The sequence below is a fragment of the Stenotrophomonas sp. B2 genome, assembly GCF_014947095.1.
Lineage (GTDB): Bacteria > Pseudomonadota > Gammaproteobacteria > Xanthomonadales > Xanthomonadaceae > Stenotrophomonas > Stenotrophomonas maltophilia_P.
Genome location: NZ_JADCQA010000005.1, coordinates 280,103 through 327,910 on the forward strand (window position 1 = coordinate 280,103; position 47,808 = coordinate 327,910).

Genomic DNA, 47,808 nt, shown 5'->3' on the forward strand with positions numbered 1-47,808 from the left:
GGCGGCAAGGTCGCAGTGCAGGAAGTCTCGGCCGAGGGCGTGGTGCTGCTGCGTTTCGGTGGTGGCTGCCAGGGCTGTGGCATGGCCGATGTGACCCTCAAGCAGGGCATCGAAAAGACCTTGATGGGCCGGGTGCCCGGCGTGACCGCAGTGCGCGACGCGACCGACCACGACAGCGGCCACGCACCGTACATCCCGCGCGGCAACGCCGCCTGATCGCCGACGCGTGCCTCTGCCCAGAGCCGAGCAACTCATCGACCTGCTGCTGGCGCGCCAGCAGCAACCGATCATCCTGGAGAAGAACACGCGCCTGCCTTATGGCTGGGCGCTGTGGCTGCGCTCGCTGAGCCCGTTGCCACGCCCGTTCCATGCGCGCGAGGTGATCGCGGTGCTGCTGCCCAGGCCTCTGCCGGGACGCCCCGGGACGCTGCCGGCGCTGCCCCGCTGGCAGGCGCTGCGGCGCCTGTTGTGGCAGGACTGGGAGCCGGCGCCGCGTGACCAGCGCTGGATGCGCTGGACGTCGGCCGTCGCCAGTGCATTGCTGCACCTGCTGTTCTTCCTGCTGCTGCTGTGGGTGGCGGTGATCCGCACCTCGGTGCCCGCCGAGCAGGGATCCGACGGTGAGCGCGTGCAGATCGAGTTTGTCGGCCGCGCCAGCCAGGAGGGCGGAGGCGACCAGCCCGGCGCCGAATCGGCTGCAGCAGCTGCAGCCGGCCGCACGGGTGCAGGAGACGCGGCAGGATCGGCAACTGCGCCGCAGCCGCGACCGGTCGCGGCGCGCCCGCAGCCATCCCCTGCTGCGGCCCCCGCTGCCGCCAGTACGCCTCCGCAAGCCGTGCCGACCGAGCCGGCCCCACCGGCCACGCCGCCGCCTTCGCCGGTCCAGGCGACCGACGTGGCGCAGGCCACGACCGATTTCGTGGTGCCGCCGGTCAGCCTGCCGCGCACCGAAGTGAGCATCGTGCCGCGCGACACAACGCCCAGCGTACGCGAGCGCAGCGTGCAGCCGCTGGAGGCGCCGCCCACACCGCAAGCGCTGCGCACACCGGATGTGCAGGTGAGGGTGCCGCAGATCCGCCAGCCGCAGGTGCAGGAACGTGAGGTGGCCATCGTGGAGACACCCGTCGTGGCTCCGGCGGTGCGCGCAGCGGAAGTACCGATCCGCGTTCCGCAGCAGGATGTGCAGGTGCGCGAACGCGAAGTGCAGGCGGTTGTCGATCCGCAGGTGCGGATGGCGCCGATCGCAGGCCGTGAGCCTGCAGTACGGGCGCCCGCGGGCCGCGACGTGCAGGTGCGCGAACGTGAGGTGGCGTCTGCACCGGTCGCTTCGCCTGCGCCTTCCAGTGGCAGTGCCGCAACCTCCGCCCCCGCAGCCCAGGGCAGCGCGGCTGCGGTGAGCAGTCCCGCGGCGCGCCCATCAGCCGCCGCCACGACACCGGCACAGGCCGGTGCCCGCCCGACGCCGACCCCGGGCAACTGGGCTACGCCGGCCCGGGGCGACGACTGGGGGGCCTCGGATCGCACTCGTGATGGCGCCCGCAGCGGCGCCGCGCAGGCGAGCAGCGCGGGCCGGGGCAACGGCCTGTTCAACGCCGACGGCAGCGTGCGTGTACCGGGGCAGGACGGCCCCGGCAATGCGGAGCGTGGCGCTCCCGGGGGGGACAACGACGGCTGGAGCAAGGAACGCATCGCCCAGTCGGGGACATGGCTGAAGCGACCGCCCTACGACTACACGCCCACCTCGTTCGACAAATACTGGGTGCCGCAGGAGTCGCTGCTGGCCGAGTGGGTGCGCAAGGGCGTCAAGGCGATGGAGATTCCGCTTCCCGGCACCAGCACCCGGATTTCCTGCGTCATCTCCATTCTGCAGGCGGGTGGCGGCTGCGGCCTGACCGACCCGAACATGCAGGACCAGCCGGCCGTGGCCCGGCCGCCGCCGGATATCCCGTTCAAGAAGGAACTGCAGGAAGACAATGGGAGCCGCTAGCGGCTCCCATTGTCCACGCATGTTTCCTTATCCCCGCGCCGTTGGCGCGCCCCCTTTGAACAACAAGGGGGCTCTTCGCCGGAACCATTGCGGGCGGCCGGCCTTGGTCGGCGTCGCCCCTTTACTCGCTCTGTGACAGGAACACCCAGAACGGCACGTCGCGGCCGACCCAATCCCGGCTGGCTTCGTCCAGCACGTCGAGCAGGGTGTCGAAATCCTTGGCTGCGCCAGCGCGCAGCGCGTCGACATCCGCCAGGAACAGCGCATAACCGCTGGCCGGCAGCCACTGCAGGTCGCGAAGATTGTCCGACAGGGCATCCCAGTTGCCGCCGAAACCGGCCGGGAAGTCCAGCTGCGCGGACAGCCGCGCCAGCAGGGTGCGCTTGTCGGTCACGCCCTCCAGATCGATGCGGATCACCTTCAGGCCGGCATCGCGCATGGCCGCGGCAAGCGCGCCGATGTCCGCGCTGTCGATGGCATACACGCCGGCGTTGTTGATGTCGTGCAGGCCGAGGCCGAAATCATCGTGGCTCATCGAGCGTCTCCGGGGGATGGAACGGTGAAGCTGCGGAATGAGCCGTAATGGTCATCGGTGTAGTACCACGCCTCTGCTGGATCGCCGCCCGTGACGATGCGGCGTGCCCCCCGGTTGCCCGCACCGGGGGTGTCGACCGTGTACTCGCGGTAGTAGCCACGCGGCCGCTGCGGCAGGCGCTGCTCGCGGTTGCCGAAGGTGCTGCCATCCTGGCGGTGCGGGAAGGGCCCGCCCCGCTGGATCAGGGTGATGGTCTGGCGTGCTTCGGCGGGAAGGAAGGCGGGCAGGCCGTTGCGTGCGCCATCGCCGTGTGCCGGGGTGGGGGCAGTCCGGGTCGGGGCGCCCTGCAGGTCCGGCGCGAACTGCGGTGCCGGCGGCCGCTGCATGACGTGGTTGACGACCAGGCCGAGCAGCAGCAGGGCGATGGCAGTGATCAGCAGCCGGGGGTTGCGCATGGGCACGAACGGGTGAGGGTGGTGCATGCACTGTAGCGCCTGTGCGCTGCACGCTGCATGAGGAACCGCCGCGTCACCGCTGCGTAACAATTGCCGGCATGCTCACCGGCAGGACGCAATTTCCTTTACATCCCCCTTGGTAATCTAGTGGTCTGTCCCCATCATTCACCGCGCTACACCCGACACCGTCGGGTGCCCTCGCAATCAGGAGATGCATCATGGCCTATACCCTGCCCAAGCTGTCCTACGCCTACGACGCGCTGGAGCCGCATATCGACGCGGCGACGATGGAGATCCATCACACCAAGCATCACCAGACCTACATCAACAACGTCAACGCGGCGCTGGAAGGTACCGAGTACGCTGACCTGCCGGTGGAAGAGCTGGTGAAGAAGCTGAAGTCGCTGCCGGAGAACCTGCAGGGCCCGGTGCGCAACAACGGCGGTGGCCATGCCAACCACTCGCTGTTCTGGACGGTGATGGCGCCGAACGCGGGCGGCAACCCGGTGGGCGACGTGGCCAAGGCCATCGACAAGGACCTGGGCGGTTTCGACAAGTTCAAGGACGCCTTCACCAAGGCGGCGCTGACCCGCTTCGGCAGCGGCTGGGCATGGTTGAGCGTCACCCCCGACAAGAAGGTCGTGGTGGAAAGCACCGGCAACCAGGACAGCCCGCTGATGGAAGGCAACACGCCCATCCTCGGTCTGGACGTGTGGGAGCACGCGTACTACCTGAAGTACCAGAACCGTCGTCCGGAATACATCGGCGCGTTCTTCAACGTCATCGACTGGAACGAAGTCGAGCGCCGTTACCAGGACGCGATCGCCTGAAGGCGGTGACGGGATGACATGAGAAGGCCGGGGGAGACCCCGGCCTTTTTGTTTGCCAGCTTCTGGACGTCGGGCGGGACCTGGTGGGTGCCGACCTTGGTCGGCACCCACCGGGGCCGAGGGCGGGCCTATTCCGCGGTGGCCGTATCGCCCTGCAGGCGCAGGGTGGCCATCATCCCCAGGCGCAGTCCAGGCAGCTCGCCGTCGGCCGGCAGCAGGATGGGCTGCTGGCGGATGCCGCCGAAATGCTTGACCTGGAACAGCACATCCAGACCGTGACCGCTGGCGCCGCCGGCACCGGAGGCTGACGCTTCCGCCCGGCCGCCCGGGCTGCGCCGGGCCGGCTGGAAGCCCGGCGTTGCGCGCACCAGTTCCACCGTGCCGGCGGAAAAATCGCCTGCGATCACACTGGGCAGGCCTTCTGCGGTCGCGCTGATCCAGGCCATGAGATCGCTGGTCTGGTGCTGGCGGGCCGCCGCTTCATCCGGCTCCGGGCGCAGGCGGGTCACGTAGACATTGACCAGGGCCTCGCCCAGCCGCAGCCGCATCATGCCCGCCGCGCTGAACGTACCGGGCGGGTGCAGCAGGGTCACGCCATCCTCGCTGACCGGCAGCCGCGTCAGCATCGCATTGCCGTGCCGCAGCGGCTGGCTGGGCGGGTCAGCCGTGACGAAGTCGCAGCTGTAGCGCAGCCGGTTGGCCAGCCAGCAGGCCGGGTTGCGCCCCTGCTGCTGCCGTACCTGCTGCACCGAGATGACGTCCGGCTGCAGCTCGGTCAACAGCTGCGCCACCTGTTCGCGGCGTTGCTTCCATTGCGCATCGTCCCGCCCGGGCAGTTCCAGGGCCGCCACGGTCAGCTGCCGGGCCTGCGCGTCGAGGGTCGCGGTGTCCGCGGCCTGTGGCCGCGCCGGTGCCGGCAATGCAAGCAGCAACAGGCAGCAGCCGAGCAGGGGGCGGACGAGGACGAGGGCGCGCATAACGATAAGTTTACGCTTTTGTCGTGCAGGTGCCGTGACTTCCGGCAGGGCACCGGTACCGCCTGCCATGGATCGGCGGCGCTGTCATGCAGCCCCGCAGCGTGCTTCCAGCCCGCAGGTTCCGGTAACCTTGCGGCTTTCGCTTTGCAGGAATGCCTTACAGGATGAGCCACGACGCAGTCGCCCCCATCGCCGGCCAGGGAAAGATGCCGCGCCAGATCCCGTACATCATCGGCAATGAGGCCTGCGAACGGTTCAGCTTCTACGGGATGCGCAACATCCTGGTGCAGTTCCTGATCACCTCGCTGCTGCTGCAGGAAATCACTGCGGAAGGCCGTGCCGGTGAAGCCAAGGACATCATGCACAGCTTCATGATCGGCGTGTACTTCTTCCCGCTGCTGGGCGGCTGGCTGGCCGACAGGTTCTTCGGCAAGTACCACACGATCCTCTGGTTCAGCCTGGTCTACTGCGCCGGCCACCTGTGCCTGGCGCTGTTCGAGAACAGCCGCCAGGGCTTCTTCCTCGGCCTGGGCCTGATCGCGCTGGGTGCCGGTGGCATCAAGCCGCTGGTGGCCTCGTTCATGGGTGACCAGTTCGACCAGAGCAACAAGCACTTGGCCAAGCTGGTGTTCGATGCCTTCTACTGGATCATCAACTTCGGCTCGCTGTTTGCGTCGCTGCTGATTCCGCTGGTGCTGAAGAACTGGGGCCCGCAGTGGGCGTTCGGCATTCCGGGCATCCTGATGTTCGTGGCGACCTTCGTGTTCTGGCTTGGCCGCAAGCGCTACGTACTGGTGCCGCTGCCGCCGAAGGACCCGCATTCGTTCGCCAACGTGGCGCGCACGGCGCTGACCGCGCGGGTGGCGGGCCAGGGCCGTCCGGGCCTGGCGATCGCCGTGGCCGGCCTGGTGCTGGCGGTGGCATCGTTCGGCCTGGTCGGCTCGTTGGGCATCGTGATCTGCCTGTGCCTTGCGCTGGTGGCGATTCTGGCTGGTGTCGGTGGCGGCACCTGGCTGCAGCTGGACCGCGCCCGCGCGCACCATCCGGCCGAAGCCGTGGAGGGCGTGCGTTCGGTGCTGCGCGTGCTGGTGATCTTCGCGTTGACCACGCCGTTCTTCTCGCTGTTCGACCAGAAGGCCTCGACCTGGGTGCTGCAGGGACAGCAGATGCAGATGCCGAGCTGGTTCACCGCCTCCCAGATGCAGGCGCTGAACCCGCTGCTGGTGATGATCCTCATCCCGTTCAACAACCTGGTGCTGTACCCGGCCCTGCGCCGCTTCGGCTTCGAGCCGACCGCGCTGCGCCGGATGACCGCCGGCATCGCCTTCAGCGGCCTGGCCTGGATCGTCGTCGGCAGCATCCAGGTGGTGATGGATGGCGGCAATGCCATGTCGATCTTCTGGCAGATCCTGCCGTACGCGCTGCTGACCTTCGGTGAGGTCCTGGTGTCCGCGACCGGCCTGGAGTTCGCCTACAGCCAGGCGCCCCAGGCCATGAAGGGGGTGGTGATGAGCTTCTGGAACCTGACCACCACCATCGGCAACCTGTGGGTGCTGCTGTCCAATGCGGCCGTACGCAACGAAACGGTGACCCACCAGATCGCCGGCACCGGCTTGAGCGAGGCGGCGTTCCTGATGTTCTTCTTCGCCGGCTTCGCCTTCATCGCGGCGTTGGCCTTCGGTTGGTACGCGAAACGCTATCGTATGGTCGACAACTACCGCGCTGCCTGAGCCTGACATGACCCCCGTCAATCTGCTGTTGATCGCCATCACCGCCATCCTGTCATGGAGGGCGTTCAACCACCGCGCGCTGGCCGACCGCCTGATCCTGTGGCCACCGGCCATCGACCGCCACCGCCAGTACGACCGGCTGGTGACCTATGGATTCATCCACGCGGACTGGTCGCACCTGATCTTCAACATGATCACCCTGTTCTTCTTCGGGGGATTCATCGAGAGCGTGATGGTGCAGCTGACCGGCAGCTACCTGACCTATCCGGCGTTCTACATCGGCGCGCTGGTGGTCTCGATCCTGCCGAGCTACCTGAAGAACCAGAAGAATCCGAACTACCTCAGCCTGGGGGCTTCGGGTGCGGTGTCGGCGGTGCTGTTCGCCTTCATCCTGATCAAGCCGTGGTCGATCATCCTGGTGTTCTTCATCCCCGCACCGGCCATCGTGTACGCCGCGTTCTATGTCGGCTACAGCATCTGGATGGACAAGCGCGGCGGCGACCGCATCAACCACAGCGCGCACCTGGCCGGCGCGGCATTCGGCGTGATCTTCATGCTGGCCATGCAGCCGAGCATCTTCACCCACTTCCTGCGCGAACTGTCCAACCCGACCTTCCGCCTGGGCGGCGGTTGAGGGGCTGGGGCCGGATCCGCTGGATCCGACCCCGGGGCAGGGCCCCCGCTCGTGGTCAGGCCCGGGTCTGCTGGCCGTAGGTGTCCAGCAGGCGGGCGAAGACTTCCTCGCCGATACGCTGGAAGGCCTGCTCGTCGGTCTGGCCTTCCACGGCGAGCTGGAGCAGGCCCTCCAGCAGGGCGCGGTCGGTATCGGAATGGGAATCGCTGGGGTGCATCGGGGGCCTCCACGGCAGTCGCACGGTCTACGGTCGCAAGGGCCGTGCCAGCGTGGCCGGACCCCTCCGCAGGCGATAGCGGCCGCGGGCGCTCCAGCTTTAGGGTCGCAAACTGACGTGGAGGGCCTGGACTTGCCCCTGTTCAGGCTTCACGCGATCATGGCGCCCGGCTGCGCACCATCCACGCAGTCGCCGCAGGAGACAGTCCCATGGCTTCGGTCACGCCCCCCGGTCTGGCCTACGAGGTCGATCACGACCAGGCCAACCATCGCTTCACTGCCCGTGTGCGTGGACAGGTGGCGGTGCTCGATTACCAGATCAAGCGCAGACGCATGGTCATCACCCACACCGAGGTGCCCGAGCCGATCGCCGGCCGGGGCATCGCCGGCGAGTTGACCCGCGTGGCGCTGCGGTTCGCGCGGGAGCAGAAGTACAAGGTCGTGCCGGCGTGTGCCTACGCCGAGGCATTCCTGCAGCGGCATGAGGAGTATCACGACCTTCTGGCGGGATGACGCCAGCGGGCTACGCTTAAGCCAGGGCGGGCGATGATGGATGAACATGAACAGGGGATCCCGATGAAGATTGGAAACAACCGGCTGCTGCGCGGAAGCGTGCTGGCCGGTGTGGCAGGCGTGCTGTTGCTGGCGGGCTGCCAGCGTGAAGCCGAAACCCCGGCACCGGTGGCCGACGCGGCGCCGGCGGTCGATGCCTCCGCCACGGGCGAGGCGCCCGCTGCGGAAGCACCGCTCGACCTGCGCGACGTGATCGAGAACAACGAACGCGAGGTGGTGGGCATCAGCTATCCGGCAGGCATCGATCGTTATCCGGGCCTGGCGCGTGCGCTCCAGGACTACGCCACCACGGCCCGCAGCGAGCTGCAGCAGGCGCTCGATGGGCTGGGCAACGACAAGCCGACCATGCCCTACGAACTCTCGCTGAGCTTCGAGAAGGTGCTGGAGACGCCGCAGCTGGTGGTGGTGAGTGCCGATGGCAGCCGTTACACCGGCGGCGCCCACGGCGAACCCCTGGTGGCACGTTTCGTCTGGCTGCCGGAGCAACAGCAGATGCTCAGCGCCGACAAGCTGGTGACCGACAGCAAGGGCTGGAAGGCGATCAGCGATTTCGTCGCGGACCAGCTGCGCGAGCGCGTGGCGACACGCCTCAGCGGCGAGGACATGGAGCCGGCCGAGCTGCAGGAGTCGCTGCGCAATGCATCGCGCATGATCGCCGATGGCACCGGCCCGCAGCCCGACAATTTCAGCCAGTTCCAGCCGCTGACCGACGACAAGGGGCAGATCACCGCGCTGCGCTTTGTTTTCCCGCCCTACCAGGTGGGTCCATACTCGGATGGAACGCAGACCGCCGATGTGCCGGCGGCGGTGCTGTTGCCGCACGTGGCCAAGGATTACGTGGAGCTGTTCGCACGCGGTTGAGCGCAGACGAGGAGGGGGCGTGGATACAGGGTTGCAGGAGCGGGTCAGCGGCCTGCTCCACGAAGCCGGGGTCCGCATTGGCGGCTCCCGGCCACAGGACATCCAGGTACATGATCCGAGGTTCTTCGCACGGGTCATGGCGCACGGTTCGCTCGGCCTGGGCGAGAGCTACATGGATGGTTGGTGGGACGCCAACGTCCTGGACGAATTCCTGGTCCACCTCATGCAGGCGCATCTGGACGAACGGGTGCACGGCTGGCGGGAAGTGGCCGACGCGCTGAAGGCGCGCCTGTTCAACCTGCAGGCCGGGCAGGGAAGCTACGAAGTCGGCCGTCGCCACTACGATCTGGGCAACGATCTGTACCAGGCGATGCTGGGCCGGCGCCTGGTGTACAGCTGTGGCTACTGGCGGCAGGCCGATGATCTGGACGCTGCACAGGAAGCCAAACTGGACCTGGTCTGCCGCAAGCTGGGATTGCGCCCGGGCCAGCGGGTGCTGGATATCGGCTGTGGCTGGGGCGAGGCCCTGAAGTTCGCTGCCGAACGCTATGGAGTCAGCGGGGTCGGTGTAACGATCTCGCAGGAGCAGGCGGAATTCGCGCGCGAGCTGTGCGCCGGTCTGCCGATCGAGATCCGCCTGCAGGACTACCGCGCGCTGGACGAACCCTTCGATGCGATCTTCTCGATCGGCATGTTCGAGCACGTCGGTGACAAGAACTACCGCAGTTTCTTCGAGGTGGCGCGGCGCTGCCTGTCGCCACGTGGCCTGCTGCTGCTGCACAGCATCGGGACCAACGTGTCGCGGCATCGTACCGATCCGTGGATCGCGCGCTACATCTTTCCCAACTCGATGCTGCCCTCGGCGGCGCAGATCAGCAGGGCGTTCGAGGGGCGGTTCGTGTTGGAGGACTGGCACAATTTCGGCACCGACTACGACCTGACCCTGCAGGCGTGGCGGCGCAACGTGGAAGCGGCGTGGCCCCGGCTGGATGCGCGCTATGACGAGCATTTCCGGCGGATGTGGCGCTTCTATCTGGCCGGTTCGATGGCGACCTTCCGTTGCCGGCACGCGCAGTTGTGGCAGCTGGTGCTTTCGCCGGAAGGTGTGCCGGGAGGCTATGTGGCGCCGCGATGAAGCCAGAGCGGGGGCAGATCCCTTTCGCAGAAAAGGGCTCTGACCCCAACCACAACGAAAAAACCGCCCGGTTTCCCGGGCGGTTCTGTTTTCAGCTCAGCGTACCGGCGATCAGTTGCCGGTGCCGGTCAGGCCACGCTTCTCCAGCAGCGGTTCGATCTGCGGCTCGTGGCCGGCGAAATCGCGGAACAGCTGCATCGCGTCGACGCTGCCGCCACGCGACAGCAAGGTGGCACGGAAGTGGTCGCCGTTCTTGCGGCTCAGGCCACCGTTCTCGCGGAACCACTTCTGGGTGTTGGCGTCCAGCACTTCCGACCAGATGTAGGCGTAGTAGCCGGCCGAGTAGCCGCCCATGATGTGGCTGAAGTACGGGGTCTTGTAACGCGGCGGAACCGGTGCGTAGTAGATGCCGTCCTTCTCCAGCGCGGCGCGCTCGAAGGCCATCACGTCCTTGGCGGCTGGCACCTGGTCCGGGCCGATCTGGTGCCAGCGCTGGTCCAGCATGGCCGCACCCAGGTACTCGGTGGTGGCGAAGCCCTGGTTGAACTTGGCCGCGGCGATCACCTTGTCCAGCAGTGCCTGCGGCATCGCCGTGCCGTTCTGGTAGTGCTTGGCGTAGTTCTTCAGGATGGCGCTGTCATCGGCCCACATCTCGTTGACCTGCGAGGGGAACTCGACGAAGTCACGCGGCACCGAGGTGCCCGAGAAGTACGGGTACTTCACGTTCGAGAACATGCCGTGCAGGGCGTGGCCGAATTCGTGGAAGGTGGTCGTCACCTCATCCCAGGTCAGCAGGGTCGGCTGGCCGGCCGGCGGCTTGGGGATGTTGAGGTGGTTGGCCACCACCGGCTTGAAGCCGGTCAGCTTCGACTGCGAGACATACGAGTTCATCCATGCGCCGCCGCGCTTGGAGGCACGGGCGTACGGGTCGAACAGGAAAATCGCCAGCTGGCTGCCGTCGGCGTCGAACACGTCGTAGACGGTGACATCATCGTGATAGACCGGCAGGTCGGTGCGCTGCTTGAAGGTGAGGCCGAATTCCTGGTTGGCGGCGAAGAACACGCCGTTCTCCAGCACGTTCTTCAGTTCGAAGTACGGCTTCAGCTGCGACTCGTCGAAGTTGTACTTGGCCTGGCGCACCTTCTCGCTGTAGAAGGCCCAGTCCCACGGCTCCAGCGCGAACGTCGGCTTGCCCGCGGCCTTCTGCTCCTGGTCGATCATTGCCTGCAGGTCGGCCGCTTCGCGCTTGGCGTTGGCCACTGCGGCCGGGGCCAGCTTGCCCAGCATCGCGTTGACCGCCTCAGGGGTCTTGGCGGTCTGGTTGGTCAGGTTGTACGCAGCGAAGTTGGCAAAACCCATCAGCTTGGCCTTGTCGGCACGCAGCTGCATGATGCGCGAGACGATGGCGGTGTTGTCGAACTCGCCGCCGCGGCTGCCACGGCTGACCGATGCTTCGTAGATCTTCTGGCGCAGGGCGCGGTTGGCCAGGTTGGTCAGGGGCGGCTGGCCGGTGGTGTTGAGCAGGGTGATCACATACTTGCCATCCAGGCCACGGGCCTTGGCGGCTTCGGCGGCGGCGGCGATCTGCTCCCTGGACAGACCATCCAGTTCCTTCACGTCATCAACGGTGATCGCCGAAGCGTTCACTTCCGACTGCACGTTCTGGCTGAAGCGGGTACCGAGGTTGGCCAGCTCGGCGTTCATTTCCTTCAGCTTCGCCTTGTCCGCGTCAGACAGCTTGGCGCCGGCGCGCACGTAGTTGTCATAGTACTTCTCGACCAGGCGCACGCCTTCGGCGTCCAGACCCAGCTGCGTGCGGGTGTCATACAGCGCCTGGATGCGCGCGAACAGCTTGCTGTTCAGGGCGATCGCATCGCTGTGCGCGGCGAACCTGGCCGAGTAGTCGGCCTGCAGCTTCTTGCGGGTGTCGTTGGTGTCCGCGCCGACCAGGGCGAAGAACACGGTGGTGGCGCGGTCAAGGATGTCACCGCTCTTTTCCAGGGCGATGATGGTGTTGTCGAAGGTCGGCTTGGCCTTGTTGTTGGCGATGGCCTCGATTTCCTTCAGCTGCTGCGCCATGCCGGCGTCGAAGGCCGGAGCGAAGTCGCTGTCCTTGATCTTGTCGAACTGCGGATAGTGCAGTGCCAGCGGGCTTTCGGCGAAGAACGGGTTGGCCTGCTGTGCGGTGGTGCTGGCAGCCGGGGTGGCGGCGCCGGCGGAATAGGCGGGCAGGGCAAGGCCGAGGGTCATGGCCACGGCAAGGGCAAGGCGGGTGGTCAAGGCGGTACTCCGGTAAGGCAGACAAGTGCCCGAGGTTAACCCGGGGTAATGGGATCGGGCTTGTGTCGAAAGGCATGGGCGGGGATACCATCGGAACCCCCCATTGCGGAGATCTGCCATGACCACTGCGTTCGATTTCGGTTTCACCGACCTGGACGGCCAGCCGCAGGCCCTGGAGCAGTACCGCGGCAAGGCGCTGCTGCTGGTCAACGTGGCCAGCAAGTGCGGTTTCACCCCGCAGTACGAGGGACTGGAGGCGCTGTGGCGCGAGTACGGCCCGAAGGGCCTGGTGGTGATCGGCTTCCCCTGCGACCAGTTCGGCCACCAGGAACCGGGCAATGCCGAGGAGATCCGCAGCTTCTGTGCGCTGACCTATGCAGTGGACTTCCCGCTGTCGGAGAAGATCCAGGTCAACGGCGACGGTGCACACCCGCTGTGGAAGTGGCTGAAGTCCGAGAAGACCGGCCTGCTGGGGCTGAGCGCGATCAAATGGAACTTCAGCAAGTTCCTGGTCGGACGCGACGGGCAGGTGCTGAAACGCTACGCGCCGACCGACAAGCCGGAAAGCCTTCGCGGGGACATCGAGAAAGCGTTGCAGTCCCGGCAGTAAGGGCTGCCGCTTCCCGCAGCAGCGCCGGACGCAGGCCCGGCGCTACGGGTCACTTCTCGACGAAGGCGCGCTCGAACACGTAGTGACCGGGCTGGCCGATGCGCGGGGAGACCTGGAAGCCACGGGCATCGAGCACCGTGCGCAGGTCGGCCAGCATCTGCGGGCTGCCGCAGATCATCGCGCGGTCATTCTCCGGGCTCAGTTCCGGCAGGCCCAGGGTGCGCTGCATTTCCCCGCTTTCCATCAGCGAGGTCAGGCGCCCCTGGTTGGCGAACGGTTCGCGGGTGACGGCCGGGTAGTACAACAGCTTGTCGCCGATCATCTCGCCGAGGAACTCGTGCTCACGCAGGTCCTTCTCGAAATAGTCGCGGTACGCCAGGTCCTTCTCGTAGCGCACGCCGTGGCACAGGATCACCTTCTCGAAACGCTCGTAGGTCTCCGGGTCCTTGATGATCGACAGCCAGGGCGCCAGGCCGGTGCCCGTGCCCAGCAGGTACAGGTTCCTGCCGGGATGCAGATCGCTGATCAGCAGGGTGCCAGTGGGCTTCTTGCCTACCAGAACCTTGTCGCCGGGCTTGATGTGCTGCAGGCGCGAGGTCAGGGGGCCGTCCTGCACCTTGATGCTGAAGAACTCCAGCTGCTCTTCCCAGTTCGCGCTGGCGATGGAGTAGGCGCGCAGCAGCGGCCGGGCGTCGGTTTCCAGGCCGATCATCACGAACTGGCCGTTCTCGAAGCGGAAACCGCTGTCGCGGGTGAGGGTGAAGCTGAAGTAGGCATCGGTCCAGTGGCGGACCTCAAGCACCGTTTCGGCGCCGAAAGCGGAAGACATGGGCGTATCTGTTGGAAGTCGTCGGGGTAATTCTATCTCAAATGAGACAGGTTCTCATTAGGCGGAACGAGAGGCGTTCTCAGCGGTAGCCGGCGGCCTGCAGCTCGAACAGCTCGGCGTAGCGGCCGCCCTGGGCCATCAGCTGCTCGTGGGTGCCGCTGGCCTCGATCCGGCCATCGGCCAGCACCAGGATGCGGTCGGCCATGCGCACCGACGAGAAGCGATGGGAGATGAGTACGGCAGTGCGATTGTCCGCCAGTTCCCTGAACCGCTGGAATACCTCGAACTCGCTGCGCGCATCCAGCGCTGCGGTCGGCTCGTCCAGGATCATCACCTGCGCATTGCGCATCCACGCGCGGGCGATGGCGATCTTCTGCCACTGCCCGCCGGAGAGGTCCACGCCCTCCTTGAAGCGACGCCCGATCAGCTGGTCGTAGCCGCGTGGCAGCGACTCGATCACTTCCTGGGCCATGCCCCGGCGCGCGGCATCGGCAACCCGTCCCCGGTCCGCCATCGCCTCGACCTGGCCAACGCCGATGTTCTCCCCGGCGCTCAGGTTGTAGCGCACGAAGTCCTGGAAGATCACCCCGAGATTGGCGCGCAGGTCATCCAGGTCATAGTCGCGCAGGTCCCGGCCGTCGAGCAGGATGCGCCCCTCGTCAGGCTCGTACAGCCGTGCCAGCAGTTTGACCAGCGTGGTCTTGCCGGCACCGTTCTCGCCGACCAGTGCCAGCACTTCGCCGGCATGCAGCTGGAAATCGAGGTGGCGGACGGCCCATTGCTCGGCATCGGGATAGCGGAAGCCGACGTTCTCGAACACGAAGCCCTGGCGGATGGGCTGCGGCACGGCTGCGGCGCCCTCGCGCGAATGGATCTCCGGCTGGATCTGGAAAAACGAGAACAGATCGTCCAGGTACAGGGCCTGGCTGGCCACCTGCGAGAAGCCGATCAGCAGGCCCTCCAGCAGCTGGCGCAGGCGCAGGAAGCTGCCGGCGAGGAAGGTCAGGTCGCCGATCGAGAAATCGCCGCGCACCGTGCGCCAGGCGATGTAGGCGTAGGCGGTGTAATAACCCAGCGTGCCCAGCGCGGCCAGCAGGGTGCCCCACAAGGCACGGCGCCGGGCCAACGCCCGGTTGGCCTTGAACAGCGCCACCGACAGGCTCCTGTAACGCTCCACCAGGAAGCGGTGCAGGTTGTAGATCTTCACTTCCTTGGCCGTCTCCACGCTGGCGCCGAGCTGGCGCAGGTAGTCGAGCTGGCGGCGCTCGGGCGTCCATTGGAAATTCAGGCTGTAGCCGGCGGCGTTGAAGTGCGATTCGCCGATGAAGGCAGGCACCAGGGCCAGCGCCAGCAGCAGGATCAGCCACGGCGCGTAGACCAGCAGGCCCACCGCCAGGCTGACCACCGTGATGGCGTCCTGCACCTGGCCGAACAGCTGGCTCATCAGGTTCATCCGGCCCATCGTCTGGCGTCGTGCGCGGTCCAGCTTGTCCTGCAGGTCCGGATCCTCGAAGTCCTCCAGATCCAGCGTTGCGGCGTGCTCCATCAGCCGGATGCTGGTGGCGTTGGCGAACAGCTCCGACAGCAGGGCATCGGCGTAGGCCACCATCCGGCCCAGCAGGTCGGAGACGATGGCCAGGCCCAGCTCCAGGGCCAGCAACCCGAGCAGCGGATTGAGCAGGCCGCTGGCCAGGGCCTCGCCCAGCGGCGGAAAGCCGGCGTCGTGCCGGCTCAGCTGCAGCGCGCTGTCGATGATCAGCTTGCCCACATACAGCATGGCGACAGGCAGCAGGGCACGGATCAGGCGCAGCCCCAGGCTGACCAGGGTCAGTGCGGGGCTGGTCTTCCACACCAGCCGCAGGAACGGTGGCACGTTGCGCATCGCATTGAAGCGCTGGCGCAGGCTGGGTTTCTTTTCGACTGAAGGCATGTCGCCATTGTGCGCGCCGGAGCCGTGGCGAAGGCATGAATGCGACGCCCGCAGGGAGCGCGCGTCAGCGCGCCACCGGTGCGGAGCCGCGCTGCGCGAGGCCCCGCACTCTTGTGGATCAGGGCAGCGGCGGCAGCAGGCCGGCGCCGAGGCGGTTCCAGGCGTTGATCACCGCGATGCCCATGCTCAGGTCGCTGATGCCCTTCTCATCGAAGTGCGGTGCCAGCGCATCGAACGCTGCCTGCGATGGCGCGGCGTCGGTGAGCCGGGTCAGGGCCTCGGCCCAGCCCAGCGCAGCGCGCTCACGCGCATCGAAGAAGCGGCTTTCGTGCCAGGCGGGCAGGGTGTCCAGCTTGCGCGGCTCGATGCCACTCTTGCGCAGCGCCGTCCCGTGCATGTCCATGCAGTAGCCGCAGCCGTTGAGCTGCGACACGCGCAGGAACATCAGTTCCATCAGGGTCGGATCGATCGAACTGTCATGCACTGCCTGGCTGGTATCGAGCAGGCCCTTGAAAGCCTTGGCGGCCAAGCGGGTATAGGGAACGCGGGGTGAGGCGGGGTTGGACATCGTGGGCTCCACGGCGGCCCCGATGGCCGCCTTCCCTTACCAGGACGCCGCCGCGTCTGCGTGCGTGACAACCGCGGGCAGTTTTTGCGGATTGAGCACGCTGTACAGGCGCGCGATGCGGCCATCGATCACCTCGATGGTGGTGACCGAATGCAGGCGATCGCCGTCGAAGCCCAGGATCGCCGGCTCGCCGTTGACGTAGCCCAGCCGGGCCGGGTGCGTGCCGCCGCGGCGGGCAATGGCCCAGAACAGGCGGCCGATGCGTTCGGCACCCTGCAGCGGGCGCACCGCTGCGGTGACCACGCCGCCTCCATCGGAGACCATCAGCGCGTTGGCATGCAGCAGGGCCTGGATCGCCTCGCTGTCGCCACGCTGCGACGCATCCATGAATCGTGCCAGCAACTGCCGGTGCTGGCCGGCGTCGGCATTGAAGCGCGGCCGGCCGGCCTGCAGCCGCTGCCGGGCCCGGTGCACCAGTTGCCGGCAGTTGGCCTCGCTGTGGCCGATCAGGTCGGCGATCTCGCGATAGTCGTGGTCGAACGCTTCCTTCAGCAGGAACGCGGCGCGTTCCTCCGGGCCGAGCTGTTCAAGCAGGGTCAGGAAGGCCACCGATACATCATCGGCCAGGGCATGCAACTGGGCCGGGCCGGGCGCCGGGTCCGGCTCCAGGGTGACCGCCATCGGTTCAGCCAGCCACGGGCCCACGTAATGCGCGCGCTCGCGCTTGGCCGCACGCAGACGGTCCAGTCCCAGGCGCGTGGTGGTGGTGACCAGCCATGCCTCGGCATCGCGGACGCTGGCCGGGTCGGCGCCGGACCAGCGCAGCCAGGCGTCCTGGACGACGTCCTCGGCGTCGGCGCGGCTGCCCAGCAGGCGGTAGGCGAGGGCCATCAGGCGCGGACGGTGGGTCTGGAAGGCGGTTTCGGCGTTCATGCGGGCAAGGACGCCGCAGCGGGCGGGGGCGTGACAAGGGCTTGGGGTCAGATCCCTTTCCCCGGGAAAGGGTTCTGACCCCACAGACTCTACCCGCAGCCGGGGAGGGGGTAAAATGGGCGGATTACCCCCGCCAGCCTCGAGCAAGCGAGCAAGCCGTGACATCGATCAAGCAGGAAGACCTCATCCAGTCCATCGCCGACGCGCTGCAGTACATCTCGTACTACCACCCGGTCGACTACATCAAGAATCTCGCCGCTGCCTACGAGCGCGAGGAGTCGCCGGCCGCGAAGGAGGCGATGGCCCAGATCCTGATCAATTCGCGGATGTGCGCCGAAGGCCATCGTCCGATCTGCCAGGACACCGGCATCGTCACCGTGTTCCTGGAAATCGGCATGGATGTGCGCTGGGACGACGCCACCATGGGCGTGGAAGACATGGCCAATGAAGGCGTGCGCCGCGCCTATCTGCATCCGGACAACAAGCTGCGTGCTTCGGTGCTGGCGGATCCGGCCGGCAAGCGCATCAACACGAAGGACAACACCCCGGGCGTGGTCAACGTCAAGGTCGTGCCGGGCAACAAGGTGGATGTGATCGTGGCCGCAAAGGGCGGCGGTTCGGAAGCCAAGACCAAGTTCGCCATGCTCAATCCGTCCGACTCCATCGTCGACTGGGTGCTCAAGACCGTGCCGACCATGGGGGCCGGCTGGTGCCCGCCGGGCATGCTGGGCATCGGCATCGGCGGCACCGCGGAGAAGGCCATGCTGCTGGCCAAGGAAGCGCTGATGGAGCCGATCGACATCACCGAGCTGCAGGCCCGTGGAGCGTCCAACCGGATCGAAGAGCTGCGCCTGGAGCTGTACGAGAAGGTCAATGCGCTGGGCATCGGCGCCCAGGGCCTGGGTGGCCTGACCACGGTGCTGGACATCAAGATCAACGATTACCCGACCCACGCGGCCAACCTGCCGGTGGCGATGATCCCGAACTGCGCCGCGACCCGCCACGCGCACTTCACCCTGGATGGCAGCGGTCCGGTGATGCTGGATCCGCCGTCGCTGGAGGACTGGCCGAAGCTGACCTACGACGCCTCCAAGGGCACCCGGGTGGACCTGGATACGATCACCCCGGAGGAGGTGGCCAGCTGGAAGCCGGGCCAGACGCTTCTGCTCAACGGCAAGCTGCTGACCGGCCGCGACGCCGCGCACAAGCGCATGGTTGACATGCTCAACAAGGGCGAGGAACTGCCGGTCGATCTGAAGGGACGCTTCATCTACTACGTCGGCCCGGTCGATCCGGTGCGCGATGAAGTGGTCGGTCCGGCCGGGCCGACCACGGCAACGCGCATGGACAAGTTCACCCGCCAGGTGCTGGAACAGACCGGTCTGCTGGGCATGGTCGGCAAGGCCGAGCGCGGCCCGGCTGCGATCGAGGCGATCCGTGACAACAAGTCGGCGTACCTGATGGCGGTCGGTGGCTCGGCCTACCTGGTGTCCAAGGCGATCAAGGCGGCCAAGGTGGTCGGGTTCGCCGATCTCGGCATGGAAGCGATCTACGAGTTCACCGTGCAGGACATGCCGGTGACAGTGGCGGTCGACTCCACCGGCGAATCGGTGCACAAGACCGGCCCGCGCGAATGGCAGGCCCGCATCGGCAAGATTCCGGTGGTGGTGGAGTAAGCGCGGCACACGCTAGGTGGCAAACGGCGCCTGTTGGCGCCGTTTGTCGTTTAACGAGCCGGCACGGAACATCTGCTAGTTTCCATGCGACTCGAACCGGGAACGTTCATGCCGCTGTTACGGAACTTCGCGCTTGCCGGGCTGTTCGCACTGGTCGGCTGCAGCAGCACCTCCTCCTCGTATGAAGGAGCGGATTTCAGCGCATCGGCGCAATGCCGCATGCAGTGCCAGGCCAGCCATCGCAGCTGCATGGCGCAGGCGGACAGCCTGGGCAGTCGGCAGAGCAGCTGCGAACAGCAGATGGCTCCGGCTGCCGACAAGCGCTGCAAGGACATCGCCAATGCCGATCTGCGCCGCTCGTGCGAACTGAAGGCGCATGACTGCACGCTGCGGCAGCCGATGATGAGCTGCGGCGAACGTCGCGACACCTGCATGAGCAGCTGCGGTTGAGCAGTGGCCGCCGGGCGGGCGCATAATTGCTGGCTCTACCCGCAACGGATCCCGCGCATGAGCACCACCCTGTATGGTTCGTCGAGTACCGCTTCGCTGGTCGTGCACTGGCTGCTGATCGAACTGGGCATCGAGCACGAACTGGTGCTGCTGGATTTCGACAGGCGCGAGCACAAGGCGGCGGACTACCTGGCGTTGAATCCGGCCGGGAGGGTGCCGACCCTGAGGATCGATGGCCTGCTGTTGACCGAGGCAGCGGCCATCGCGCTGTACCTGGCCGACCGCCATCCCGAAGCGGGGTTGCTGCCGGCCGTGGGCACGCCCGCGCGGGGCGAGGCCTATCGCTGGATGTTCTGGTGCGCCAACACCCTGCAGCCTGCCTATCGTGCATGGTTCTATCCGCACGAAGCGGCGGGCGAGGCCTGCGTGGAGGCAACGCGTGCGATGGCCCGGCAGCAGCTGGAGGCGGCCTGGCAGCATGTGGCGGCGCACCTGCAGGCGCACGGGCCTTACCTGCTGGGCGACGCGCCCAGCGTGGTCGATTTCATGCTGGTGATGCTGATGCGCTGGTCGCGCAACATGCCCCGGCCCACTGACACCTGGCCGGTGCTGAAGGCGCACGCAACCGCGCTTAAAGCGCGCCCCGCCTTCGCGGAAGTCTATCGACGCGAAGGCATCAGCGACTGGCGGTGATCGCCGGCGTTGAGCCGAGCGCGTGCCGCCGGGCATGGCCCGGCGCTGCCGGGTGGTGCGTCCGGGCTACAGGATCTCCAGCACCGTTTCCGGCGGGCGGCACAGGCGCGTGCCCTTGGCCGTGCGCACCACGGGCCGGTTGATCAGGCGCGGGTGCGTCGCCATCGCCGCCAGCAGGGTCGCCTCATCGGCCCCGGCCAGCGCCAAACCGGCAAACTCCGGTTCCTTGCTGCGCACCAGGTCGGCGGCGGCCAGCCCGGATTCGGCAAGCAGCTGGCGCAGGGTCGCCACGTCGGGCGGTGCCTGCAGGTACTCGATCACCTCCGGCTCGATGCCGGCGTCGCGGATGAGCTTCAGTGCGCCGCGCGAATTGCTGCACGCCGGGTTGTGCCAGATCGTCACGCCCATCAGAACCATTCCAGCAGCGACACGCCCACGCCCACGTAGGTGGCCTTGTGGTTGTAGTCGATCAGGCTTTCGCCGTATCCGTCGAAGACCTGGATGTGGCCGCGCAGCAGGTTGCTGATCGGGAAACCGTAGTCGAGCTGCAGGGCGCCATGCGAACGGTCGCCGGTACGCAGCGAATGGCGCGCCATCAGGGACACTTCGTGGCCATTGCGGTTCCAGATCAGGGTCGCGTCGCCGCGGCCCATGTAATCCTCGATGTCCGGGTTGTTGTCATCGCTGCGCGTTTCGGGAATGCGGTACCAGGGCCGCAGCACCAGCGCCCAGTTCTCGCGGTCCAGCCCGACGTTGAGCATCACCCGGTTCCAGCTGCGCGAAAGGGGATCGGCGCGGCCGTTGGACTGATGGTTGAGGCTGATGCCGGTCATGCGTCCGCGCCAGCCACCAATGGAGTAGCCGTTGCGGAACACCATCATCACTTCCGGCTCGTAATTGGTCTCGCGGAACGGGCGCGAATTCTCGGCGTTGTAGGCCTGCCAGCGCGAGCTCTGGGTATAGCCGGCCCAGATGTCGCCGTTGTCGCCGAACAGATTCTCGGCGATCTTGGTCTTGAAGCTGATCTGGAACTTCAGCTCGGCACTGTCCAGCGCCTGCGGCTCGGTCACGCTGTTGGCCGGATTCGGCGACTGCGGCATCTGGTTCTTGTCGCTGGTCCAGAACGCCGGCAGCAGGTACACCGGCTTGTAGGCCCGCAGCTGGAACGGTCCCAGCTTCGAGTCTTCCGCCAGTTCCCAGCGGCTGTCCAGCAGGGAACCGCGGCCTGCATTGGCCAGGGCGCTGTCGTCGGGGGCGGGGCGCAGCACATCGCCGACCCGCGCCCGCAGGTTCTCTTCGCCCTGGCTCAGGCGGGCGGCGCGACGCTGTTCGCGCAGCGCCTGCGCGGCCTGCTGCGCGGCGGCATCGGCTTCGGCAGTGGCCGGAGCGTTACGGCCGAACAGGCGGTCGTAGCACGACAGTCGGGCGGCGTCGGTTTCAATGGCCGCGCAACCGGCCGGCGTGGTGGTCGTGGCAGGCGCGATTTCCTGCGCGGCCAGCGGCCCGCTGGCCAGGGCAAGCGCCAACGGCGCCAGACGGGGGAACAACGGCGGGAGGGTCATTGCAGCAGGCCCTTCGGGATGACTACGGGAAGACGCACAGTGTGGCGGCTGCCCGCAGCAACGGCCAGCCCCATGGAGTTATGCCCGGCGCAGGTGTGCGCGTGGCGTGAAGATCGTTCGTTACAGGAACCAGGCGAACGCGAACAGGCCCAGCATCGCGATGACCATCGCCAGTTTCAGCGCCAGGCCCAGCAGGATGCCCAGCCAGGTGGCGAGTCCAACCTTGGTCGAGCGGCCCAGCTCGCGCGTGTGCCAGTACTCGCCCAGCAGAGCGCCGATCAGCGGGCCGGCGAACAGGCCGATGGGCATGAAGAACAGACCGGCGATGCTGCCGATGAAGGTGCCCCACAGCGCCTTGCGGCTGGCCCCGACACGCTGGGCCCCGACCACCGTGGCCAGCACATCGGCCAGCAGTGAAAGCAGGGTCAGCACGCCCAGTACCAGCAGGGTCGGCCAGCCGACATGGGTGAAGCCGTCGGCCCACGCCGCCAGCAGCAGGCCGACGAACACCAGCGGGATGCCTGGAAGTGCCGGCAGGACGATGCCGGCTATACCAACCAGGACAAAAATGACCGCTAGCAGATACAAGATGAATGAGAGGCCCATGCTGTCCCGTATGGTTGTCTTTTTGGGGTTGACAGTGAAAGATTTTGCCAGTTGCTTTTTCGTTTTGGCCGGGTTAAGTTGCAGTCGCTGAGCTTGGCAAGGTCACCGTGGATCGTGGCCTGATGAAGCAAGATCTTCCCGATCCGCTGCATCGATGCACCTCGCTTCCCCCTTGCTTGTCAGCCGCCCACAAGGCGTTTCCAACAACAAGAGAGAGTCATCAGGGAGTTAGTGAGATGTCCGAACGCGAGAACGGTACTGTCAAGTGGTTCAACGATGCAAAGGGCTTCGGCTTCATCAGCCGTGAAAACGGCGAAGACGTGTTCGTGCACTTCCGCGCCATCCAGACCCAGGGCTTCAAGAGCCTGAAGGAAGGCCAGAAGGTCACCTTCACCGTCGTGCAGGGCCAGAAGGGCCTGCAGGCCGACGCCGTGCAGCCGATCTGACCGGTCTGCAGCCGTCACATGAAAAAGGCCCGCGCAAGCGGGCCTTTTTCTTTGTCCGGGGCCGGCAGCGGATCAGCGCAGGATCACCCGGCCGTTGACCACGCGAACGTAGGTGTTTTCGCGGATGCCGCCCAGATCACGCTGGTTGACGACGATGGTGCGTCCGTCATCCATGCGCACGCTGATGTCATACGTATCGCTGGTCACGTTCTTCTGGATCTGGTTGCCGGCCAGCGCGCCACCCACGGCACCCGCCGCTGCGGCGATGTTCTTGTTGCCGCGGCTGCCGCCGGTGTGGTCGGAGATCTCATGGCCGGCAACCGCACCCACAATGCCGCCGAGGATCGCGCCGGTCGCGCTGGGCGCAGTGCGGCCGGACTGCACGGTGTTGATGCGGGTGACGATGCCGCAGTCGGCGCAACGGCCCTGGTTGTAGCCGGAGTTGTTGCCGTAGCCGCCGTTGTTGTACCCATTGTTGTAGCCGCCGCCGCCGTAACCCGGCGAGGTGGCGCAGCCGGCCAGGGCGAGGGTGGCGATGGCACTGGCGGCGATGAGCTGGATCTTCATGGGGCGTCTCCTGGCCGTGAAGGCGGATGTGTTGGGTGGTACTGCGTCATGCAGCAGGGTGCGCGAATCGTCTCCTTTCCAACGTGAACAAGACGCCAATCAACGCCGCCATGACCGGCTGCGGGATGAACGCTGTTCAACGGAAATCCTGATGGCAGGCGCGGCAGTCCGCCTGCAGCGTCTGCACCACCTGGGCCAGCGCGGTGCAGTCTGCCGGTGGCGTCGCCAGGGCGGCATTGAGGCCGGCGCGGTACTGGCTGGCATGCTGCTGGAACTGCGCGCTGTCCTTCAGGCCGGGGAAGGCCAGGTCCAGGTCGTTGGAGAGCAGGCGCAGCGTCTGCAGGCGCGGCACGCTGTCGGCCAGGCTGCAGCGGTTCTGCTGTTGAGCCTGCTGCAGCAACTGGGATTGCCGCTGCATCACCTGCATCAGGCTGTCCGGGAAGGGGTCACGGCGGGCCTGCAGGGCGCGGCCGACCATCACCGTGGCGATCAGGCCGATCAGCAGACCCAGCGCGAGCACGAACAGGTAGCGATAGGCGGAAGACGGCGGGCGAGGGGGGCTGGCGTTCATGGCGGGCTCTCCGGGTGTGCAACGGTAGGTTCGACCCGGCGTGCTGTGGACGCCGGCCGCTGCACGTTAAAATAGACCGATGAACGAACAGGTCAAACAACGCTTCGCCGGCATCGAACGGCTGTATGGCGTGGGTGCGCTCGAGCGCCTGCAGGGCAGCCGCGTAGCGGTGGTCGGCATGGGCGGGGTCGGCTCGTGGGTGGTCGAGGCGCTGGCGCGCTCGGCGGTCGGCCATCTCACCCTGATCGATGCGGACGACATCTGCGTGTCCAACACCAACCGGCAGCTGCCGGCGCTGGAGGGCAATTACGGGCGCAACAAGGCCGAAGCCATGGCCGAGCGCTGCCGGGCGATCAACCCGGAACTCGATGTCGACGCGGTGCAGGCGTTCCTGACCACCGCCAACATGGCGGAACTGCTGGATCGTCGCTTCGATCTGGTGATCGATGCCTGCGACAGCTTCCGGGTCAAGGTGGAGACCATCGCCTGGTGCCGCCGCCGCAAGCTGCCACTGCTGACGGTCGGCGCCGCGGGTGGCCGCACCGATCCGACCCTGGTACGCATCCGCGATGTCTCGCGCACCGAGCACGACGCGATGCTGGCGCTGATCCGCAAGAAGCTGCGCAGCGAGTTCAACTTCCCCAAGAACGCCAAGCGTTACTTCGGCGTGCCGGCGGTGTACTCGCTGGAAAATGTGAAGTATCCGCAGGCCGATGGCAGTGTCTGCGGCCTCCGTCCCAACCTGGGGGCGGACGCTGCGCTCAAGCTTGATTGCGGCGCAGGGCTGGGGGCGGCCACCCATATCACCGGTGCCTTCGCCTTTGCCGCCGTCGGCAAGGCGCTGGAAATGCTGCTGGAGCCGAAGAGGGTCAAGTCCGAATCCGTTGAGGCTTGACCGGTAGCGCCGGGCCATGCCCGGCGAAACGGCGATCAGGCGGCCGGCAGCGCGAACAGCCGCCGCGCGTTGTCGGTCGTGGTCCTCGCTACCGTCTCCAGGTCGGTCTGCCGCAACGCCGCGACGTGGCGCGCGATGATCGAGAGGCGTGCCGGCTCATTGCGCTGCCCACGGATGGCCGCGTCGGGCTGATCGGGCGCGTCCGTTTCCAGCAGCAGCTGCTCCAGCGGCATCTCCCGGACCAGCCGTTGCAGGCGCTGTGCCCGTTCGTAGGTCAGGGGGCCGCCCAGACCCAGCAGGAAGCCCTGCCGATGCAGCTGTGCCGCCTGCTCCGGGCTGCCGGAGAAACTGTGCACCACGCCGCGCAGGCCACCGATGCGGCGGATCGCTGCGATCACCGTATCTACGGCCCGACGCGCATGCACGATCACCGGCAGGTCGAAGTCGCGCGCCAAGCGCAGCTGGCCGGTGAAATAGGTCTGCTGCGCCTCCGCATCCAGGCCTTCCACGAAATAATCCAGGCCGCATTCGCCGATCGCCCGCGGACGCTCACGCTCGATCCATTCCCGCAGCAGCGGAAGGTGCCCGGCGCGATGCTCGGCAAGAAACATCGGATGCAGCCCGTACGCGGGGTACAGGCCGGGTGCCTGCTGGCAGACCTCGCGCAGCTTCGGCCAGCTGGCGGCGGTGACGGCCGGCACGACCTGGAACTGCACCCCGGCCGCGCGCGCGCGCTCGATCACGGCGGCACGGTCGGGGTCGAACTCGCCTGCATCGAGATGGCAATGGCTGTCGACCAGCACGCTCAGCGCTGCTCCAGCGGTGGCGGCGTGCGGGTGCCGCGGCTCTTCCAGTTGGCCAGCAGCAGTGTGCCCAGGCCCAGCACCAGCTCATCGACGAAGGGAAGCGGATCGGGAATGAACAGGGTCAGCGCGAACAGCCCTGCCGTGAGCTTGAACAGCGTGGGGTAGCGCAGCCGGCGCGCCCATTGCAGTACCGGCAGCAGCATCGGGTTGGCCATGGCGGGATCCTCCTGGTGAATATGCAAACGCTACCACGGGCCCAGCATTTCCCGATGCTGAATGGGTTACGGCGACGAGCAGGAAATGTGGAGATTCCGTTCAGGGAGGCCGTGCTGCAATCTGTGCCGAGAACGTTGCGGACGGTCCGCAAGGAGCAGGTCATGAAAAGCACAACTACAACTGTCCTGGTCGCAGCGGGCGCGCTGCTGGTGGGTGGTATCGCCACGGCCGCCTTCATGAAGAGCGGCAACCCGTCGCCGGATTCCATCAGCGCCGGCGCCCCCAACGGCGAATCGCGCCTGGCCGATGGCAGCGGCACCGACGATGGTGCGCGTGGCAACCAGCTCGATGCCACCGCGCCGCGCGGCCTGGAGTATGCCGATGTGCTGAAGGTCGACCCGATCACCGAAAAGCAGAAGGCGTACGCCACGGTCATCGGCACCGACGCGGTGCGCGAGACCTCCACCACACAGACGCCGCACGAGGTCTGCCAGGATGTGGTCGTGCAGGAACGCCTGCCCGAGCGTGATGGCAACGTCGGTGGCACCGTCGCCGGCGCGGTGATCGGTGGCCTGCTGGGTAATCAGGTTGGCGGCGGCAATGGCAGGAAGGCGGCGACCGCAGCCGGTGCCGTGGCCGGCGGCCTGATCGGCAACCAGGTGGACAAGCGCCACGTCGGTGGCCGTGTGGTCAACCGCACCGAGCGCCAGTGCCACACCGAGACCGCCACCTCCGAGTCGAGCCGTGTCACCGGCTACAACGTCACCTATCGCAACGAGGACGGCACCACCGGCACCATGCGCATGGCCAGCAAGCCCGGCAACCGCATCGCCATGGGCACCAACGACGTGGTCAAGGGTTACAACGTGACCTACCGCTATGATGGTGCCGAGAAGACCGTGCGCATGGACAACAAGCCAGCCAGCGATCGCCTGCCGGTGGTCGATGGCCAGCTGGTCACGCAGACAGCGGCAGCCGGCGCCACGGCACCGACCCGCCAGTAATCCTGCCGCTGCAGCGGACAGGCGACAGGCCGGCTTCTGCCGGCCTGTATGTTTTTGTGGCCGGGTGACATTTGCAATGATGGCGCTCCGTCATCGCCCTGGAGTCGGCATGAGCATCTTCGACCTGCGCCTGGAAACCGAGCGCCTGATCCTGCGCCCACCGCATCGCGAGGATTTCGAGCCCTATCTGGCGTTCTGCGCGGATGAAGAGGTGATGCGCACGCTGGGCGGAGTACAGCCACCGTCAGTGGCATGGCGTGGATTCTGCAGCCTGGCTGGCGCGTGGCAGTTGTTCGGCTTTTCGATGTTCAGCGTGATCGAGAAATCCAGTGGTGAGTGGATCGGTCGCATGGGGCCCTGGCAGCCACAGGACTGGCCGGGCACCGAGGTCGGCTGGAGCATCCGGCGTGCCAGCTGGGGCAAGGGCTACGCGCCGGAGGCGGCGACCGCTGCGATCGACTGGGCATTCAACGCACTCGGGTGGGAGGAGGTGATCCATACCATTGCCGAGGACAACGAGAATTCCCGTGTCGTGGCCCGCAAGCTGGGCAGTACCCTGCTGCGCATGGGCGAGCTGCCGCCGCCGTACCAGGGCAAACCGATGCAGATCTGGGGGCAGTCGCGCCAGCAGTGGCAGCAGCGCGTGCGCTGAGGGGCCCGACGGGCTGCATCCAGCGGCGGGCTGCGCGATGGGCATGCTGCACCCGCGCTTGGCATCGGCGGGCGCGCTTGCCAGACTGCGCGCAACCGGTCGTTGGCCGGGTCTCCTGGAGCAGGCAATGGTGGAAGAACGCGTTCCGTTGACGGTGCATGGCATGTCCGTTTCAGGCAATTGCCACAAGGTGCGCATGCTGCTGGAACACCTCGGCAGCCGCTATCGCTGGGTGGAGGTGGACAGCGCCCATGGCCAGACCCACACGCCGGAGTTCCTGGCATTGAATCCCAATGCGAAGGTGCCGTTGATCGTGCGCGAGGACGGCCGCGTGTTGACCGAATCGAACGCGATCCTGTTCTGGCTGGCCGAGGGCACGCCCTACCTGCCCGGCGATGGCTGGGAGCGGGCGCAGGCGTTGAGCTGGATGTTCTTCGAGCAGTACACGCATGAACCCTGCGTGGCGGTGGCCCGTTTCATCCGTGGCTGGACGCCGGCCGACTCCCCGCGGCGCGCCGAACTGCCGCGCCTGCAGGAGCGCGCCAGCACCGCACTGGCGGTGATGGAACAGCACCTGCGGCAGTCGCCCTGGTTCACCGGCCGCAGTTATGGCATCGCCGATATCGCGCTGTTTGCCTACACCGACGTTGCCAGCGATGGTGGCATCCGCCTTGATCCGTTCCCGCAGGTGCAGGCCTGGCTGCAGCGGGTCCGGGCACAGCCGCGGTTCGTGCCGATGCCGGCCGTGGGCGCGGAGGTGCTGGCGCGATTCAACGCGGTGGCCTGATTCCGGGGGGAGCGTCGGGCAGGCCGGCTGCGAGGAAGCCGGGCGGGCCCCGCGCCACGCTACGCAACAACGACACGGAGGGTGTTCGATGTTCGCTGTGGTTCCAGATCCCATTCCCGCGCGCATGCGCGGGCTCAACCGCGCCGAAGTGTGCGACGTCAATTTCCTGGAGGCGGTGCGCGGCTGGCGGGGCACGCCACGGCCACGGCCCGCGCCGCACGCGCCGATCCTGCCAGGCAGCACGCTCAGCGCGGCGGCCTTTGCCGACCTGTTCGATTCGCAGCTGGCCAGCCGCCAGCTGGACCTGATGGCACGCGTGCTGCGCGTGCAGAACAAGGTCTTCTACACCATCGGCTCGTCCGGACACGAGGGCAATGCGCTGTTGGCGCGGGCCTGCCTGCACACCGATCCTGCGTTCCTGCACTACCGCTCCGGCGCCTTCATGGCCGAGCGCGCGCGGCAGGTGCCGGGCATGGATCCAGTGCGCGACGCGGCACTGTCGTTCGCCGCCAGCGCCGACGATCCTGCCAGCGGAGGCCGGCACAAGGTGTGGGGCAGCCGGCCGTTGTGGGTGTTGCCACAGACCTCGACGATCGCCTCGCACCTGCCCAAGGCGCTGGGCACTGCGTTGGCCATCGAGAGCGGCAAGCGCCTGGGCCAGCCGTTGCCGATTCCGGCCGACAGCATCGTGGTCTGTTCCTTCGGCGACGCCTCGGCCAATCACGCCACCGCACAGACGGCGTTCAACACCGCCATGTGGTCGGCCTACCAGAAACTGCCGGCGCCCATCCTGTTCGTCTGCGAGGACAATGGCCTGGGCATTTCGGTGAAAACACCAGAAGGATGGATCGCCGAGCGCTTTGGCGGCCAGCCGGGACTGGACTACTTCTTCGCTGACGGGCTGGATCTGGCCAGCGGCCATGCGCAGGTGCAGGCCGCGGTCGAGCATTGCCGGACAACCCGCAGGCCGACCTTCCTGCACCTGCGTACCACGCGGCTGATGGGGCATGCCGGTACCGATTTCGAGGTGGAGTGGCGCGCGTTGCCGGAGTTGTGTGCGGCGGAGGCGCAGGATCCGCTGCTGCGCTCGGCGCAGATCGCGATGGAGTCGGGCTGGATGGATGCCGCGGCCGTCGAGGCGGCCTATGAAGCGATGCGTGTGCGCTGCATGGCGGCCGCCGCCGACGCCGAGCGCCAGCCGAAGCTGCAGTCCCTTGAGCAGGTGATGGCACCGCTGGCGCCCTATACACCTGCAGCGGTGCACGCCGAGGCCCGGCGCGCGGTCGCGGACGAGGCGCGACTGTCGCTGTATGGCGGCGCCGACGCATTGCCGGAGCGACAACCGCCGCGTCATCTGGCCATCCAGATCAATCACGGACTGCAGGAACTGCTGTGCAAGTATCCGCAAAGCCTGTTGTTCGGCGAGGATGTGGCGCAGAAGGGAGGCGTGTACACCTTGACCCGCGACCTGCTGCGTCGTTTCGGCCCGCGTCGGGTGTTCAACACGCTGCTGGACGAGACCATGATCCTGGGCATGGCGCAGGGGCTGGCCAACATGGGCATGCTGCCGATCCCCGAGATCCAGTACCTGGCCTACCTGCACAATGCCATCGACCAGATACGTGGCGAGGCGTGTTCGCTGCAGTTCTTCTCCAATGACCAGTTCCGCAACCCGATGCTGGTGCGGGTGGCAGGGCTGGGCTACCAGAAGGGATTCGGTGGCCATTTCCACAACGACAATTCGATCACCGCCCTGCGCGACATTCCCGGCCTGGTGGTGGGCTGTCCCTCGCGTGGCGACGATGCCGTGATGATGCTGCGCACGTTGGCGGCGCTGGCCCGGGTGGATGGCCGCGTGGCGGTGTTCCTGGAGCCGATCGCGCTGTACATGAGCAAGGACCTGCACGAGCCGGGTGACGGCCAGTGGCTGTTCGACTACCCGCAACAGGGCCAGGCGCTGCTGCCGGGAGAGGGCCGGGTGTATGCCCCCGAGGCGCAGGATCTGGTGATCTACACCTATGGCAATGGCGTGCCGATGGCGCTGCGTGCCGCGCGGGTGATCGACCAGCAGCTCGGGTGGCAGGTGAGGGTGGTCGATCTGCGCTGGCTGGTGCCGCTGGACGGCGGATTCATTGCCACCCAGGCGGCCACGGCGCGGCGCGTGCTGGTGCTGGACGAGGGGCGTCACAGCGGTGGCGTGGGCGAGGGGGTGGTCACGGCCCTGGTCGAGGCCGGCTTCGGTCACCTGCCGCTGCGTCGGGTCTGCGGCGCCGATACCTATACGCCGCTGGCGGGGGCAGCAATGTTCGGCCTTCCAAGCGACAATGCGGTGATTGGCGCCGCCCTCGACCTGGCGCAGGAACCCTGATGCATGTGTGGATTGGCGGGAATGCTGTTGCCGGCACCGATGGTGCCGGCCGAGGAACTGCAGGCACAGGCCCTGGCCATGGGCCAGGCGCTGCACCATCGCGGGCCGGATGATGGTGGCACCTGGGTCGATGCCGCTGCCGGGATCGCACTGGCGCACCGCCGGCTGAGCATCCTCGATCTGTCCCCGCTGGGCCACCAGCCGATGGCATCGTCCGACGGCCGCTATGTGATGGCCTACAACGGCGAGGTCTACAACTTCGCGGCCCTGCGCGCCGAACTGGAGCCGCTGGGCCATGCGTTCCGTGGCCACTCCGATACCGAGGTGCTGCTGGCTGCGATCCTGCAGTGGGGCCTGGAAGACACCCTGCAGCGCTGCAACGGCATGTTCGCCATCGCTCTGTGGGACCGCAGCGAGCAGTGCCTCTGGCTGGCCCGCGACCGGGTCGGCAAGAAGCCGCTGTACTACGGCTGGGCCGGTGACGCGCTGGTGTTCGGTTCCGAGCTGAAGGCACTGTGGCAGCATCCAGCGTTCGACAACGATATCGATCGGGATGCGTTGACGCTGCTGTTGCGGCTGGATTACATCCCGGCGCCGCACAGCATCCATCAGCGCTGCTACAAGCTGATGCCCGGCCGGGTGCTGCGGGTGGATGCGGCGATGGTTGCCGCCGGAGCCGGCGCGCACCGGCCGGAGCAGGCGCAGCGTCCGTACTGGGACGCGCGTGCGCGCATGCAGGCCGCACTGGCCGCACCCTTCCAGGGCCGCATCGAGGAGGCCGAGGAGCAGCTTGATGCCCTGCTGCGCGACGCCGTGGCGTTGCGCATGGTCGCGGACGTGCCCGTCGGCGTGTTCCTGTCCGGGGGGACCGATTCGTCGCTGGTGGCGGCGCTGATGCAGGCGCAGAGCAGGCAGCCGGTGCACAGCTTCAGCATCGGCTTCCAGGATTCAAGCCACGATGAGGCACCGCTGGCCAGGGAACTGGCCGCGCATCTGGGCTGCGACCACACCGAGCTCTACGTCAGCGGGGCCGACGCACTGGCGGTGGTGCCGCAGTTGCCGACGATGTTCGACGAGCCTTTTGCCGATGCCTCGCAGGTGCCGACCGCGCTGGTGGCCCGGCTGGCAAGGCAGGGGGTGACCGTGGCCTTGTCCGGCGATGGTGGCGATGAGCTGTTCTTCGGCTACACCCGCTACGTGCGCGCGCTGCGCAACTGGCAGATGCTGGGTCGCGTGCCGGGCCCGCTGCGGCGCTGGATGGGTGCCCGCGCGCAGCAGCAGGGCGAGGCATCGCGCACGGGAGGCCTGGCGGCGCTGCTGGCCGAAACCGGCGCCCGCGGCATCGGCGATGTATACCGCAACCGCATTTCGCGCTGGCGTGACCCGGCGGCGGTGGTGCCCGGTGCGCAGCCGGCTGGCAGCTTCTATGACCTGGCCGATCCGCTGCACGGCGCGGGCACGCCGGCAGACGCGATGATGCTGGCCGATTTCGTGACCTACCTGCCTGATGACCTGCTGTGCAAGGTCGACCGCACTTCGATGGCGGTCAGCTTGGAGGCGCGTGCGCCGTTGCTGGACTGGCGGGTGGCCGAGTTCGCCTGGTCGCTGCCGCTGGGCTTCAAGCGCAGTGAAACGACCAGCAAGGTCCTGCTCAAGCGCGTGCTGGGCCGATACGTCCCGCACGCGATGGTGCACCGGCCCAAGCGTGGTTTCGGTGCGCCTGTCAGCGACTGGCTGAAGGGCGACCTGCGGCCGTGGGCCGACGATCTGCTGCAGCCTTCGCGGCTGGAACGCGAAGGCGTGCTGTCGGCGGCCGCGGTGCAGCCGCTGTGGCAGCAGTTCCTTGGCGGCCAGCGCAAGTGGCACACGCATCTGTGGAACGTGCTGATGTTCCAGGCATGGCAGGCCCACTGGCGCCAGGTCCGGGCCAGCATCAGCGGCTGACCTTCACTGCCTGGAAAGGGGACGGTGAATAGGATGGGTTTCCCGCACCATGAGGAGTCCGTCCGATGTCCGTTCCCACCATCGCCGTGTTCGTCGGAAGCCTGCGCCGGGAGTCATGCAACCGCCGGCTGGCCCATGCACTTGAAAAGCTTGCCGGCGACCGGGCCCGGTTCCAGTACGTGCAGATCCGCGACCTTCCCCTGTATGACCAGGATTTCGACGCCGATTACCCGCCATCGTGTGTCCGCCTGAAGGAGCAGGTGCGTGCCGCCGACGCCGTGCTGTTCGTGACACCCGAATACAACCGTTCGGTGCCGGGCGTGCTGAAGAACGCCATCGACATCGGCTCGCGCCCCTATGGCGACAGCGCATTCGCAGGCAAGCCGGCTGCGGTGATCGGTGCGTCCATCGGCCAGATCGGCACCGCGGTGGCCCAGCAGCACCTGCGCAACAGCCTGGCCTTCCTCGACATGCATGTGCTCGGCCAGCCGGAGGCGTTCATTCATTTCAAGGACGGCCTGATCGACGCCGACGGTACGATCCACAACGACGCCACGCGGGAATTCCTGCAGGGGTATGTGGACCGGTTCCTGGCGCTGATCGCGGTGCACGTGAAGGGCGATTGAGACGTATGGGGTCAGAGCCCTCTGCGTTGCAGAGGGATCCGACCCCAGCCACATCCGGGGTCGGATCCCGGCGCGCAGCGGCGGGCTCTGACCCCACTTGCAGCTGAGCGGGCCAGAGCCCGTACGCTGCACGGAATCCGATCCTGGCCGGCTGATCTGCGATAATGACGCACTCGGGCGTCGCACGGGCGCCCGTCGCAGGCAGTGCGACGCCTCCGCGCCATTCTGGCCAGGCTCCGGCGGATATCCCCCGTTCTTCCACGGCTTATCCACAGGCTTGTCCATGGCCGCCAGGGTCGGCGCATGCCTACACTCGTCTGGCCCCACTTTTGCAGGAAACACCGCCGCATGTCCGCCCGTCCCGGCTTCCGTTCCAACCGCAGAGACCGCGGTGATGGCTTCGAACGCGATGATTCGCGCATCGACCAGCTGCGGGTGCCACCGCATTCGGTGGAGGCCGAGCAGGCGGTGCTGGGTGGCCTGATGCTGGCACCCGAAGCGTTCGACCGGGTCAACGACCAGCTGACCGAGACCGACTTCTATCGCCGCGATCATCAGATGATCTACCGCGCGATCCGCGAGTTGTCCGAGCGTGACCGACCCTTCGATGCGGTGACGCTGGGCGAATGGTTCGAATCGCAGGGCAAGCTGGAGCTGGTAGGGGATGGCGCTTATCTGATCGAACTGGCCAGCACCACGCCGTCGGCGGCGAACATCGCGGCCTACGCCGAGATCGTACGTGACAAGGCGGTGCTGCGGCAGCTGATCCAGGTCGGTACCGACATCGTCAACGATGGTTTCCAGCCGGAAGGCCGCGACAGCAGCGAGCTGCTGGCGTCGGCGGAAAAGAGCGTGTTCGCCATTGCCGAGCAGGGCGCACGCGGGCGTACGGATTTCGTCGCCATGCCCGGCGCGCTGAAGGATGCCTTCGAGGAACTGCGCAACCGCTTCGAGAACGGCGGCAACATCACCGGCCTGCCAACCGGCTACAACGATTTCGACGCGATGACGGCCGGCCTGCAGCCGACCGACCTGATCATCCTGGCCGCGCGCCCGGCGATGGGCAAGACCACCTTCGCGCTGAACATCGCCGAGTATGCGGCGATCAAGTCGAAAAAGGGCGTGGCGGTGTTCTCGATGGAAATGTCCGCATCACAGCTGGCGATGCGACTGATCTCCTCCAATGGCCGGATCAACGCGCAGCGCCTGCGTACCGGCCAGCTGGAAGACGAGGACTGGAGCCGCGTCACCAGCGCGATCAAGATGCTGAAGGAAACCAAGATCTTCATCGACGACACGCCGGGCGTATCGCCGGAAGTGCTGCGCTCCAAGTGCCGCCGCCTCAAGCGCGAGCACGACCTGGGCCTGATCGTGATCGATTACCTGCAGCTGATGAGCGTGCCCGGCAACAGCGAGAACCGCGCGACAGAAATCTCGGAGATCTCGCGTTCGCTGAAGGGCCTGGCCAAGGAGCTGAACGTGCCGGTGATCGCACTTTCCCAGCTCAACCGCTCGCTGGAAACGCGTACCGACAAGCGCCCGGTGATGGCTGACCTGCGCGAATCGGGCGCCATCGAGCAGGACGCGGACATGATCGTGTTCATCTACCGCGACGACTACTACAACAAGGAAAACTCACCGGACAAGGGCCTGGCCGAAATCATCATCGGCAAGCACCGTGGCGGCCCGACCGGTTCGTGCAAACTGAAGTTCTTCGGCGAGTACACGCGTTTCGACAATCTGGCCCACGATTCGGTCGGTTCGTTCGAGTAGGGCTGCCGGCCGCGGGCCGGCGATCTTCTGTTCTGCAAGAGCCGGGCGCGTGCCGGCTCTTTGCGTTGGTGCGAGCGCAAGGCGCGTACCTTGCCGGGCGATGGTCACATGACGTGTAACTGACATGTAACTGGGCCTTCCTACCATGCCGCCGCTGTCCTCCCACTTCCGACGCCCGTCGCTGGCGTCCAGCGCGTCCAAGGAATCCGCCTCCCATGCCGTCCCACGCTCCGCTCCGCCGCAATCTGCTGGCTCTGCTGGTCTGTGCCTCGCTGCCGTCGCTGGCGGCCGCTGAAACCGCCCCCACCTCCGATGCACAGTCGGCGACCACCCTCGATTCAATCTCGGTGATCGGCCGCGGCGAAGCGCGCCAGGTGCAGCGTGTCACCGCCGAGGACATGAAGGTGCTGCCGCCGGGCGCGAATCCGCTCAAGCTGCTGGCCAGCAAGCCGGGCGTGCATTTCGAGTCGGGTGACGCCACCGGTGCCTACGAGTGGTCGACCAGCATCAGCCTGCGCGGCTTCAACCAGAACCGGCTTGGCTACACGCTGGACGGCATTCCGCTGGGCAACATGAGCTACGGCAACAGCAACGGCCTTCATGTCAGCCGCGCGGTCATCAGCGAGAACCTGGGCGGTGCGGAAGTCTCCACCGGCATCGGCGCGCTGGGGACGCCGTCCACCAGCAACCTGGGGGGCGTGTTCCAGTTCTATTCGATCGATCCTTCCACCGAGTACGGCGTGGTGCTGGCGCAGGGCTTCGGCAGCGACAACGCGCGGCGCAGCTATGCGCGCCTGGAGACCGGCGAGCACCAAGGGTTCGCCGCGTACCTGTCCGGCGTGTACTCCGAAGGCGACAAGTGGAAGGGGAAGGGCTCGCAGGAGCTCAAGCAGTTCAACGGCAAGGCGGTTTACAACTTCGGCGTGGACAGCAGGATCACCGCGCTGTTCAACGCATCACGCCGCGTCGAGGCGGACTACCAGGATCTGTCGCTGGAGATGATCGACCGCCTGGGCTGGAACTGGGACAACTACGCGCCGGACTGGGACCGCGCGCTGGCCGCGGCACGCGGGCAGTTCAGTGGCGGCGTCAACAGCCCCTGGGATGCGTACTACTCCGGTCATGGCCTGCGCAACGACGATATCTCCAGCGTCGCCGGCGACTTCGGCCTCAACGAAGCGATGCGCCTGAAGGTCAATGTCTACAATCACAGCAACCGCGGGCAGGGCCACTGGTTCAGTCCGTCCAATCCTTCCAATCCGGGCACCGCGCGCGAGATCCCGATCTCGATCCGCACCACCGAGTACGCGATCGACCGTACAGGCGTGACCTCCGCGTTCACCTGGAACGTCGGCGGGCACGAGCTGGAAGCCGGCCTGTGGTACGAGGACAACGGCCACAGCGTGCAGCGCAACTTCTACTACATCGATGGCCCGATCACCGATGACTTCTTCCTGCGCAATCCGGACCAGCGCGTGTGGCGCCAGCTCTACACCACCATCACCCGCCAGTTCTATGTGCAGGACCGCTTCCGCCTGTTCGACGACCGCCTGACGGTGGACATCGGCGCGAAGTCGCCGCACACCCGCACCCGCGTCCGCACGCCGCTGGGCAGCTATGCCAACAACAGCAGCCTGACCTCCAGCAAGGGACTGCTGCCGCAGGCCGGCTTCAACTTCAAGCTCAACGAAGGCAATGAAATCTTCGGTTCGTTCGCCAGGAACATCGCCGCCTATGCGCTGGGCGTGGGCAGTCCGTTCAACGTGCCGCAGCAGGCCTTCGATGCCAGTGCACGCAACCTCAAGCCGGAGCAGTCGCGCACGATCGAACTGGGCTGGCGCGGCTACGGGCAGGGGTATGAGGCGTCGGTCGCGGTGTACGACGTGAAGTTCGACAACCGCCTGCTTGCCATCGCCCAGTGCGTGGGCATCCTCGGCTGCCCTGCGTTGTTCTCCAACGTCGGTTCGGTGACCAGCCGCGGTGCCGAGGCGACCCTGCAGCTGAAGCCGGTGCAGGACGTGACCTGGTCCAACGCGCTGTCGTGGAACGACAGCACCTACGACGACGACTACGTCAACAACGGGGTGGTACCGACCCGCGGCAGGAAGACCGTGGATACGCCGGAATGGATGTTCGCCAGCACCCTGGCCTGGACGCCGGGCCCGTGGGACATGCGCCTGTCCGCCAACCATGTCGGCAAGCGTTACGTGACCTATACCAATGACCTGTCGGTTCCCAGTTACTGGCTGGTCAACGCCTCGGTGGCTTACGATTTCGGCTCCCTGGGGCCCGCGCAGAACCTGACAGTGGCAGTGAACCTGACCAACCTGGCGGACAAGCGTTACCTGTCTTCGATCAACACCAACGGCACCTATGCCGCAGATCCCACGCGCAGCCTGGCGACCATGCAGGTGGGGGCGCCGCGGCAGGTGATGGCGACGGCGACCGTGCGCTTCTGATGCAGCGGCCCTTGGATCCGGAGCACCGTCGCCGCCTGCTGCGCATGGCGTGGCAGGGCACGGGGGCGGCGATCGCACTGGCGGCGATGCCGGGGCTGGCCACGGCAGGCCCACGGCCACGTCTGGGCCGCGATCCGTTCACCCTCGGCGTCGCCGCTGGCGATCCGGATCCGCAGGGGGCGGTGCTGTGGACACGGCTCGCCCCCGATCCGCTCAACGGTGGTGGCATGCCGCCGCGGGCGGTGCCGGTGCGCTGGTTCGTGGCCGAAGATCCCGGCATGCGCCGTCCGGTGCAGCGTGGCGTCGCCGCAGCGGTGCCCGAGCTGGCGCATTCGGTGCACGTGGAGATCAATGGCCTTCGTCCCGGCCGTGACTATTACTACCGTTTTGCCTGCGACGCTGATGAGGAAAGCACGGTCGGCCACTTCCGCACCGCGCCGCTGCCGGACGCGCAGCTGCAGCAGCTGCGCTTGGCCCTGTGCACCTGCCAGGCCTGGAACAGCGGCTACTACCCGGTACTGCGTGATATCGCGCGGAACGATGTCGACCTGGTGCTGCATGCCGGCGACTATCTGTACGAGTACAGTCCACTGCAGAACGTACGCGGCCGCACACTGGATGCGGAGCGATTCAGCGGCGAGACCGTCAGTCTGCAGCGTTATCGCGACCAGTACGCGCTGTACAAGCTCGATCCGGACCTGCAGGCAGCGCACGCCGCGCACGCCTTTGCGGTGATCTGGGATGACCATGAGGTGCAGAACGACTATTCCGGCGTCCATCCTGAAAAGGACAGCGTGCCGGTGGAGGACTTCATCGTCCGGCGGGCCGCTGCCTATCGCGCCTTCTACGAGCACCTGCCCATGCGCAGCGCTCCGGCCGGCAATGGTGGCCTGCGGGTGCACCGGCGCCTGCGCTACGGCGACCTCGCGCAGCTGAGTCTGCTCGATTGCCGCCAGTTCCGTCCGGCCAACCCCTGCGGCGTGGGCGAGTCACCGCGCTGCGAGGCGGCACTGGACCCGCGCATGAGCATGCTCGGGTCCGGCCAGGAGGCGTGGTTCGCACAGTCGATGGCGGCCGCGCGGGGCACGCGCTGGAATGTGGTGGTGCAGCAGCTGCTGATGGCGCAGCTGCGGCTGGACGGCGGCACCCCGCGCGAGCGGTTCTGGAACGATGCCTGGGATGGGTATCCTGCCGCGCGCAACCGGTTGCTGCAGGCGCTGCAGGCAGGCGGGCAGGGCAATGCGATCGTGCTGGGAGGCGACTGGCATTCCACGTTCGTCAACGATCTGAAGCTGGACTTCGATGCGGCCGATGCTCCCGTGGTGGCCACCGAGTTCATCGCCCCCGCCATCAGCAGTGGCGGAGACGACACACCGTATGGCCCTTACTACGGACCGTCGATTCCCCTGAATCCGCACATCCGCTATTTCGACGGCGACCGCCGTGGCTGGTGGAGGCTGCAGCTCAACCGGCAGGCCGTGGATGCGGAACTGCGCTTGGCCGACAGCGTGCTGCGTACCGATGCCGCGGTGCGGACCGCCGCGCGTTTCCAGGTCGCCCACGGCCGCCCGGGGGCGGTGCAGGTATAGCGGCTGCGTTCCGGGTTTCGTCGCGCCCTGCCGGGTTTCGTCGCAAACCGTTTGCTCCCTCCGGGGCAGGGCGGCACTGTGGTCGCAGGCGGCAAGGGGCCGCTGCAAGGAGACCGTGATGAAGACCCTGTTCGCGCTGGGCGTGTGGTGCCTGCTGTTCGTGCTGTGCTGGCCGTTGGCGATCCTTGCCCTGATCGCCTGGCCGTTCGTGTGGCTGCTGAGCCTGCCGTTCCGCCTGGTCGGCATCACGTTCTCGGCGCTGTTCGCGTTCCTGCGCGCGCTGTTCATGCTGCCGGCACGCCTGCTGGGTGGCGGCCGCGGTCCGGTGGCTGCGTGATGACGCCGGCCATCGCGGTACTGGTATTGGCGCTCGCGGCGCCGGCCCCTGCCACGCCCGCGACACCACCGTCCGCCTGGCTGGAACGCCAGCAGACCGCCGCTGCCGACGAAGCGGATGCTGCGGCGGCCAAGCTCGCCAAGCCTGACAGGCCCAAGGAACGCTGCAGGGTGGTGAAGGAATGGAAGGTGGGTGAAACCGTGGTGCAGCATCGCATCTGTGACGATGCACCGGAGCCGCCTGCTGGAAAGGTGTAGCGCCGGGCCCATGCTCGGCTCCACATCAGAAGGCCAAACAAAAAAACCCCGCCGAGGCGGGGTTTTCCTGTCATGCCACCGGGCCGATCAATTGGCCTTGTGGATGGCGCGCTTGCTGACCGCCATCGCCGCGTCGTGGACCACTTCCGACAGCGACGGGTGGGCGTGGCAGATACGGGCCAGATCATCGGCCGAACCGCTGAACTCCATGGTCAGCACGCCTTCGTGCACCAGCTCGGACACGTTGGCGCCGACCAGGTGCATGCCGAGGATGCGATCGGTCTCGGCATGGGCCAGGATCTTCACGAAACCTGCCGGCTCGATCATTGCCACGGCACGGCCGTTGGCGGCGAACGGGAAGCTGCCGGCCTTGTACGGGATGCCTTCGGCCTTCAGCTGTGCTTCGGTCTTGCCCACCCAGGCCAGTTCCGGCTCGGTGTAGATCACCCACGGAATCGTGTCGAAGTTGACGTGACCCGGCAGGCCGGCGATCAGTTCGGCCACGGCGATGCCTTCCTCGAAGCCCTTGTGCGCCAGCATCGGGCCGCGCACGCAGTCGCCCACCGCCCAGACGCCATCGACGCCGGTGTGGCAATGCGCATCGACTTCGATCTGGCCACGCTCGTTGACCTTCACGCCGGTGCCTTCGGCCAGCAGGCCCTTGGTGGCAGCGCGACGGCCGACGGCCACCAGCAGCTTGTCCACGGTCAGGGTCTTCTCGCCTTCGCTGTCGGTGTAGGTGACAACGACTTCCTTCTTCTTGCCCTTGCCAGTGATCTCGGTCTTGGAGACCTTGGCGCCCAGGCGGATGTCCAGGCCCTGCTTCTTGAATTCCTTGGCCGCGGTCTTGGCGACTTCGGCGTCGGCGACGGCCAGGAACTCCGGCAGCGCCTCGAGGATGGTGACTTCAGCGCCCAGGCGCTTCCACACGCTGCCCAGCTCCAGACCGATCACGCCGGCGCCGATCACCGCCAGGCGGTTCGGCACTTCGGTGAAGTCCAGGCCGCCGACGTTGTCGACGATGGTCTCGCCGTCGAACTTGGCGAACGGCAGTTCGATCGAATCCGAACCGGCGGCGATGATGACGTTGGTGCCCTTCAGCTCGACTTCCGAGCCGTCGTGCTGCTTCACCTTGACCACGTTGCCCGGCTGCAGTTCACCGAAGCCGTAGTAGGTGGCGACCTTGTTGGCCTTGAACAGCATGGCGATGCCGCCGGTGAACTGTTTGACGATCTTGTCCTTGCGGCCAACCATCGCCTCGACGTCCATCTTGGCGTCCTTGAAGCTGATGCCGTGGTCGCCAAAGATGTGGCTCATGTTCCAGAACTGGCGCGAGGAATCCAGCAGCGCCTTGGACGGGATGCAGCCCACGCGCAGGCAGGTGCCGCCCAGCGCCGGCTTGCCATCCTTGCCCAGCGCTGCGTCGATGCAGGCGGTCTTCAGGCCCAGCTGGGCCGCGCGGATGGCAGCGTGGTAACCGGCCGGGCCCGCACCGATGACGACGACGTCGAATTGTTCAGCCATTGAATTAGTCCTTGATGCTTTACCGGAACCCCCTTCCGCGCGGGCGCGGAAGGGGGCGGGAGGTCTTACAGGCCGAACAGCATGCGGCCCGGGTTTTCCAGCTGGTTCTTGATGTCCACCAGGAACTGCACCGAGTCCTTGCCGTCGATGATGCGGTGGTCGTAGGACAGCGCCAGGTACATCATCGGCGCGATCACGACCTGGCCGTTCTGGGCGATCGGACGCTCCTTGATGGCGTGCATGCCCAGGATGGCGCTCTGCGGCGGGTTGATGATCGGCGTGGACAGCAGCGAGCCGAAGGTGCCGCCGTTGGTCACGGTGAAGGTGCCGCCCTGCAGTTCTTCCAGGCTCAGCTTGCCGTCACGGGCCTTCTTGGCGTAGTCGGCGATGGTCTTCTCGATGTCAGCGAACGACATGCGCTCGACGTTGCGCAGCACCGGGGTCACCAGGCCCTTCTCGGTCGACACGGCGATGGAGATGTCCGAGTAGCCGTGGTAGATGATGTCGTCACCATCGATCGACGCGTTGACCAGCGGGAAGCGCTGCAGCGCGTTGGCGGCGGCCTTCACGAAGAAGCTCATGAAGCCCAGCTTGATGCCGTGGGCCTTGACGAACTCGTCCTGCAGTTCCTTGCGCGCGGCCGACACCTTGGACAGGTCGACTTCGTTGAAGGTGGTCAGCATGGCGGTGGAGCTCTTGGACTCCATCAGGCGTTCGGCGATGCGCTTGCGGATGCGGGTCATCGGCACGCGTTCTTCCGGACGTGCGCCACCGGCCTTGCCGGCGCCGCCGTTGCGGGCGAAGTTGACGATGTCTTCCTTGGTCACCGCGCCGCGACGGCCGGTGCCGTCCACGTCGGCCGGGTTCACGCCCTCGGTGATGGCGGTGAAGCGGGCACCCGGCGGCAGCGCATCGGCGGCCGACTTGGCTGCCGGGGCCGGAGCCGCGGCGGGAGCCGGAGCAGCGGCTGCGGCCGGAGCCGGGGCATCGGCCTTCTTCTCTTCAGCGGCCGGAGCCGGGGCAGCCGCCACGGCGCCTTCCTCGATGATCGCCACGACCTGGCTGGAGGTCACGGTGGCGCCCACGTCGAACTTGATCTCCTTCAGCACGCCATCGACCGGCGACGGCACTTCCAGGACGACCTTGTCGGTTTCCAGGTCAAGCAGGTTTTCGTCGCGCTTGACGGCGTCGCCCACCTTCTTGTGCCAGGTGGCGATGGTGCCGTCGGCGACGGATTCGGGCAGTACCGGGGCTTTGACTTCGGTGGCCATGCGGGAGCTTCCTGGTTTGTCTTCTAAATAAGGGGGAGGAGAGTTATTCAGCGACCTGGTCGTTGAACGGGTTGACCAGTGCGTCGGCAATCAGCTGCTGCTGCTCGCGGACATGGTCAGCCATGTGACCGGCAGCCGGCGACGCCGAACGTGCGCGACCGGCGTAATGCAGGTTCTGGCCCTCGGCCAGGCAGAACTGCAGGTGGTGGCGGATCTGGTACCACGCGCCCTGGTTCTGCGGTTCTTCCTGCGTCCACACCACGTCGGTGGCCTTGCCATACTTCTTCAGTTCGGCAGCCAGCAGCGCACGCGGGAACGGATACAGCTGCTCCACGCGGATGATCGCCACGTCGTCCTGGCCACGCTTGGTCTGGTCTTCCAGCAGGTCGTAGTAGACCTTGCCCGAGCACAGCACCACGCGCTTGACCTTCTTGGCGTCGGCATTGGCATCGCCGATCAGGTGCTGGAACTCGCCGTTGGCCAGCTCGTCCAGGGTCGACACCGCCAGCTTGTGGCGCAGCAGCGACTTCGGCGACATCACCACCAGCGGCTTGCGGGTGGTCATGTGCAGCTGGCGACGCAGCATGTGGAAGGCCTGGGCCGGGGTCGACGGCACGACCACCAGCATGTTCTCCAGCGCGCACAGCTGCAGGAAGCGCTCCAGGCGCGCCGAGCTGTGTTCCGGGCCTTGCCCTTCATAGCCATGCGGCAGCAGCAGGGTCAGGCCGGAAATGCGGCCCCACTTGGCTTCACCGGCGGCGATGAACTGATCGATCACCACCTGGGCGCCGTTGGCGAAGTCGCCGAACTGGCCTTCCCAGATGCACAGCGTGTTCGGATCGGTGGTGGAGAAGCCGTACTCGTAGGCCATCACCGCTTCTTCGCTCAGCAGCGAATCGATGACGGTGGCCTTCTCCGGCGAATCCACCAGCTGCCGCAGCGGCATGTAGTAGTTGTCGGTCTTCTGATCGTGCAGGATCGCATGGCGGTGCGTGAACGTACCGCGGCCGACGTCCTGGCCGACCAGGCGCAGTGCATGGCCTTCGTCCAGCAGGGTGGCGTAGGCCAAGTTTTCGGCAAAGCCCCAGTCGCCCGGAATCTCGCCAGCGGCCATCTTGCGGCGGTCGTCGTAGACCTTGGCCACGCGCGAGTGCAGCTGCACTTCGTCCGGGATGGTGTTGATCAGCTTGGCCAGCTCGACCAGCTTGTTCTTCTCGACCTTGGTCGAGACCGGGTCGGACAGCTTGCCTTCCAGCAGCTTCGGCCAATCAACGAACAGCGGGCTGCTCGGCGGAGTCTTCTCGACCTTGGCCAGTTCGGTGGTCACTTCGCCGGCGTCCAGCTTCTCGCGGTAGGCATCGACCATCGCCTTGCCGGCGCCGGCGGCGATCACGCCCGCCTTTTCCAGCTGCTCGGCATACATCTCGCGGGTGGTCGGGTGCTTGCGGATCACCTGGTACATCAGCGGCTGGGTGATCGCCGGCTCGTCGGCCTCGTTGTGGCCCCAACGGCGGTAGCACATCAGGTCGATGACCACGTCCTTGGCGAACTTCTGGCGGAACTCGAACGCCAGCTGCGCGGCGAACACCACCGCTTCCGGGTCATCTCCGTTCACGTGCAGCACCGGTGCGGCAATCATCTTCGCCACGTCGGTGGCATAGCGCGTGGAGCGCGTATCCAGCGGATTGGAGGTGGTGAAGCCGACCTGGTTGTTGACCACGATGTGCACGGTGCCGCCGACGGCGAAGCCGCGGGCCTGCGACATCTGGAACAGTTCCATGACCACGCCCTGGCCGGAGAAGGCCGCGTCGCCGTGGATCAGGATCGGCATGACCTGCTTGCGGGCGGTGTCCTTGCGGCGCTCCTGGCGCGAACGCACGGAACCGGCCACGACCGGGTCGGCGATTTCAAGGTGCGACGGGTTGAACGCCAGCGCCAGGTGGACCGGGCCACCCTCGGTGGCCACGTCGGCGGAGAAGCCCATGTGGTACTTCACGTCGCCGGCCGAGGCGTGCTCGTCGTGCTCGAACTTGCCTTCGAACTCGTCGAACAGCTTGCGCGGGTTCTTGCCCAGGGTGTTGACCAGCACGTTCAGGCGGCCGCGGTGGGCCATGCCGATCACCACGTCCTTGACGCCGTCCTTGCCGGCGCTGCGGATGATGGTGTCCATCATCGGGATCAGCGCATCGCCGCCTTCCAGCGAGAAGCGCTTCTGGCCGACGTACTTGGTGTGCAGGTAGCGCTCCAGGCCTTCGGCCGCGGTCAGGCGCTCCAAGGTGCGGCGCTGGGTGTCAGCGTCCAGCTGGTAGTTGCCGCCGGCCAGTTCCAGCTTCTTGTAGATCCACTGGCGCTGCTCGACCTCGGCGATGTGCATGAACTCCGCACCGATCGAACCGGTGTAGGTCGCCTTAAGGCGCGCCAGCAGATCGCGCAGCTTCATGCGCGGCTGGCCGCCGACGCCACCGGTGCTGAACTCGCTGTTGAGGTCGGCATCGGACAGGCTGTGGAACGGCAGGCCCAGGTCCGGCGTATTGACCGGCGCAGCCAGACCCAGCGGGTCCAGGCGGGCGTCCAGGTGGCCGCGCGAACGGTAGGCGGTGATCAGACGACCGACATTGCGCTCACGCTCGTCGCCCGCACCTGCGCCGGTGCCGGCCTTCAGCGCATCCTTGGCCGCGTCCGCGATGTGGGAAATGACGGCCGAGTGCGGAATGTCACCTGCTTCGCGGCCCTTGAAGCCGTCGAAGTAGGTCTTCCATTTGGGATCGACACTGTCCGGGGAGACGAGGTACTGCTCGTACAGGTCCTCGACATAGGAGGCGTTGCCGCCGGCGAGTTGCGAAGATTGCGCAAACTGCTTCAGTAGATTGTCCACGATGGAGGGTGTTGATTCGCTTTGTGGGGTATGGCTTAAGAAGGACCCGGCAGGAAGATGAATAGCCCTGCGCAGGCGCGTTCAAACAGCCAAATTGTACCCCCATCCGGACACGAAGGGGCATCGCGGAGGCCATCGTGCGTCCCCCGGTGCCGCTTCCAGACAGGTTGAACCCGACCGTCGCGCTCAGAGGCCGAGCGCGCGGAGTTCGCTGCAATCGCGCGAACGGTCCCAGACGCGCTGCAATTGCTGCTCGAACTGCCGCGAACGTGCCGGCAGCGCGATGCCGGCCTCGCCGTCGAGGCGATGGCCGATCAGACGAAAGTAGAAGTCGCCCCTGTCATTGATCAGGCAGGCGGACGCCAGTGCCCGGTCGACCGGATCGGCCACCTCGCGGAACAGGATCACGCTGGGCAGCCGCTGTGCCATCGCCAGCAGCGGCGCGCCGGCACGGCCAATGGCTGCCGCGTCATGCACGATCGCCCGCAGCTGCTTGTCGTGGCGGGCACTGGCGAAGCGGCGCAGGGCGGCCTGTACCGGGCCGGCAGCGAGCAGGCCCGGGTCCAGCAGGTGGCTGTGCAGCCATACCTGGCGACGGGCACGGTGGAAGATGGCGGTGGTGGTGGCCACGGCCTCGGCGTGGCTGTTGATCGCGCTGGCCGCGTCCAGCCGGCGGCGCATCTGCTGGTGCCCCAGGCCGGCCTCCTCGAAGACCTCGCCCTCAGGCAGGAAGCCCTGCCGCGCGTAGAAGTCGCGGGCGGGCAGCTGTGCGTGCAGATGCAGCTCGGCCAGGCCGAGGCCATGGCCGGACTCGACCAGGGCCTCGAGCAGGGCTTCACCGATGCCCTGGCTGCGGTGGCTCGCCAGCACCGCCATGCGGCCGACGCGGCCATCAGGTGTGAGCCGGCCAGTGCCGACCGGCGTGCCGTCGGCATCCAGCGCCAGTACATGGGCGCTGACCGGGTCCATCGCGTCGCGCTCCAGGTCGCTGGCAATGCCCTGCTCCTGCACGAACACCTGCTGGCGCACAGCGTGGATGGCGCCATGCGCATCGGCATGACCTACCTGATGGACGCGGATCGAGGGCATGACTCAGGCGCGACCGGCGTCGCTGTCGTCTTCTTCGTCGTCTTCGAAGTTGACGATGACCTCGATGCCATCGTCATGCACGGTCACCACGTGGACATCGTCGGACACGGCGTCGTCATCGATCACCTCCACCTGGTCGCGGCCTTCGACCACCTCACCGAGGACGCCTTCATCCTCGCCCTCGTCGTCGGCGCCATACAGCTCGCTGGGGTCGATCAGCTGGAACACGCCGCCGACCAGCAGCTGCTGGACCACCTCGCGGCCCTTGTCCGACAGTCCTCGATAGGCGGCCGCGTCGAGCTGCTCGGCACCGGCCAGGCGCTGCGCATCCTTCACCGGCAGCGCGAAGTCCTGGCCGCTGACGTACAGGCTGGCGCCCCGCTTGGCCCGCCGCCAGGCCAGGCGGGCCCAGGGGTGGCGTTGCAGCAGAAGGCCGGACTGCAGGGCGGCGACCACCTCTTCCTGTTCCGGCGCGGCCTGGTGGGCCATCACTTCGCCGGCGGCGCGGTAGGTGGTGATGAAGCGGCCGAACCAGTCGCCCAGCTTGTCCGGGTCGTTCATGCGGATGGCGTTGAGGGCGGTGATCACCCGTGCCATCGCCACCGTGTCGATCTCGTTCGGATCGGCCGGCAGCTTCAGGTCGGGGTCCTGGTAGCGGATGTTCTCGTCGGCATCGGCGATCAGGGTGTCCAGGTAGTCACTGATGAGTTCGGCCGAGGACGGCGCGCGCATGCCGAAGGAGAACGTCAGGCAGGGGTCTTCGGCGACGCCGTGGTGTGGCACGTTCGGCGGCAGATAGAGCATGTCGCCGGGCGCCAGCACCCAGTCGTGGGTGGGCTTGAACACCTCCAGCAGCTTCAGTTCCACGTCCGGACGGAACCCCAGTGGCGGGCGCCGGCCCTTGATCGACTCGCTGGCATCGATCTGCCAGCGACGATGGCCCTGGGCCTGCAGCAGGAACACGTCGTACTGGTCGACGTGGGCACCGACCGAGCCGCCGGTGGCGGCGAAGCTGATCATGACGTCGTCCATGCGCCAGCGCGGGAGGAAGCGGAAGTGCTCGATCAGCGCGCGCACGTCCGGGTCCCACTTGTCCACGTCCTGCACCAGCAGGGTCCAGTCGTGGTCGGGCAGGGCGGGGAATACGTCTTCCTGGAACGGGCCGGTACGTACGCGCCAGCCGTCCTGGCGCTTGTCGTGCTCGATCAGGCGTGCCAGCACGCCTTCTTCGCAGGCCAGCCCGGCCAGGTCTTCCGGCTGCACCGGAGACTGGAAATCAGCGAAGGCGTTGCGGATCAGCAGCGGACGCTTCTGCCAGAAATCGCGCAGGAACACGGCCGGGGACATGCCCAGCGGCTGGCCGGGACGGGCGGTGACTTCGATGAGCGGGGCGGAGGACTTGCGGGCGGCCATGGGGGAATCCTTGCAGCGGAAAGCGGGAGGGCGGCGCGGCGTGCCGCCAAGGCGTCCATTGTCCGACGTTCGTTGGGATTGCGCACGTGCGGTGGTTTGTCGCGGGGTGTCCGGCCAACGGCGGAGCCCCTCGTGGCGGGTGCTTGGTCGCGTGAAGGCAAAAAGCCGTGCTTGGCCGGGCGGGTGGGCTGCGCGGGGGACGCTGCAAGTACGTCCCTGTAAGCTTGGCCGCCGCATCCATGCGGCGGACACCCCCGCGCAGCCCACCC

Annotated in this window: 46 protein-coding genes (1 of these 46 running past the window's edge); 25 read left to right on the plus strand and 21 right to left on the minus strand. The window is 66.9% G+C overall.

Going from position 1 to position 47,808, the window contains the following annotated elements:
• Together IMX13_RS08005 and IMX13_RS08010 are read left to right on the plus strand one after the other, a co-directional pair.
• A protein-coding gene (locus IMX13_RS08005; protein WP_065175480.1) for an NfuA family Fe-S biogenesis protein crosses the window boundary here: on the plus strand, window positions 1-216 show its final stretch. Its footprint begins 384 nt before the window's first position; 216 of the gene's 600 nt are visible here — the last part of the coding sequence; its start codon lies off the left edge, out of view; its stop codon occupies window positions 214-216.
• Window positions 217-226: 10 nt separating this feature from the next.
• Window positions 227-1,987, plus strand: a complete 1,761-nt coding sequence (locus tag IMX13_RS08010) for a hypothetical protein (RefSeq protein ID WP_193396152.1) — start codon at window positions 227-229, stop codon at window positions 1,985-1,987.
• A gap of 121 nt (window positions 1,988-2,108) precedes the next feature.
• Here the strand turns inward: IMX13_RS08010 and IMX13_RS08015 are convergent, their stop codons facing one another.
• Window positions 2,109-2,522 (minus strand): barstar family protein, encoded by a 414-nt coding sequence (locus IMX13_RS08015; RefSeq protein ID WP_065175478.1) that lies wholly within the window; start codon window positions 2,520-2,522, stop codon window positions 2,109-2,111.
• Window positions 2,519-2,977 (minus strand): ribonuclease domain-containing protein, encoded by a 459-nt coding sequence (locus IMX13_RS08020; RefSeq protein ID WP_180875611.1) that lies wholly within the window; start codon window positions 2,975-2,977, stop codon window positions 2,519-2,521. Before IMX13_RS08020 ends, IMX13_RS08015 begins: the two co-directional genes overlap by 4 nt.
• A 218-nt stretch (window positions 2,978-3,195) precedes the next feature.
• Here IMX13_RS08020 and IMX13_RS08025 point away from each other — a divergent pair, with 218 nt between their 5' ends.
• Window positions 3,196-3,807, plus strand: coding sequence for a superoxide dismutase (locus IMX13_RS08025; RefSeq protein WP_049458515.1), 612 nt, complete (start codon window positions 3,196-3,198; stop codon window positions 3,805-3,807).
• A 128-nt stretch (window positions 3,808-3,935) separates the two neighbouring features.
• Here IMX13_RS08025 and IMX13_RS08030 read toward each other — a convergent pair whose 3' ends face one another.
• The gene (locus tag IMX13_RS08030; protein ID WP_053516904.1) at window positions 3,936-4,784 is read right to left on the minus strand and encodes an endonuclease/exonuclease/phosphatase family protein; all 849 of its coding nucleotides are present in this window, start codon (window positions 4,782-4,784) and stop codon (window positions 3,936-3,938) included.
• 164 nt (window positions 4,785-4,948) lie between these two features.
• Here IMX13_RS08030 and IMX13_RS08035 point away from each other — a divergent pair, with 164 nt between their 5' ends.
• A complete protein-coding gene (locus IMX13_RS08035; protein ID WP_053516906.1) occupies window positions 4,949-6,514 on the plus strand; it encodes an oligopeptide:H+ symporter in 1,566 nt (521 codons plus the stop codon).
• Window positions 6,515-6,521: 7 nt separating this feature from the next.
• The gene (locus IMX13_RS08040) at window positions 6,522-7,148 is read left to right on the plus strand and encodes a rhomboid family intramembrane serine protease (RefSeq protein ID WP_053516907.1); all 627 of its coding nucleotides are present in this window, start codon (window positions 6,522-6,524) and stop codon (window positions 7,146-7,148) included.
• A gap of 55 nt (window positions 7,149-7,203) precedes the next feature.
• On the opposite strand, the gene IMX13_RS08045 is transcribed toward IMX13_RS08040, so the two are convergent.
• On the minus strand, window positions 7,204-7,365 hold the full coding sequence (locus tag IMX13_RS08045) for a hypothetical protein (protein WP_164972342.1): 162 nt from the start codon (window positions 7,363-7,365) through the stop codon (window positions 7,204-7,206).
• 209 nt (window positions 7,366-7,574) lie between these two features.
• On the opposite strand from IMX13_RS08045, the gene IMX13_RS08050 reads away from it, so the two are divergent.
• The 3 genes from IMX13_RS08050 (at window position 7,575) to cfa (ending at window position 9,933) form a co-directional block, all read left to right on the plus strand.
• The gene (locus tag IMX13_RS08050) at window positions 7,575-7,877 is read left to right on the plus strand and encodes a GNAT family N-acetyltransferase (RefSeq protein ID WP_053516908.1); all 303 of its coding nucleotides are present in this window, start codon (window positions 7,575-7,577) and stop codon (window positions 7,875-7,877) included.
• Window positions 7,878-7,940: 63 nt separating this feature from the next.
• Window positions 7,941-8,798 (plus strand): DUF3298 and DUF4163 domain-containing protein, encoded by an 858-nt coding sequence (locus IMX13_RS08055; RefSeq protein ID WP_193396153.1) that lies wholly within the window; start codon window positions 7,941-7,943, stop codon window positions 8,796-8,798.
• Between the two features lie 19 nt (window positions 8,799-8,817).
• Entirely contained in the window at window positions 8,818-9,933 is a 1,116-nt protein-coding gene (cfa, locus tag IMX13_RS08060) for a cyclopropane fatty acyl phospholipid synthase (RefSeq protein ID WP_065175474.1), read from the plus strand.
• A 111-nt stretch (window positions 9,934-10,044) separates the two neighbouring features.
• Here cfa and IMX13_RS08065 read toward each other — a convergent pair whose 3' ends face one another.
• Window positions 10,045-12,213: a M3 family metallopeptidase gene (locus IMX13_RS08065; protein WP_053516910.1), complete on the minus strand. Its 2,169-nt coding sequence runs from the start codon at window positions 12,211-12,213 to the stop codon at window positions 10,045-10,047.
• 118 nt (window positions 12,214-12,331) lie between these two features.
• Here IMX13_RS08065 and IMX13_RS08070 point away from each other — a divergent pair, with 118 nt between their 5' ends.
• Window positions 12,332-12,823, plus strand: coding sequence for a glutathione peroxidase (locus tag IMX13_RS08070; RefSeq protein WP_065181959.1), 492 nt, complete (start codon window positions 12,332-12,334; stop codon window positions 12,821-12,823).
• A gap of 49 nt (window positions 12,824-12,872) precedes the next feature.
• On the opposite strand, the gene IMX13_RS08075 is transcribed toward IMX13_RS08070, so the two are convergent.
• The 4 genes from IMX13_RS08075 to IMX13_RS08090 form a co-directional block, all read right to left on the minus strand.
• Window positions 12,873-13,652 (minus strand): ferredoxin--NADP reductase, encoded by a 780-nt coding sequence (locus tag IMX13_RS08075; RefSeq protein WP_053516913.1) that lies wholly within the window; start codon window positions 13,650-13,652, stop codon window positions 12,873-12,875.
• A 79-nt stretch (window positions 13,653-13,731) separates the two neighbouring features.
• Window positions 13,732-15,582: an ABC transporter ATP-binding protein gene (locus IMX13_RS08080; RefSeq protein ID WP_193396154.1), complete on the minus strand. Its 1,851-nt coding sequence runs from the start codon at window positions 15,580-15,582 to the stop codon at window positions 13,732-13,734.
• Between the two features lie 118 nt (window positions 15,583-15,700).
• Window positions 15,701-16,150, minus strand: a complete 450-nt coding sequence (locus IMX13_RS08085; RefSeq protein ID WP_193396155.1) for a carboxymuconolactone decarboxylase family protein — start codon at window positions 16,148-16,150, stop codon at window positions 15,701-15,703.
• A 36-nt stretch (window positions 16,151-16,186) separates the two neighbouring features.
• A complete protein-coding gene (locus IMX13_RS08090; protein WP_193396156.1) occupies window positions 16,187-17,083 on the minus strand; it encodes an RNA polymerase sigma-70 factor in 897 nt (298 codons plus the stop codon).
• Between the two features lie 158 nt (window positions 17,084-17,241).
• On the opposite strand from IMX13_RS08090, the gene IMX13_RS08095 reads away from it, so the two are divergent.
• The 3 genes from IMX13_RS08095 to IMX13_RS08105 all read left to right on the plus strand — a co-directional run bounded on the left by IMX13_RS08095 (window position 17,242) and on the right by IMX13_RS08105 (window position 19,902).
• A complete protein-coding gene (locus IMX13_RS08095; RefSeq protein ID WP_065181962.1) occupies window positions 17,242-18,759 on the plus strand; it encodes a fumarate hydratase in 1,518 nt (505 codons plus the stop codon).
• A 108-nt stretch (window positions 18,760-18,867) separates the two neighbouring features.
• Entirely contained in the window at window positions 18,868-19,209 is a 342-nt protein-coding gene (locus IMX13_RS08100) for a hypothetical protein (RefSeq protein WP_065181994.1), read from the plus strand.
• A gap of 57 nt (window positions 19,210-19,266) precedes the next feature.
• Window positions 19,267-19,902 carry a glutathione S-transferase family protein gene (locus tag IMX13_RS08105; protein WP_065181963.1) on the plus strand — a complete coding sequence of 212 codons (636 nt, stop codon included), beginning with the start codon at window positions 19,267-19,269 and terminating at the stop codon, window positions 19,900-19,902.
• A gap of 66 nt (window positions 19,903-19,968) precedes the next feature.
• Here the strand turns inward: IMX13_RS08105 and arsC are convergent, their stop codons facing one another.
• The 3 genes from arsC to IMX13_RS08120 form a co-directional block, all read right to left on the minus strand.
• Complete coding sequence (gene arsC / locus IMX13_RS08110) at window positions 19,969-20,310, minus strand: arsenate reductase (glutaredoxin) (protein ID WP_111187118.1); 342 nt, start codon at window positions 20,308-20,310, stop codon at window positions 19,969-19,971.
• Window positions 20,310-21,464: a phospholipase A gene (locus tag IMX13_RS08115; protein ID WP_193396157.1), complete on the minus strand. Its 1,155-nt coding sequence runs from the start codon at window positions 21,462-21,464 to the stop codon at window positions 20,310-20,312. Before IMX13_RS08115 ends, arsC begins: the two co-directional genes overlap by 1 nt.
• A 120-nt stretch (window positions 21,465-21,584) precedes the next feature.
• A complete protein-coding gene (locus IMX13_RS08120; protein ID WP_193396158.1) occupies window positions 21,585-22,070 on the minus strand; it encodes a DUF456 domain-containing protein in 486 nt (161 codons plus the stop codon).
• Between the two features lie 236 nt (window positions 22,071-22,306).
• On the opposite strand from IMX13_RS08120, the gene IMX13_RS08125 reads away from it, so the two are divergent.
• On the plus strand, window positions 22,307-22,516 hold the full coding sequence (locus tag IMX13_RS08125; protein ID WP_053516923.1) for a cold-shock protein: 210 nt from the start codon (window positions 22,307-22,309) through the stop codon (window positions 22,514-22,516).
• A gap of 72 nt (window positions 22,517-22,588) precedes the next feature.
• Here IMX13_RS08125 and IMX13_RS08130 read toward each other — a convergent pair whose 3' ends face one another.
• Both IMX13_RS08130 and IMX13_RS08135 read right to left on the minus strand, forming a co-directional pair.
• A complete protein-coding gene (locus IMX13_RS08130) occupies window positions 22,589-23,083 on the minus strand; it encodes a glycine zipper 2TM domain-containing protein (protein ID WP_053516924.1) in 495 nt (164 codons plus the stop codon).
• Window positions 23,084-23,219: 136 nt separating this feature from the next.
• Complete coding sequence (locus IMX13_RS08135) at window positions 23,220-23,654, minus strand: hypothetical protein (protein ID WP_065175471.1); 435 nt, start codon at window positions 23,652-23,654, stop codon at window positions 23,220-23,222.
• Between the two features lie 79 nt (window positions 23,655-23,733).
• Here IMX13_RS08135 and IMX13_RS08140 point away from each other — a divergent pair, with 79 nt between their 5' ends.
• A complete protein-coding gene (locus IMX13_RS08140) occupies window positions 23,734-24,549 on the plus strand; it encodes a tRNA threonylcarbamoyladenosine dehydratase (protein WP_193396159.1) in 816 nt (271 codons plus the stop codon).
• Window positions 24,550-24,584: 35 nt separating this feature from the next.
• On the opposite strand, the gene IMX13_RS08145 is transcribed toward IMX13_RS08140, so the two are convergent.
• Window positions 24,585-25,358, minus strand: a complete 774-nt coding sequence (locus tag IMX13_RS08145; protein WP_193396171.1) for a TatD family hydrolase — start codon at window positions 25,356-25,358, stop codon at window positions 24,585-24,587.
• Entirely contained in the window at window positions 25,355-25,570 is a 216-nt protein-coding gene (locus tag IMX13_RS08150) for a DUF6116 family protein (RefSeq protein ID WP_053515346.1), read from the minus strand. Before IMX13_RS08150 ends, IMX13_RS08145 begins: the two co-directional genes overlap by 4 nt.
• Window positions 25,571-25,732: 162 nt before the next feature.
• Between IMX13_RS08150 and IMX13_RS08155 the strand changes: the two genes are divergently transcribed.
• The 11 genes from IMX13_RS08155 to IMX13_RS08205 all read left to right on the plus strand — a co-directional run bounded on the left by IMX13_RS08155 (window position 25,733) and on the right by IMX13_RS08205 (window position 39,367).
• A complete protein-coding gene (locus IMX13_RS08155; protein ID WP_053515348.1) occupies window positions 25,733-26,575 on the plus strand; it encodes a glycine zipper 2TM domain-containing protein in 843 nt (280 codons plus the stop codon).
• Window positions 26,576-26,684: 109 nt separating this feature from the next.
• Window positions 26,685-27,227 (plus strand): GNAT family N-acetyltransferase, encoded by a 543-nt coding sequence (locus IMX13_RS08160; protein WP_193396160.1) that lies wholly within the window; start codon window positions 26,685-26,687, stop codon window positions 27,225-27,227.
• Window positions 27,228-27,354: 127 nt separating this feature from the next.
• The gene (locus IMX13_RS08165; RefSeq protein WP_053515351.1) at window positions 27,355-28,014 is read left to right on the plus strand and encodes a glutathione S-transferase family protein; all 660 of its coding nucleotides are present in this window, start codon (window positions 27,355-27,357) and stop codon (window positions 28,012-28,014) included.
• Between the two features lie 88 nt (window positions 28,015-28,102).
• Window positions 28,103-30,382, plus strand: coding sequence for a thiamine pyrophosphate-dependent enzyme (locus IMX13_RS08170; protein ID WP_193396161.1), 2,280 nt, complete (start codon window positions 28,103-28,105; stop codon window positions 30,380-30,382).
• Between the two features lie 3 nt (window positions 30,383-30,385).
• On the plus strand, window positions 30,386-32,326 hold the full coding sequence (gene asnB, locus IMX13_RS08175; RefSeq protein ID WP_193396162.1) for an asparagine synthase (glutamine-hydrolyzing): 1,941 nt from the start codon (window positions 30,386-30,388) through the stop codon (window positions 32,324-32,326).
• A gap of 65 nt (window positions 32,327-32,391) precedes the next feature.
• Window positions 32,392-32,952: an NAD(P)H-dependent oxidoreductase gene (locus tag IMX13_RS08180; protein WP_053515357.1), complete on the plus strand. Its 561-nt coding sequence runs from the start codon at window positions 32,392-32,394 to the stop codon at window positions 32,950-32,952.
• A 348-nt stretch (window positions 32,953-33,300) separates the two neighbouring features.
• Complete coding sequence (locus tag IMX13_RS08185; protein ID WP_053515359.1) at window positions 33,301-34,725, plus strand: replicative DNA helicase; 1,425 nt, start codon at window positions 33,301-33,303, stop codon at window positions 34,723-34,725.
• A 215-nt stretch (window positions 34,726-34,940) separates the two neighbouring features.
• Window positions 34,941-37,184 carry a TonB-dependent receptor gene (locus IMX13_RS08190; RefSeq protein WP_128987947.1) on the plus strand — a complete coding sequence of 748 codons (2,244 nt, stop codon included), beginning with the start codon at window positions 34,941-34,943 and terminating at the stop codon, window positions 37,182-37,184.
• Window positions 37,184-38,773, plus strand: coding sequence for an alkaline phosphatase D family protein (locus IMX13_RS08195; RefSeq protein ID WP_193396163.1), 1,590 nt, complete (start codon window positions 37,184-37,186; stop codon window positions 38,771-38,773). The genes IMX13_RS08190 and IMX13_RS08195 overlap by 1 nt, the downstream gene beginning before the upstream one ends.
• A gap of 118 nt (window positions 38,774-38,891) precedes the next feature.
• Window positions 38,892-39,110: a hypothetical protein gene (locus IMX13_RS08200; protein ID WP_053515365.1), complete on the plus strand. Its 219-nt coding sequence runs from the start codon at window positions 38,892-38,894 to the stop codon at window positions 39,108-39,110.
• A complete protein-coding gene (locus IMX13_RS08205; protein ID WP_065175461.1) occupies window positions 39,110-39,367 on the plus strand; it encodes a hypothetical protein in 258 nt (85 codons plus the stop codon). The genes IMX13_RS08200 and IMX13_RS08205 overlap by 1 nt, the downstream gene beginning before the upstream one ends.
• Before the next feature lie 87 nt (window positions 39,368-39,454).
• Here IMX13_RS08205 and lpdA read toward each other — a convergent pair whose 3' ends face one another.
• The 5 genes from lpdA to IMX13_RS08230 all read right to left on the minus strand — a co-directional run bounded on the left by lpdA (window position 39,455) and on the right by IMX13_RS08230 (window position 47,539).
• Entirely contained in the window at window positions 39,455-40,891 is a 1,437-nt protein-coding gene (gene lpdA, locus IMX13_RS08210; RefSeq protein ID WP_053515369.1) for a dihydrolipoyl dehydrogenase, read from the minus strand.
• A gap of 65 nt (window positions 40,892-40,956) precedes the next feature.
• Window positions 40,957-42,162 (minus strand): dihydrolipoyllysine-residue succinyltransferase, encoded by a 1,206-nt coding sequence (gene sucB / locus IMX13_RS08215; protein ID WP_193396164.1) that lies wholly within the window; start codon window positions 42,160-42,162, stop codon window positions 40,957-40,959.
• A gap of 43 nt (window positions 42,163-42,205) precedes the next feature.
• Window positions 42,206-45,037, minus strand: a complete 2,832-nt coding sequence (locus IMX13_RS08220) for a 2-oxoglutarate dehydrogenase E1 component (RefSeq protein ID WP_053515372.1) — start codon at window positions 45,035-45,037, stop codon at window positions 42,206-42,208.
• 186 nt (window positions 45,038-45,223) lie between these two features.
• Window positions 45,224-46,126, minus strand: a complete 903-nt coding sequence (locus IMX13_RS08225) for a GNAT family N-acetyltransferase (protein WP_193396165.1) — start codon at window positions 46,124-46,126, stop codon at window positions 45,224-45,226.
• A gap of 3 nt (window positions 46,127-46,129) precedes the next feature.
• The gene (locus tag IMX13_RS08230; protein ID WP_193396166.1) at window positions 46,130-47,539 is read right to left on the minus strand and encodes a cupin domain-containing protein; all 1,410 of its coding nucleotides are present in this window, start codon (window positions 47,537-47,539) and stop codon (window positions 46,130-46,132) included.
• Window positions 47,540-47,808: the final 269 nt, after the last annotated feature.

What these genes read in the sequence shown, in the direction of transcription:
- IMX13_RS08160 (WP_193396160.1), top strand. Translation starts at nt 26,685, where the DNA reads ATGAGCATCTTCGACCTGCGCCTGGAAACCGAGCGCCTGATCCTGCGC.
- IMX13_RS08120 (WP_193396158.1), bottom strand. Translation starts at nt 22,070, where the DNA reads ATGGGCCTCTCATTCATCTTGTATCTGCTAGCGGTCATTTTTGTCCTG.
- IMX13_RS08130 (WP_053516924.1), bottom strand. Translation starts at nt 23,083, where the DNA reads ATGAAGATCCAGCTCATCGCCGCCAGTGCCATCGCCACCCTCGCCCTG.
- IMX13_RS08230 (WP_193396166.1), bottom strand. Translation starts at nt 47,539, where the DNA reads ATGGCCGCCCGCAAGTCCTCCGCCCCGCTCATCGAAGTCACCGCCCGT.
- IMX13_RS08015 (WP_065175478.1), bottom strand. Translation starts at nt 2,522, where the DNA reads ATGAGCCACGATGATTTCGGCCTCGGCCTGCACGACATCAACAACGCC.
- IMX13_RS08195 (WP_193396163.1), top strand. Translation starts at nt 37,184, where the DNA reads ATGCAGCGGCCCTTGGATCCGGAGCACCGTCGCCGCCTGCTGCGCATG.
- IMX13_RS08105 (WP_065181963.1), top strand. Translation starts at nt 19,267, where the DNA reads ATGAGCACCACCCTGTATGGTTCGTCGAGTACCGCTTCGCTGGTCGTG.
- asnB (WP_193396162.1), top strand. Translation starts at nt 30,386, where the DNA reads ATGTGTGGATTGGCGGGAATGCTGTTGCCGGCACCGATGGTGCCGGCC.
- IMX13_RS08075 (WP_053516913.1), bottom strand. Translation starts at nt 13,652, where the DNA reads ATGTCTTCCGCTTTCGGCGCCGAAACGGTGCTTGAGGTCCGCCACTGG.
- IMX13_RS08025 (WP_049458515.1), top strand. Translation starts at nt 3,196, where the DNA reads ATGGCCTATACCCTGCCCAAGCTGTCCTACGCCTACGACGCGCTGGAG.
- sucB (WP_193396164.1), bottom strand. Translation starts at nt 42,162, where the DNA reads ATGGCCACCGAAGTCAAAGCCCCGGTACTGCCCGAATCCGTCGCCGAC.
- IMX13_RS08085 (WP_193396155.1), bottom strand. Translation starts at nt 16,150, where the DNA reads ATGTCCAACCCCGCCTCACCCCGCGTTCCCTATACCCGCTTGGCCGCC.
- IMX13_RS08035 (WP_053516906.1), top strand. Translation starts at nt 4,949, where the DNA reads ATGAGCCACGACGCAGTCGCCCCCATCGCCGGCCAGGGAAAGATGCCG.
- IMX13_RS08115 (WP_193396157.1), bottom strand. Translation starts at nt 21,464, where the DNA reads ATGACCCTCCCGCCGTTGTTCCCCCGTCTGGCGCCGTTGGCGCTTGCC.
- IMX13_RS08165 (WP_053515351.1), top strand. Translation starts at nt 27,355, where the DNA reads ATGGTGGAAGAACGCGTTCCGTTGACGGTGCATGGCATGTCCGTTTCA.
- IMX13_RS08020 (WP_180875611.1), bottom strand. Translation starts at nt 2,977, where the DNA reads ATGCGCAACCCCCGGCTGCTGATCACTGCCATCGCCCTGCTGCTGCTC.
- IMX13_RS08050 (WP_053516908.1), top strand. Translation starts at nt 7,575, where the DNA reads ATGGCTTCGGTCACGCCCCCCGGTCTGGCCTACGAGGTCGATCACGAC.
- IMX13_RS08080 (WP_193396154.1), bottom strand. Translation starts at nt 15,582, where the DNA reads ATGCCTTCAGTCGAAAAGAAACCCAGCCTGCGCCAGCGCTTCAATGCG.
- IMX13_RS08135 (WP_065175471.1), bottom strand. Translation starts at nt 23,654, where the DNA reads ATGAACGCCAGCCCCCCTCGCCCGCCGTCTTCCGCCTATCGCTACCTG.
- IMX13_RS08125 (WP_053516923.1), top strand. Translation starts at nt 22,307, where the DNA reads ATGTCCGAACGCGAGAACGGTACTGTCAAGTGGTTCAACGATGCAAAG.
- IMX13_RS08200 (WP_053515365.1), top strand. Translation starts at nt 38,892, where the DNA reads ATGAAGACCCTGTTCGCGCTGGGCGTGTGGTGCCTGCTGTTCGTGCTG.
- IMX13_RS08170 (WP_193396161.1), top strand. Translation starts at nt 28,103, where the DNA reads ATGTTCGCTGTGGTTCCAGATCCCATTCCCGCGCGCATGCGCGGGCTC.
- IMX13_RS08155 (WP_053515348.1), top strand. Translation starts at nt 25,733, where the DNA reads ATGAAAAGCACAACTACAACTGTCCTGGTCGCAGCGGGCGCGCTGCTG.
- IMX13_RS08090 (WP_193396156.1), bottom strand. Translation starts at nt 17,083, where the DNA reads ATGAACGCCGAAACCGCCTTCCAGACCCACCGTCCGCGCCTGATGGCC.
- IMX13_RS08040 (WP_053516907.1), top strand. Translation starts at nt 6,522, where the DNA reads ATGACCCCCGTCAATCTGCTGTTGATCGCCATCACCGCCATCCTGTCA.
- IMX13_RS08185 (WP_053515359.1), top strand. Translation starts at nt 33,301, where the DNA reads ATGTCCGCCCGTCCCGGCTTCCGTTCCAACCGCAGAGACCGCGGTGAT.
- IMX13_RS08055 (WP_193396153.1), top strand. Translation starts at nt 7,941, where the DNA reads ATGAAGATTGGAAACAACCGGCTGCTGCGCGGAAGCGTGCTGGCCGGT.
- arsC (WP_111187118.1), bottom strand. Translation starts at nt 20,310, where the DNA reads ATGGGCGTGACGATCTGGCACAACCCGGCGTGCAGCAATTCGCGCGGC.
- IMX13_RS08150 (WP_053515346.1), bottom strand. Translation starts at nt 25,570, where the DNA reads ATGGCCAACCCGATGCTGCTGCCGGTACTGCAATGGGCGCGCCGGCTG.
- IMX13_RS08225 (WP_193396165.1), bottom strand. Translation starts at nt 46,126, where the DNA reads ATGCCCTCGATCCGCGTCCATCAGGTAGGTCATGCCGATGCGCATGGC.
- IMX13_RS08100 (WP_065181994.1), top strand. Translation starts at nt 18,868, where the DNA reads ATGCCGCTGTTACGGAACTTCGCGCTTGCCGGGCTGTTCGCACTGGTC.
- IMX13_RS08190 (WP_128987947.1), top strand. Translation starts at nt 34,941, where the DNA reads ATGCCGTCCCACGCTCCGCTCCGCCGCAATCTGCTGGCTCTGCTGGTC.
- IMX13_RS08180 (WP_053515357.1), top strand. Translation starts at nt 32,392, where the DNA reads ATGTCCGTTCCCACCATCGCCGTGTTCGTCGGAAGCCTGCGCCGGGAG.
- lpdA (WP_053515369.1), bottom strand. Translation starts at nt 40,891, where the DNA reads ATGGCTGAACAATTCGACGTCGTCGTCATCGGTGCGGGCCCGGCCGGT.
- IMX13_RS08070 (WP_065181959.1), top strand. Translation starts at nt 12,332, where the DNA reads ATGACCACTGCGTTCGATTTCGGTTTCACCGACCTGGACGGCCAGCCG.
- IMX13_RS08030 (WP_053516904.1), bottom strand. Translation starts at nt 4,784, where the DNA reads ATGCGCGCCCTCGTCCTCGTCCGCCCCCTGCTCGGCTGCTGCCTGTTG.
- IMX13_RS08140 (WP_193396159.1), top strand. Translation starts at nt 23,734, where the DNA reads ATGAACGAACAGGTCAAACAACGCTTCGCCGGCATCGAACGGCTGTAT.
- IMX13_RS08205 (WP_065175461.1), top strand. Translation starts at nt 39,110, where the DNA reads ATGACGCCGGCCATCGCGGTACTGGTATTGGCGCTCGCGGCGCCGGCC.
- IMX13_RS08045 (WP_164972342.1), bottom strand. Translation starts at nt 7,365, where the DNA reads ATGCACCCCAGCGATTCCCATTCCGATACCGACCGCGCCCTGCTGGAG.